The 55,771-nt window shown below is 74.9% G+C and carries 53 protein-coding genes, 7 tRNA genes and 1 pseudogene (2 of these 61 running past the window's edge); 40 read left to right on the top strand and 21 right to left on the bottom strand.

The genetic code is table 11. The annotated features are described in order from the left end of the window. The 4 genes from ACYVO2_RS07625 to ACYVO2_RS07610 form a co-directional block, all read left to right on the top strand. A protein-coding gene (locus ACYVO2_RS07625) for a helix-turn-helix domain-containing protein (RefSeq protein WP_461006841.1) crosses the window boundary here: on the top strand, positions 1–77 show its 3' portion. 829 nt of this gene lie to the left of the window's left edge; the window shows 77 of its 906 coding nt (coding positions 830–906); the start codon falls outside the window, past its left edge; it ends in the stop codon at positions 75–77. 96 nt (positions 78–173) lie between these two features. Next, the gene (locus tag ACYVO2_RS07620; protein WP_461006840.1) at positions 174–410 is read left to right on the top strand and encodes a DUF397 domain-containing protein; all 237 of its coding nucleotides are present in this window, start codon (positions 174–176) and stop codon (positions 408–410) included. A 205-nt stretch (positions 411–615) separates the two neighbouring features. Beyond that, positions 616–3,276, top strand: coding sequence for an ATP-dependent chaperone ClpB (clpB, locus tag ACYVO2_RS07615; RefSeq protein WP_461006839.1), 2,661 nt, complete (start codon positions 616–618; stop codon positions 3,274–3,276). A gap of 96 nt (positions 3,277–3,372) precedes the next feature. Further along, positions 3,373–3,927, top strand: a complete 555-nt coding sequence (locus ACYVO2_RS07610) for a type III secretion system chaperone family protein (protein ID WP_461006838.1) — start codon at positions 3,373–3,375, stop codon at positions 3,925–3,927. 114 nt (positions 3,928–4,041) lie between these two features. On the opposite strand, the gene ACYVO2_RS07605 is transcribed toward ACYVO2_RS07610, so the two are convergent. Further along, positions 4,042–5,277: a hypothetical protein gene (locus ACYVO2_RS07605; protein WP_461006837.1), complete on the bottom strand. Its 1,236-nt coding sequence runs from the start codon at positions 5,275–5,277 to the stop codon at positions 4,042–4,044. A gap of 390 nt (positions 5,278–5,667) precedes the next feature. After that, positions 5,668–6,852 carry a pyridoxal phosphate-dependent aminotransferase gene (locus tag ACYVO2_RS07600; protein ID WP_461006836.1) on the bottom strand — a complete coding sequence of 395 codons (1,185 nt, stop codon included), beginning with the start codon at positions 6,850–6,852 and terminating at the stop codon, positions 5,668–5,670. Between the two features lie 181 nt (positions 6,853–7,033). Between ACYVO2_RS07600 and ACYVO2_RS07595 the strand changes: the two genes are divergently transcribed. The 15 genes from ACYVO2_RS07595 (at position 7,034) to ACYVO2_RS07525 (ending at position 22,108) form a co-directional block, all read left to right on the top strand. Then, positions 7,034–7,300: a hypothetical protein gene (locus ACYVO2_RS07595; RefSeq protein WP_461006835.1), complete on the top strand. Its 267-nt coding sequence runs from the start codon at positions 7,034–7,036 to the stop codon at positions 7,298–7,300. A gap of 506 nt (positions 7,301–7,806) precedes the next feature. Beyond that, on the top strand, positions 7,807–8,313 hold the full coding sequence (locus tag ACYVO2_RS07590; RefSeq protein ID WP_461006834.1) for a DUF2617 family protein: 507 nt from the start codon (positions 7,807–7,809) through the stop codon (positions 8,311–8,313). Between the two features lie 152 nt (positions 8,314–8,465). Next, positions 8,466–10,085, top strand: a complete 1,620-nt coding sequence (locus tag ACYVO2_RS07585; protein WP_461006833.1) for a polyamine aminopropyltransferase — start codon at positions 8,466–8,468, stop codon at positions 10,083–10,085. 29 nt (positions 10,086–10,114) lie between these two features. Then, positions 10,115–11,056, top strand: coding sequence for an SRPBCC family protein (locus ACYVO2_RS07580; RefSeq protein WP_461006832.1), 942 nt, complete (start codon positions 10,115–10,117; stop codon positions 11,054–11,056). A 101-nt stretch (positions 11,057–11,157) separates the two neighbouring features. Continuing rightward, complete coding sequence (locus ACYVO2_RS07575; protein ID WP_461006831.1) at positions 11,158–12,015, top strand: aldose epimerase family protein; 858 nt, start codon at positions 11,158–11,160, stop codon at positions 12,013–12,015. 4 nt (positions 12,016–12,019) lie between these two features. Continuing rightward, complete coding sequence (pyrE, locus tag ACYVO2_RS07570; protein ID WP_461006830.1) at positions 12,020–12,562, top strand: orotate phosphoribosyltransferase; 543 nt, start codon at positions 12,020–12,022, stop codon at positions 12,560–12,562. Positions 12,563–12,883: 321 nt separating this feature from the next. Beyond that, positions 12,884–13,906, top strand: a complete 1,023-nt coding sequence (gene fbaA / locus ACYVO2_RS07565) for a class II fructose-bisphosphate aldolase (RefSeq protein WP_461006829.1) — start codon at positions 12,884–12,886, stop codon at positions 13,904–13,906. A gap of 119 nt (positions 13,907–14,025) precedes the next feature. After that, complete coding sequence (locus ACYVO2_RS07560) at positions 14,026–14,439, top strand: DUF3151 domain-containing protein (RefSeq protein ID WP_461006828.1); 414 nt, start codon at positions 14,026–14,028, stop codon at positions 14,437–14,439. Positions 14,440–14,595: 156 nt separating this feature from the next. Then, on the top strand, positions 14,596–15,429 hold the full coding sequence (locus tag ACYVO2_RS07555; protein WP_461006827.1) for a tryptophan 2,3-dioxygenase family protein: 834 nt from the start codon (positions 14,596–14,598) through the stop codon (positions 15,427–15,429). Next, the gene (kynU, locus tag ACYVO2_RS07550) at positions 15,422–16,690 is read left to right on the top strand and encodes a kynureninase (RefSeq protein ID WP_461006826.1); all 1,269 of its coding nucleotides are present in this window, start codon (positions 15,422–15,424) and stop codon (positions 16,688–16,690) included. Before ACYVO2_RS07555 ends, kynU begins: the two co-directional genes overlap by 8 nt. Beyond that, positions 16,687–17,622, top strand: coding sequence for an alpha/beta hydrolase family protein (locus tag ACYVO2_RS07545; RefSeq protein WP_461006825.1), 936 nt, complete (start codon positions 16,687–16,689; stop codon positions 17,620–17,622). The genes kynU and ACYVO2_RS07545 overlap by 4 nt, the downstream gene beginning before the upstream one ends. A 158-nt stretch (positions 17,623–17,780) precedes the next feature. Further along, positions 17,781–18,773 carry an alpha/beta hydrolase gene (locus ACYVO2_RS07540; protein WP_461006824.1) on the top strand — a complete coding sequence of 331 codons (993 nt, stop codon included), beginning with the start codon at positions 17,781–17,783 and terminating at the stop codon, positions 18,771–18,773. Continuing rightward, complete coding sequence (locus ACYVO2_RS07535) at positions 18,766–20,091, top strand: acyltransferase family protein (protein ID WP_461006823.1); 1,326 nt, start codon at positions 18,766–18,768, stop codon at positions 20,089–20,091. The genes ACYVO2_RS07540 and ACYVO2_RS07535 overlap by 8 nt, the downstream gene beginning before the upstream one ends. Further along, positions 20,088–21,449 (top strand): sensor histidine kinase, encoded by a 1,362-nt coding sequence (locus ACYVO2_RS07530; protein ID WP_461006822.1) that lies wholly within the window; start codon positions 20,088–20,090, stop codon positions 21,447–21,449. Before ACYVO2_RS07535 ends, ACYVO2_RS07530 begins: the two co-directional genes overlap by 4 nt. Beyond that, complete coding sequence (locus tag ACYVO2_RS07525) at positions 21,446–22,108, top strand: response regulator (protein ID WP_461006821.1); 663 nt, start codon at positions 21,446–21,448, stop codon at positions 22,106–22,108. Before ACYVO2_RS07530 ends, ACYVO2_RS07525 begins: the two co-directional genes overlap by 4 nt. Here ACYVO2_RS07525 and ACYVO2_RS07520 read toward each other — a convergent pair. After that, positions 22,075–23,199 (bottom strand): methyltransferase domain-containing protein, encoded by a 1,125-nt coding sequence (locus ACYVO2_RS07520; protein ID WP_461006820.1) that lies wholly within the window; start codon positions 23,197–23,199, stop codon positions 22,075–22,077. The genes ACYVO2_RS07525 and ACYVO2_RS07520 overlap by 34 nt on opposite strands. After that, positions 23,193–24,143, bottom strand: coding sequence for a diacylglycerol kinase family protein (locus ACYVO2_RS07515; RefSeq protein WP_461006819.1), 951 nt, complete (start codon positions 24,141–24,143; stop codon positions 23,193–23,195). The genes ACYVO2_RS07520 and ACYVO2_RS07515 overlap by 7 nt, the downstream gene beginning before the upstream one ends. 132 nt (positions 24,144–24,275) lie before the next feature. Between ACYVO2_RS07515 and ACYVO2_RS07510 the strand changes: the two genes are divergently transcribed. Next, positions 24,276–25,559, top strand: a complete 1,284-nt coding sequence (locus ACYVO2_RS07510; protein WP_461006818.1) for an adenylosuccinate synthase — start codon at positions 24,276–24,278, stop codon at positions 25,557–25,559. A 42-nt stretch (positions 25,560–25,601) separates the two neighbouring features. Here the strand turns inward: ACYVO2_RS07510 and ACYVO2_RS07505 are convergent, their stop codons facing one another. Further along, positions 25,602–26,060 (bottom strand): MarR family winged helix-turn-helix transcriptional regulator, encoded by a 459-nt coding sequence (locus ACYVO2_RS07505; protein WP_461006817.1) that lies wholly within the window; start codon positions 26,058–26,060, stop codon positions 25,602–25,604. A 47-nt stretch (positions 26,061–26,107) separates the two neighbouring features. Continuing rightward, complete coding sequence (locus ACYVO2_RS07500; protein WP_461006816.1) at positions 26,108–26,773, bottom strand: DJ-1/PfpI family protein; 666 nt, start codon at positions 26,771–26,773, stop codon at positions 26,108–26,110. Between the two features lie 137 nt (positions 26,774–26,910). Here ACYVO2_RS07500 and ACYVO2_RS07495 point away from each other — a divergent pair. The 3 genes and pseudogenes from ACYVO2_RS07495 to ACYVO2_RS07485 form a co-directional block, all read left to right on the top strand. Further along, a pseudogene (locus ACYVO2_RS07495) lies at positions 26,911–27,063 on the top strand (aspartate aminotransferase family protein); the annotation flags it as partial. A gap of 47 nt (positions 27,064–27,110) precedes the next feature. Beyond that, a complete protein-coding gene (locus ACYVO2_RS07490; RefSeq protein WP_461006815.1) occupies positions 27,111–27,809 on the top strand; it encodes a GntR family transcriptional regulator in 699 nt (232 codons plus the stop codon). Between the two features lie 88 nt (positions 27,810–27,897). Further along, a complete protein-coding gene (locus tag ACYVO2_RS07485; RefSeq protein WP_461006814.1) occupies positions 27,898–28,548 on the top strand; it encodes a hypothetical protein in 651 nt (216 codons plus the stop codon). Positions 28,549–28,625: 77 nt separating this feature from the next. On the opposite strand, the gene ACYVO2_RS07480 is transcribed toward ACYVO2_RS07485, so the two are convergent. Further along, positions 28,626–29,423, bottom strand: coding sequence for an SLATT domain-containing protein (locus ACYVO2_RS07480; RefSeq protein ID WP_461006813.1), 798 nt, complete (start codon positions 29,421–29,423; stop codon positions 28,626–28,628). 268 nt (positions 29,424–29,691) lie between these two features. On the opposite strand from ACYVO2_RS07480, the gene purD reads away from it, so the two are divergent. The 5 genes from purD (at position 29,692) to ACYVO2_RS07455 (ending at position 36,699) form a co-directional block, all read left to right on the top strand. Further along, the gene (gene purD / locus ACYVO2_RS07475) at positions 29,692–30,951 is read left to right on the top strand and encodes a phosphoribosylamine--glycine ligase (RefSeq protein ID WP_461006812.1); all 1,260 of its coding nucleotides are present in this window, start codon (positions 29,692–29,694) and stop codon (positions 30,949–30,951) included. Between the two features lie 618 nt (positions 30,952–31,569). Further along, positions 31,570–33,213 (top strand): hypothetical protein, encoded by a 1,644-nt coding sequence (locus ACYVO2_RS07470; protein ID WP_461006811.1) that lies wholly within the window; start codon positions 31,570–31,572, stop codon positions 33,211–33,213. 207 nt (positions 33,214–33,420) lie between these two features. Continuing rightward, positions 33,421–34,944 carry a N,N-dimethylformamidase beta subunit family domain-containing protein gene (locus ACYVO2_RS07465; protein ID WP_461006810.1) on the top strand — a complete coding sequence of 508 codons (1,524 nt, stop codon included), beginning with the start codon at positions 33,421–33,423 and terminating at the stop codon, positions 34,942–34,944. A 123-nt stretch (positions 34,945–35,067) separates the two neighbouring features. Further along, positions 35,068–35,619, top strand: coding sequence for a L,D-transpeptidase (locus tag ACYVO2_RS07460; RefSeq protein ID WP_461006809.1), 552 nt, complete (start codon positions 35,068–35,070; stop codon positions 35,617–35,619). Positions 35,620–35,790: 171 nt separating this feature from the next. Continuing rightward, a complete protein-coding gene (locus ACYVO2_RS07455; protein ID WP_461006808.1) occupies positions 35,791–36,699 on the top strand; it encodes a phosphoribosylaminoimidazolesuccinocarboxamide synthase in 909 nt (302 codons plus the stop codon). A 170-nt stretch (positions 36,700–36,869) separates the two neighbouring features. Here the strand turns inward: ACYVO2_RS07455 and ACYVO2_RS07450 are convergent. From ACYVO2_RS07450 to ACYVO2_RS07435, 4 genes are all read right to left on the bottom strand, one after another. Further along, a tRNA-Gly gene (locus ACYVO2_RS07450) sits at positions 36,870–36,945 on the bottom strand. Positions 36,946–37,057: 112 nt separating this feature from the next. Beyond that, positions 37,058–37,132, bottom strand: a tRNA-Gly gene (locus ACYVO2_RS07445). Between the two features lie 55 nt (positions 37,133–37,187). Further along, positions 37,188–37,259 (bottom strand) — tRNA-Gly (locus ACYVO2_RS07440). Positions 37,260–37,417: 158 nt separating this feature from the next. Beyond that, positions 37,418–37,735 (bottom strand): histone-like nucleoid-structuring protein Lsr2, encoded by a 318-nt coding sequence (locus ACYVO2_RS07435; RefSeq protein ID WP_461006807.1) that lies wholly within the window; start codon positions 37,733–37,735, stop codon positions 37,418–37,420. Positions 37,736–38,126: 391 nt separating this feature from the next. Between ACYVO2_RS07435 and purS the strand changes: the two genes are divergently transcribed. The 6 genes from purS (at position 38,127) to purM (ending at position 45,036) form a co-directional block, all read left to right on the top strand. Continuing rightward, positions 38,127–38,378: a phosphoribosylformylglycinamidine synthase subunit PurS gene (purS, locus tag ACYVO2_RS07430; protein ID WP_461006806.1), complete on the top strand. Its 252-nt coding sequence runs from the start codon at positions 38,127–38,129 to the stop codon at positions 38,376–38,378. Continuing rightward, positions 38,375–39,052, top strand: a complete 678-nt coding sequence (purQ, locus tag ACYVO2_RS07425) for a phosphoribosylformylglycinamidine synthase subunit PurQ (RefSeq protein ID WP_461006805.1) — start codon at positions 38,375–38,377, stop codon at positions 39,050–39,052. Before purS ends, purQ begins: the two co-directional genes overlap by 4 nt. Before the next feature lie 82 nt (positions 39,053–39,134). Next, entirely contained in the window at positions 39,135–41,384 is a 2,250-nt protein-coding gene (gene purL / locus ACYVO2_RS07420; RefSeq protein ID WP_461006804.1) for a phosphoribosylformylglycinamidine synthase subunit PurL, read from the top strand. A 70-nt stretch (positions 41,385–41,454) separates the two neighbouring features. Then, the gene (locus ACYVO2_RS07415; protein WP_461006803.1) at positions 41,455–42,243 is read left to right on the top strand and encodes a maleylpyruvate isomerase family mycothiol-dependent enzyme; all 789 of its coding nucleotides are present in this window, start codon (positions 41,455–41,457) and stop codon (positions 42,241–42,243) included. A 125-nt stretch (positions 42,244–42,368) separates the two neighbouring features. Next, complete coding sequence (gene purF / locus ACYVO2_RS07410; protein ID WP_461006802.1) at positions 42,369–43,883, top strand: amidophosphoribosyltransferase; 1,515 nt, start codon at positions 42,369–42,371, stop codon at positions 43,881–43,883. A gap of 82 nt (positions 43,884–43,965) precedes the next feature. Further along, a complete protein-coding gene (purM, locus tag ACYVO2_RS07405) occupies positions 43,966–45,036 on the top strand; it encodes a phosphoribosylformylglycinamidine cyclo-ligase (RefSeq protein ID WP_461006801.1) in 1,071 nt (356 codons plus the stop codon). 215 nt (positions 45,037–45,251) lie between these two features. On the opposite strand, the gene ACYVO2_RS07400 is transcribed toward purM, so the two are convergent. Together ACYVO2_RS07400 and ACYVO2_RS07395 are read right to left on the bottom strand one after the other, a co-directional pair. Continuing rightward, positions 45,252–45,509, bottom strand: coding sequence for a DUF3073 domain-containing protein (locus ACYVO2_RS07400; RefSeq protein WP_461006800.1), 258 nt, complete (start codon positions 45,507–45,509; stop codon positions 45,252–45,254). A 296-nt stretch (positions 45,510–45,805) separates the two neighbouring features. Continuing rightward, positions 45,806–46,951: a Leu/Phe/Val dehydrogenase gene (locus ACYVO2_RS07395; RefSeq protein ID WP_461006799.1), complete on the bottom strand. Its 1,146-nt coding sequence runs from the start codon at positions 46,949–46,951 to the stop codon at positions 45,806–45,808. A gap of 195 nt (positions 46,952–47,146) precedes the next feature. Here ACYVO2_RS07395 and ACYVO2_RS07390 point away from each other — a divergent pair, with 195 nt between their 5' ends. Both ACYVO2_RS07390 and bldC read left to right on the top strand, forming a co-directional pair. Further along, a complete protein-coding gene (locus tag ACYVO2_RS07390; protein ID WP_461006798.1) occupies positions 47,147–48,025 on the top strand; it encodes a hypothetical protein in 879 nt (292 codons plus the stop codon). Positions 48,026–48,726: 701 nt separating this feature from the next. After that, complete coding sequence (gene bldC, locus ACYVO2_RS07385; RefSeq protein ID WP_003949541.1) at positions 48,727–48,933, top strand: developmental transcriptional regulator BldC; 207 nt, start codon at positions 48,727–48,729, stop codon at positions 48,931–48,933. 453 nt (positions 48,934–49,386) lie between these two features. Here the strand turns inward: bldC and ACYVO2_RS07380 are convergent, their stop codons facing one another. The 3 genes from ACYVO2_RS07380 to ACYVO2_RS07370 all read right to left on the bottom strand — a co-directional run bounded on the left by ACYVO2_RS07380 (position 49,387) and on the right by ACYVO2_RS07370 (position 50,030). Then, positions 49,387–49,593, bottom strand: coding sequence for a DUF6274 family protein (locus ACYVO2_RS07380; RefSeq protein WP_461006797.1), 207 nt, complete (start codon positions 49,591–49,593; stop codon positions 49,387–49,389). A gap of 237 nt (positions 49,594–49,830) precedes the next feature. Further along, positions 49,831–49,905 (bottom strand) — tRNA-Asp (locus tag ACYVO2_RS07375). Positions 49,906–49,956: 51 nt separating this feature from the next. Next, positions 49,957–50,030: transfer RNA gene (locus tag ACYVO2_RS07370), tRNA-Phe, on the bottom strand. A gap of 178 nt (positions 50,031–50,208) precedes the next feature. Here ACYVO2_RS07370 and ACYVO2_RS07365 point away from each other — a divergent pair. Together ACYVO2_RS07365 and ACYVO2_RS07360 are read left to right on the top strand one after the other, a co-directional pair. After that, entirely contained in the window at positions 50,209–50,994 is a 786-nt protein-coding gene (locus ACYVO2_RS07365) for a hypothetical protein (RefSeq protein ID WP_461006796.1), read from the top strand. 20 nt (positions 50,995–51,014) lie between these two features. Next, positions 51,015–52,280 (top strand): HAMP domain-containing sensor histidine kinase, encoded by a 1,266-nt coding sequence (locus ACYVO2_RS07360; RefSeq protein WP_461006795.1) that lies wholly within the window; start codon positions 51,015–51,017, stop codon positions 52,278–52,280. Positions 52,281–52,316: 36 nt separating this feature from the next. Here the strand turns inward: ACYVO2_RS07360 and ACYVO2_RS07355 are convergent. From ACYVO2_RS07355 to ACYVO2_RS07345, 3 genes are all read right to left on the bottom strand, one after another. Then, positions 52,317–52,391 (bottom strand) — tRNA-Asp (locus tag ACYVO2_RS07355). Between the two features lie 38 nt (positions 52,392–52,429). Then, a tRNA-Glu gene (locus tag ACYVO2_RS07350) sits at positions 52,430–52,502 on the bottom strand. An 86-nt stretch (positions 52,503–52,588) separates the two neighbouring features. Beyond that, entirely contained in the window at positions 52,589–54,211 is a 1,623-nt protein-coding gene (locus tag ACYVO2_RS07345) for a metallophosphoesterase (RefSeq protein WP_461006794.1), read from the bottom strand. Positions 54,212–54,303: 92 nt separating this feature from the next. Here ACYVO2_RS07345 and ACYVO2_RS07340 point away from each other — a divergent pair, with 92 nt between their 5' ends. Next, entirely contained in the window at positions 54,304–54,654 is a 351-nt protein-coding gene (locus tag ACYVO2_RS07340; protein ID WP_461006793.1) for a metallopeptidase family protein, read from the top strand. A gap of 12 nt (positions 54,655–54,666) precedes the next feature. Here ACYVO2_RS07340 and crcB (ACYVO2_RS07335) read toward each other — a convergent pair whose 3' ends face one another. Both crcB (ACYVO2_RS07335) and crcB (ACYVO2_RS07330) read right to left on the bottom strand, forming a co-directional pair. Then, entirely contained in the window at positions 54,667–55,020 is a 354-nt protein-coding gene (crcB, locus tag ACYVO2_RS07335) for a fluoride efflux transporter CrcB (RefSeq protein ID WP_461006792.1), read from the bottom strand. Beyond that, positions 55,017–55,451 carry a fluoride efflux transporter CrcB gene (gene crcB / locus ACYVO2_RS07330; RefSeq protein ID WP_461006791.1) on the bottom strand — a complete coding sequence of 145 codons (435 nt, stop codon included), beginning with the start codon at positions 55,449–55,451 and terminating at the stop codon, positions 55,017–55,019. The genes crcB (ACYVO2_RS07335) and crcB (ACYVO2_RS07330) overlap by 4 nt, the downstream gene beginning before the upstream one ends. 156 nt (positions 55,452–55,607) lie before the next feature. Here crcB (ACYVO2_RS07330) and ACYVO2_RS07325 point away from each other — a divergent pair, with 156 nt between their 5' ends. Next, a protein-coding gene (locus tag ACYVO2_RS07325; protein ID WP_461006790.1) for a hypothetical protein crosses the window boundary here: on the top strand, positions 55,608–55,771 show its 5' portion. Its footprint extends 289 nt past the window's final position; only the first 164 of its 453 coding nucleotides appear in the window; it begins with the start codon at positions 55,608–55,610; the stop codon falls past the right edge of the window.

Raw genomic sequence — 55,771 nt, 5'->3', positions numbered from 1 at the left:
ACCCGGAGGCCGCCGCCCAGTTTCATGACGGCGGGGACTCCGCGGGGTTCCTGCGGCACCTTCTGTACGCGCTGTGAGCGCGCGGCGCCGCCCGTTCTCCCTCCGCCGCCGCATGGGCAGCGACATGCCCGCGACGAGGCGGTCCGGTCGGAAAGTCCAGGGAAAGGGACACCATGCCGAAGATCCCCGACAACCTCGAGTGGCACCGCTCCACCTTCAGCGGCGGCGGCGACGGCGGGGGCGAGTGCATCGAGCTGGCCGCCGAGGGCGACTTCGTCTACCTCAGGGAGAGCGACCACCCGGAGAAGGTCGTGGTGACGACCCGGGCCAAGTGGGACGCGTTCGTGCTGGGGGTGCAGGCGGGGGAGTTCGACCACTTCGTGGAAGGGCTGGAGGACGAGGAGGCGTAGTGGCGGGGGAGACGCGGCGGGGCGGGGACGTGCCGCGGGGTGCGGGACGGCGGGGTGCGGGACGGCGGAGTGCGGGACGGCGGCGTGGAGGGATGGCGGCGCGGGAGGGGGAGACGCGGAGAAGGTGGGGAACGAACGTCCCACCGCTGGGTTGAGTGTCGTAGACTCAACTTGAGTGCGTGTGCGGACAGGAGGTTCCGAGGAAGTGGACGCCGAGCTGACCAACAAGAGCCGTGAGGCTCTGAACATCGCCACGTCGCGAGCCGTCTCCGCGGGGCACCCCGACCTCGGCCCCGCCCATCTGCTGCTCGCCCTGCTGGAGCAGGGCGAGAACGACAACATCCAGGACCTGCTGGCCGACGCCGGGGCGGACGCCGCCGAGCTGCGCGCGGGCACCGAGCGGCTGCTGGCCGCCCTGCCCCGTGTCCAGGGCTCCACGGTCGCCCCGCCGCAGGCGTCCCGCGAGCTGCTCGCGGTGCTCGCCGAGGCGGGCAAGCGGGCCAAGGGCCTGGGCGACCAGTACCTGTCCACCGAGCACCTGCTGATCGCGCTGGCCGACAAGGGCGGAGCCGTCGCCGAGCTGCTGGGGCGCGCGGGCGCCACCGCCAAGAAGCTCGCCGCGTCCTTCGCCGACCGCCGAGGGGAGTCCCGCATCACCACCGCAGACCCGGAGGCCACCTACAAGGCCCTGGAGAAGTACGGCACCGACTTCACCGCCGCCGCCCGCAAGGGCAGGCTCGACCCGGTCATCGGCCGGGACCAGGAGATCCGCCGGGTCGTGCAGGTCCTCTCCCGCCGCACCAAGAACAACCCGGTCCTGATCGGCGAGCCCGGCGTGGGCAAGACCGCCGTGGTCGAGGGCCTCGCGCAGCGCATCGTCAAGGGCGACGTCCCCGAGTCGCTGAAGGACAAGCGGCTGGTCGCGCTGGACCTCGGCGCGATGGTCGCGGGCGCCAAGTACCGCGGCGAGTTCGAGGAGCGGCTCAAGGCCGTGCTGAACGAGATCAGGTCCAGCGAGGGCAGGATCATCACGTTCATCGACGAGCTGCACACCGTCGTCGGCGCGGGCGCGGGCGGCGACTCCGCGATGGACGCGGGCAACATGCTCAAGCCCATGCTGGCCCGCGGCGAGCTGCGCATGGTCGGCGCCACCACGCTGGACGAGTACCGCGAGCGCATCGAGAAGGACCCGGCGCTGGAGCGGCGCTTCCAGCAGGTGCTGGTCGCCGAGCCGACCGTCGAGGACACCATCGCCATCCTGCGCGGGCTCAAGGGCCGCTACGAGGCCCACCACAAGGTGCAGATCGCCGACTCCGCGCTGGTGGCCGCCGCCACCCTCTCCCACCGGTACATCACCTCCCGCTTCCTGCCGGACAAGGCCATCGACCTGGTGGACGAGTCCGCGTCCCGGCTGCGCATGGAGATCGACTCCTCCCCGGTGGAGATCGACGAGCTCCAGCGCGCCGTGGACCGGCTGCGGATGGAGGAGATGGCGCTGGCCAACGAGTCCGACCCGGCGTCCAGGGAGCGGCTGGAGAAGCTGCGCCGCGACCTGGCGAACAAGGAGGAGGAGCTGCGCGCCCTGACCGCCCGCTGGGAGCAGGAGAAGGCGAACCTCAACCGGGTCGGCGCGGTCAAGGAGCGGCTGGACGAGCTGCGGGTGCAGCTCCAGCTCGCCGAGGACGCGGGCAACCTGGAGGAGGCGTCCCGGCTGCGGTACGGGGAGATCCCGACCGCCGAGCGCGAGCTGAGCGAGGCCGCGCGGGCGGAGGCGGACGCGGCGGACCGGCCCGCCGACGGCCGGGCCGTGACCACCATGGTCAAGGAGGAGGTCGGCCCGGACGACATCGCCGACGTCGTCGCCTCCTGGACCGGCATCCCCGCCGGGCGCCTGCTGGAGGGCGAGACCGCCAAGCTGCTGCGCATGGAGGAGGAGCTGGGGCGGCGCCTGATCGGCCAGGAGGAGGCCGTGCGCGCCGTGTCCGACGCGGTGCGCCGCTCCCGCGCGGGCGTCGCCGACCCGGACCGGCCCACCGGCTCGTTCCTCTTCCTCGGCCCCACCGGCGTCGGCAAAACCGAGCTGGCCAAGGCGCTGGCCGACTTCCTGTTCGACGACGAGCGGGCCATGGTCCGCATCGACATGAGCGAGTACGGCGAGAAGCACAGCGTCGCCCGCCTGGTCGGCGCCCCGCCCGGCTACATCGGCTACGAGGAGGGCGGCCAGCTCACCGAGGCCGTGCGCCGCAGGCCGTACAGCGTGATCCTGCTGGACGAGGTGGAGAAGGCCCACCCGGAGGTCTTCGACATCCTGCTCCAGGTGCTGGACGACGGGCGGCTGACCGACGGGCAGGGCCGCACGGTGGACTTCCGCAACACCCTGCTCGTCCTCACCTCCAACCTCGGCTCCCACTACCTGATCGACCTCACCCTGAGCGAGCAGGAGAAGCGGGAGGCGGTGCTGGAGGCGGTCCGCAGCTCCTTCAAGCCGGAGTTCCTCAACCGGCTGGACGACATCGTGGTCTTCTCGGCGCTGGACAAGGAGGAGCTCGCCCGGATCGCCCGGCTCCAGATCGCCCGCCTCGCCGACCGGCTCAAGGACCGCAGGCTGGAGCTGGAGATCACCGAGGAGGCGCTGGAGTGGCTCGCGGACGAGGGCAACGACCCCGCGTACGGTGCCCGGCCGCTGCGCCGCCTGGTGCAGACCGCCATCGGCGACCGGCTGGCCAGGGAGATCCTCTCCGGCGGGATCCGCGACGGCGACACCGTCCTGGTGGACCGGTCCGGCGGCGACGACGGGCTGATCGTCAAGCCCGCGGGGAACGAGGGGCCCGCCCCCGTGGGCCTGGAGAAGGACGGCGGGCGGTGAAGGGGTAAATCCGGGGCCAACGCCGTCGGGTGACTTGCGTGCCACGGGCGGGCATGAGGGAGGATGGCCGGGGTCCATCAGAAGGAGAATTCCGCAGTGAGCATCGACCCGTCCTCCATCCCGAACTTCGGCCCGCAGCGGCCGAACCCGCAAGCGGGACCCGGCGGCGTGCCGCCGGTGATCAAGCCAGACCAGGACCTGGTCAAGCAACTGCTCGACCAGATGGAGCTGAAGTACGTCGTCGACGAGGACGGCGACCTCGCGGCTCCCTGGGAGGGCTTCCGCGTCTACTTCATGTTCCGGGGGGACAACCAGGAGCTGTACGCGGTCCGCACCTTCTACGACCGCCCCTACTCCATCGAGCAGAAGCAGGAGCTGCTCGAGATCATCGACGAGTGGAACCGTGACACCCTGTGGCCGAAGGTCTACACCCACACGCACGACGACGGTGTGGTGCGGCTGATCGGCGAGTCGCAGATGATCCTGGCCGCCGGGGTCAACCTCGAGCACTTCGTCTCCAGCACCGCGAGCTGGGTGCAGGCGGCCATCGGCTTCGACCAGTGGCTGGCCGAGCGCCTGGGCCTGGAGGAGAAGCCCGAGGGCGACGAGGGCGACGGCGCCGCCGGTGACGGCGGCGGCGAGCAGGGCTGACGGCCGGGCCGCACCCGGCTGCGAGCGAGGAGCGCCCGAGTACGAGGTGCGACCCCGGCGGGAGACGGCCCGCCGGGGTCGCTGGGCTGCCCGAACGGGGCACGGCGCGCGCGGTCACAGCGCGTACGGCGACACCGTCAGCAGATAGGTGCCGTACCAGGCGGAGGTCAGGCCGAGCGCCGACAGGACCAGCAGCGCCGTGCGCGGGCGGGCCCTGGCCAGGGCGTGCGCCACCGGCAGCAGCAGGACGAACGCGGGCAGCAGGAAGCGCGGCTTGCACTGGAAGTAGTTGGTGCCGCCCAGCGAGATGAACAGCAGCACGCCGCTGTAGACGGCCAGCGGCAGCGGCACCCGTGACACCAGCAGGTGCGCGTACAGCACCACCGCCGCCCACACCAGCACCAGCGCCACATGGCTGACCAGGTACGCCCGCCCGATCACCAGGTTCCGCGCGTACTGGGCGCTGAACGCCCCCCAGTCGAACTCCGAGCCCCAGCCGCGCTGCACCGCGAAGTACCCGTCGAGCCGGCCGGTGCGCACGGCGACGCAGGCGACGTAGCCCAGCCAGCCCAGCGGCGCCAGCACCACGGCCACGCACCGGCCCCGCAGGTCCGCCGCGGGGCCGGGGACACCGCAGGACCCGCCCCGGCCGGCCCGCCCCGCGAGCAGCGCCGCCGTCCACACCGCCGCGGCCACCGCGATGCCGTTCGGCCGGGTGAGGCCGGCCAGCAGGGCCAGCACCCCCGCCCAGCGCCAGCGGCCGGTCAGCACCGCGTACAGCGACCAGGAGGCGAACGCCGTCAGCAGCGACTCGGTGTACGCCATCGACTGGACCAGCGCGTGCGGCAGCACCCCCCACAGCACCGCCAGCATCACCCCGGCCCGCCTGCCCCGCAGATGCTCGCCGACCAGGTAGATGCCCCAGGCGGCCACCAGGGACGCCGTCCACGACACCAGCAGCGCCGCGTCCACCGGGCCCCCGGGCGCCACCGTGGCCACGGCCCGGATCAGGGCCGGGTACAGCGGGAAGAACGCCTGGTCGTCGTAGAAGATCCCGCGCATGTCCGCCGACGGGATGATCGTCCCGTACCCGTAGGTGGCGATGCGCACGTACCAGTGGCCGTCCCACGCCACGCCGAGCCGCTCGCTCGGCCGCATCCCCACATGGGACGCCCACAGGGTGAGCGTGCCCACGCCCAGGGCCCGCGCGGCGGCGTACGCGCCCAGGGCGGGCGCCGCCCGGCGCAGGGCGGCGCGCAGCCGGACGGGCCAGGGGGCGGCGGAGGGGAGGGCGGCTGCCGCGCCGTCGGCCGCCTCGGGCCGTTCGGCTACCGGGTCGGCCGTGTACACAGTTCCGCTCCTAGGGGTCGCGGGGCTTGGCCCGCGCCGGGGTGGGCGGCGCGGGCGTGGGCGCGGGCGGCCTTCGGCCCGGCGGACCCCGGCGCGCCGTCCGCGGGACCGCAGGGCCGCGGGACGCCGCACCACCGGGCGCCGGGCGACCGGACCGGCGGCGCGGCCCACCGGTCCGGCGGGCCAACGGCCCCGCGCCCCGCGGCCGTTGGGATCCGGGCCGCGGCCGGGGGAACGTCGGGGCCGTCGGCCCGCGGACTGTGAGGTTGATTCCCGCTCGCGCGTCCGGCCACGGGCAGGCGCGCGGGCTTCCACCCGGACGGGTGACCCGGCGTGCTCCGTCGGCCGCGAGCCCGGCGCCCCGGGACGGGGAGCTCGGGACCGGGAGGGTCAGGGGGCGAGCGCCTTCAGGCGGGCGACGGCTTCCTCCAGCACCGGGACGCGCTTGCAGAAGGCGAACCGGACGAACGGCGCGCCCTGCTCCGCGTGGTCGTAGAACACCGCGTTCGGCACCGCCACGACCCCGCACCGCCCCGGCAGCTCCCGGCAGAACGCCACCCCGTCGTGGTGGCCGAGCGGCCGGATGTCGGTGGTGACGAAGTACGTGCCCGCGGGCCGGAACACCCCGAACCCGGCGTCGGCCAGCCCGGCGGCGAGCAGGTCCCGCTTGGCCCGCAGGTCCTCCCGGAACTCCTCGTAGTACGTCTCGGGCAGCGCCAGCGCCTCCGCGACGGCGTACTGGAGGGGCCCGCCGCTGACGTACGTGAGGAACTGCTTGGCCGTGCGCACCGCCGCCACCAGCTCGGGCGCGCCGGTCGCCCAGCCGATCTTCCAGCCGGTGAGCGAGAACGTCTTGCCGGCGGACCCGATGGTCACGGTGCGCTCCCGCATCCCGGGCAGGGTGGCGATCGGCACGTGGACGCCGTCGAACACCAGGTGCTCGTACACCTCGTCGGTGACCACCAGCAGGTCGCGCTCGCGGGCCAGCTCGGCGACCGCGGCCAGCTCGGCGGGCGTCAGCACCGTGCCGGTGGGGTTGTGCGGGGTGTTGAGCAGGATCAGCCGCGTCCTGGGGGTGACGGCGGCGCGCAGCTCGTCCACGTCGAGGCGGAAGACCGCGTTGCCGTCGCCGTCCGCGCCGGGGCGCAGGGTCACCGGCACCCGGGTGCCGCCCGCCATGGCGACGCAGGCGGCGTAGGAGTCGTAGTACGGCTCCAGGGCGATCACCTCGTCGCCCGGCTCGACCAGCGCCAGCAGCGCGGCGGCGATCGCCTCGGTGGCGCCGGCGGTGACCAGCACCTCGGTGTCGGGGTCGAGCTCGATCCCGTACCTGCGGCGCTGGTGGGCGGCGATCGCGGTGCGCAGCTCGGGGATGCCGGGCCCCGGCGGGTACTGGTTGCCGCGCCCGTCGCGCAGCGCCCGCACGGCGGCCTCGCGCACCGCCTCGGGGCCGTCGGTATCGGGGAAGCCCTGGCCGAGGTTGATCGACCCGGTGCGGACCGCGAGGGCGGACATCTCGGCGAAGATCGTCGTGCCGAAGCCCGCCAGACGGCGGTTGAGCGGCGGCCGGTCCATGCGCGTCTCCCTCGGATACCCCGCCGTCCCGCTGCGGCGGCCGGTGGCCATGGTGCGCGCAACCTCTGGGGTTCCTCAACTCCGCTTTGGGCGATTCGGGCCGCGGGCATCATGACGGAACGGAGCACTCGGCCGCACGCGGCCAACCCGCTTCGGGGGATTGCGTCAGAAAGGTACGCAAATGGTGGGTTACGCATTCGGATTCCTGTTGGTGGTTTTCGTCGGTCTGCTGGCGCTGGCGGTGTGGTCCACATCCGTCCGCCGCGAGTCCCGGTCCGGCTACCGGCCGGGCCGGTCCGGCCGCGGAACGCCGGATCACGGCGGCACCTGGTGGGGCGGCGGGAATTCCGCTTCCTCCTGTGACTCGGGAGGGTCGTCCGGCGGCTTTTCCTTCGGCTCGTCGGGCGGCGACTCGTGCGGCGGCGGTGGCGGCGGTGGCGGCGACTGAGCCGGTGGCCCGGGAGGGCGCCGGGACCGGGGCGGGTTTACGCCCGGGGCCGGGAAGGAAGGCGAGGGACGGCGGCGCATGACAGGGGGCCGTGCCGGGAGCGGGGCGCCGGGAATGGGCGTTCCGGCGCGGAGCGGGGCCCGCGAGTGACGCGGGCCCCGCGCGGGAAGCCCGACTGCGGGGAAGCCGGGCCGCGGGGAAGCGGAAAACCGCCCTCATATGCTTTCCGCATATGGCAATGGGAATATGCTCCCGACGCCTGCGGGAACCGCGCCTCCTGTTCAGCCGGGGTCCGCGGCCGGATGCCTCCTTTTCGGCAGGTATGAAAACCCGAGGACAGTGGTAGTAGCCAAATGGGCGCGACGCACTTGTCTATTGCTACCTGGCGGAGGAACCCGAGACCTCCTACGTGAGCGGCGTCGGCCATTTCCTCTTCCCCAAGGTCCCCCCTTCGGGGCGGGCCGGCCCATGTTCCACCGTGCACTCGTGCTTGCGGAGGCCGACCCATGCTCACCACACTCCACACGTCCTACACGGACACGCGCGCGGGAGATCTGGCCTGGTGTCTCGGCAGGTCGCCACTGCCGGCGCTGGCCGTCCTCGACCTCGACGCGGACGGGATCGAGGTCCAGTTGCGCCTGCTCGGCGCCTCGCACCAGGTGCTGCTCGCGCACCGCGGCGAAAGCTGCTCGGAGACCGTCGCCTGCCTGCCGGGGCGCACCGCGCCGCTGCCCGCGGGGGTGGCCGAGCGCCTCGGCGGCTGGGACTACGAGTTCGCCGCCCGCATAGAAACCCTGTCCCCGTCCGCCTTCGCCGGCCGGGCGCGGGAGGTGCTCGACCTGGTGGCGGAGCACCCCCGCGCGCTCGCCGGCACCTTCCCCGGCGACCCCCACGCCTTCACCGCCCTGGTGGCACGGTTCGGCGAGGGGGTGGTGGACTGGCGGACCTGGCACGCCTACCCCCAGGAGGGGAGCCTGGTGGTGACCAGGACCAGGGTGTCCCTGCGGTGCTGACGGGCCGCCCGGCCGCCTCCCCGGGGAGGCGGTTGGCGGGGGCGCCGGGGGCCCGCGGATGGGCACACGTGTCGGTGAGTCGGCCGCGTATGCGATCAAGTCCACTCATGTGAGTGACGCTTCGTGGGCGTAGAGTGACGTAGCGTCTACGCATGATTGACCAGTCCGATCGGGTGACACCGGGCCTGCGCGGTGGACGGCAGGCCGGTTCGCGGCTCCCCGTCTCCTCAGGCACCGGCCGCCGGATCGTCCTGCTCGCCGCGTTCGTGTGCGCGGCCTGCGGGCTGGTCTACGAGCTGGAGCTGGTCGCGCTCGCCGCCTACCTGGCGGGCGACTCGGTGACCCAGGCGTCCGTGGTCCTGTCCGTCATGGTGTTCGCCATGGGCCTCGGCTCGCTGCTCGCCAAGCGGTGGTACGGGCGGGCGGCGGCCGGGTTCGCCGTGGTGGAGGTGCTGCTCGCCCTCGTCGGCGGCCTCTCCGCGTTCGGGCTCTACGCCTGCTACGCGTGGTTCGGGCAGGCCACCTCGGCGCTGGTCGCCTTCTCCTTCGTCATCGGCCTGCTCGTCGGCGCCGAGATACCCCTGCTGGTGGCGCTGATCCAGCGGGTGCGGCGGCAGGACCCGGGCGGCGCCGTCGCCGACCTGTTCGCCGCCGACTACGTGGGCGCCCTCGTCGGCGGCCTGGCCTTCCCGTTCCTGATGCTGCCCCTGCTCGGTCAGTTGGACGCGGCGCTGCTGACCGGCGGCGTCAACGCGGTCGCCGGTGGGGCGCTGGTGCTGTGGCTGTTCCGCGGCGACCTGTCGGCCCGTCACCGCACCTGGCTGTGCGCGGCGAACGTCGCGGTGCTGGCCGCGCTGGTGGCCTCCGCCGGGCTGTCGGGCACCTTCGAGAACGCCGCCCGGCAGGCCATCTACGGCGCGCCCGTGCGGCACGCCGAGCACACCGGCGTCCAGGAGGTGGTCCTCACCGGGCGGGACGCCCGCTCGCTGCGGCTGTTCCTCGACGGGCGGCTGCGCGTCTCCGGCGCCGACGAGCGGCGCTACCACGAGGCGCTGGTGCACCCCGCCATGGCGGGCCCGCACGCCAGGGTCCTGGTGCTCGGCGGCGGCGACGGGCTCGCGTTGCGCGAGGTGCTGCGCTACCCGTGCGTCCGCGAGGTCACCGTGGTGGACCTCGACGCGCGGCTGATGGAGCTCGCCCGCACCGACCCCGGCCTGTCCGCCCTCAACCGGCGGGCGCACGAGGACCCCCGCGTTCGGGGCGTGTCCGCCGACGCCTTCGAGTGGCTGCGCGACGCCCCCAGGAGGACGTACGACGTGGTCGTCTCCGACCTGCCCGACCCCGGCATGACCCGCAGCAGCAAGCTGTACTCGCGGGAGTTCTACGGCCTGGCCCGCCGGACGCTCGCCCCGGGCGGCCGGATCGCCGTGCACGCCGGACCGGCCGACCGCAGGCCGCGCGCGTACTGGACGGTGGTGGCCACCCTGCGCGCGGCCGGCCTGGAGACCACCGCCTACCGGGTCCCCGGCCGCACCGCGGACGCCGGGGACGAGGGCGGCCCGGTGCCCGCCCGGGCCCGGTCCGGCAACTGGGGGTTCGTGGTCGCCGCGCGGCACCGGCCCGAGCTGCGCCTGGACCACCGCGCGCCGAAGCTGCGCTCGCTGACCGCCGCCACCCTGCGCGGCGCCGGGCAACTGGCCAGGGGCGAGTGCCGCAGGGAACCGCCGTCCACCCTCATGCACCCGCGCTACTTGAGCGCAACAGCGCCATAGCCGCCCGGCCGCTGGGTAGGCTCCACGCCATGGAGCACCTGGTGAACGTTCCGCGTCCCGTGGACGACGTACGTCGGGCCCTCGCCGACCCGCAGCGGCTGTTCCGCCTGGTGCCGGGGCTCCAGACCGAGCCGGGGGAGCCCGGCGCCGACGGCGGCACCGCTGCCAAGCTGCGGCTGCGCGTCGGCGGCTCGACCATCACCTACCGCGGCACGCTGCGCGCCCGGCCGCGCGGCGACGGCCTGCGGGTGGAGGCCGACGGCGGCGAGGCGCGCGGCGACGGCGGCGTGAAGCTTCGGCTGGACGTCGCGGCGGAGCCGGGCGAGGAGGAGGGCACCGCGGTGCTGCGGTTCTCCGGCACCGTGGAGGCGGACGGACGGCTGAGCCGGTTCGACGACGACACCGCGGACGCCGCCGGGCGCCGCCTGCTGGACCGTTTCGGCACGGAACTGGCCGGGGAGCTGGACACGGACACGGACTCGGCGCAGGAGACGGACTCGGCGCGGGGCACGGACGGGGACACGGACCTCGGCGTGCGGGACGAGGGGGACGAGGGCACCTCCGGCGTCGCCGGGAGCGCGGCCGGGGACCCCGCCTCTTCCGCGGAGTCTCCTCCTCCCTCCCCTCCTTCCGACCCGGCCGACACGGCGCCCGCCGACGAACCCGCCCCCGACGGGCCCCCCTCCTCCGCCGACGGACCGTCCGCCCCGTCCTCCGACGCCGCCCGCCCCGACGCCGGGCTCGGGCCGGCGGACTCCTCGGACGAGCCCGTCGTCGGCAACGCCAGGCGGACGATGATCGGCCGGTCCACCGAGGAGGTGGACCACGCCCCGCCGCGCGGCCGGTACGCCCCCGTCGCCGCGCCGGAGACGGTGCGCGCCGCCGCCACCCTGCGCTGGGCGGGACCCGCCGCCGCGGCGCTGGTCGCCTCGGCCGTGGTCGTGAGCCGGGTGCTGCGAAGACGCCGCTGACGCGGGGGCGGTCCACCGGACCTCCGGACTCGATCGATAATCTGGGCCCGGGGCCGGTGCCTGCGGGGCGCCTCGGCCACGCGACGACGAGGAGTGCGCACGTGTCCAGCCCAACCCCCGAGCCCGCGGCGACCGGGAACCCGTCCGCCACCGCCGCTCCGGTCCTGCTGACCGCAGGCGACGCGGAGGTCACCGTACTGCCCGCCGACGGCTGCCGCCTCGGCTCGCTGCGCGTCGGCGGCACCGAGTTGCTGCGCACGGCCTCGCCCCGCCCCCACGGGTACGGCAGCTTCCCGATGGTGCCCTGGGCCGGACGCGTGGACCGCGGACGGTTCCGCAACGGGCCCGTCCTGCACCAACTCCCCGTCAACTCCCCGCCGCACGCCATCCACGGCACCGGTGTGGGCAGCGCCTGGCGGCGGGTGCGGGCCGCGGACACGCCCGCCTCGGCCACGTTCACCTACGACCTCACCGACCCGTGGCCGTACCGGGGCCGCGTCACCCAGATCGTCGAACTCGCCCCCGACAGCCTGACGCTGACCCTCGCCGTGGAGACCGCGGAGGAGTCCTTCCCGGCGCAGGCGGGCTGGCACCCGTGGTTCCTGCGCCGTCTGAGCGAGGACGGGCAGGAGGCGCGCATCGCGTTCGACGCCGCCTGGCAGGAGGAGCGCGGCGAGGACCACCTGCCCACCGGGCAGCGGATCGAGCCCCGCCCCGGCCCGTGGGACGACTGCTTCGGGATGCCCGACGGCGTCGACGTCACCCTCACCTGGCCGGGTGAACTGGAGCTGCGGGTGACCAGCCGCGCCGAGTACGTCGTGGTGTACGACGAGCAGTCCGACGCGCTGTGCGTGGAGCCCCAGTCGGGCCCGCCCAACGGGCTGAACACCCTTCCGCGCCTGGTCACCCCCATCGACCCGCTGGAGCTCTCCACCACTTGGCGCTGGCGTAGGCTCTGACCCCATGAGCTCGGACGACCGCCGCACCCTGCTGGAGCGGATCAAGGACAAGGCCGTGGTGCACGGCAGGGTCACCCTCTCCTCCGGCCGCGAGGCCGACTACTACGTGGACATGCGCCGCATCACCCTGGACGGCGAGGCGGCCCCGCTGCTGGGCGGCGTGATGCTGGACCTGACGGCGGAGCTGGACTACGAGGCCGTCGGCGGCCTCACCCTGGGCGCCGACCCCGTGGCCACCGCGATGCTGCACGCCGCCGCGGCGCGCGGGCGCACTCTGGACGCGTTCGTGGTCCGCAAGGCGGGCAAGGCCCACGGCCTCCAGCGCCGCATCGAGGGCCCGGACGTGGCGGGCCGCCGGGTGCTGGCCGTGGAGGACACCTCCACCACCGGCGGCTCGGTGCTCACCGCCGTGGAGGCGCTGCGCGAGGCGGGCGCCGAGGTCGTCGGGGTCGCGGTGGTCGTGGAGCGCGGCGCCGCCCCGGCCGTGCAGCAGGCCGGGCTGCCGTACTACTACGCGTACACGCTGGAGGACCTCGGCCTGGAGTGACCCCGGGCCCGGGGCGGAGCGCCGGCGGGGGTTCGGGGCGGCTTCGGCCCCCTGGCCTCCCGGGTCCCGCCCCGCACCGCCTCCCGGCAGCGCCTCTGCCCTTGTCCCGCCGCCCCGCGCCCATGTTTCACGTGAAACACAGCGTGACATCACCCGGACGGGCCGTACCGGACTGTGATCAAAACCTGGGCAGGTGGTGAAACCAAGGCGGCGAATCTGGGAGGATGTGGGCGTTGCGTACGACACCCCGGGCGGTGTTCTCCGGCCGGCCCGGTGCCGACGAGAAGCCGCCACACCCCGCAGGCCACAAGGAGCGGACACATGCCCATCGCGACTCCCGAGATCTACAACGAGATGCTGGACCGGGCGAAGGCCGGCAAGTTCGCCTACCCCGCGATCAACGTCACCTCCTCCCAGACGCTGCACGCGGCCCTGCGCGGCTTCGCCGAGGCGGAGAGCGACGGCATCGTCCAGATCTCCACGGGCGGTGCGGAGTTCCTCGGCGGCCAGTACAAGAAGGACATGGTCACGGGCGCGGTGGCGCTCGCCGAGTTCGCGCACATCGTGGCGGCCAAGTACCCGGTGAACATCGCCCTGCACACCGACCACTGCCCGAAGGACAAGCTCGACGGCTACGTCCGGCCGCTGCTGAAGATCTCGCAGGAGCGCGTCGCCGAGGGCCGCGAGCCGCTGTTCCAGTCGCACATGTGGGACGGCTCCGCCGAGACCCTCGCGGACAACCTGGAGATCGCCAAGGAGCTGCTGGCCGAGGCCGTCAAGGCGCGGATCGTCCTCGAGATGGAGATCACCCCCACCGGCGGTGAGGAGGACGGCGTCACCCACGAGATCAACGACGAGCTGTACACCACGGTCGAGGACGCCATCCGCACCGCGGAGGCGGTCGGCCTGGGCGAGAAGGGCCGCTACCTGCTCGCCGCGTCGTTCGGCAACGTGCACGGCGTGTACAAGCCGGGCAACGTCGTGCTCCGCCCCGAGCTGCTCAAGGAGCTCCAGGAGGCCGTGGGCGCCAAGTACGGCAAGCAGAGCCCGTTCGACTTCGTCTTCCACGGCGGCTCCGGCTCCACCATCGAGGAGATCACCACGGCGCTGGAGAACGGCGTGGTGAAGATGAACCTCGACACCGACACCCAGTACGCCTTCACCCGCCCCGTCGTGGACCACATGTTCCGCAACTACGACGGCGTGCTGAAGGTGGACGGCGAGGTCGGCAACAAGAAGACCTACGACCCGCGCTCCTGGGGCAAGTCCGCCGAGGCCGGCATGGCCGCCCGCGTGACCCGGGCCTGCGAGGACCTGCGCTCCTCGGGCAAGGCCCTGAAGTAGCACGGAACCGGCCACCACGGCCGTCCCGGCGCTCGGGCGCGACCCGTGCGCCGTCCGGGGCCCGGCAGCTCCCCTGGGGTTGCCGGGCCCTTGTGCGTCCGGCGCGGCAGACTGTCCGTATGAGCATTCACGAGAACCTGCTCGGCGGTCCGCCTCCGACCCGTCTGCCCGACGAGCCGGGACCGCGCGAGCTGCTGGAGTCCGGGACCGCGCCCGCCGACGTGGCGGCGAAGTACCCGACGTCGTCCCTGGCCTGGGCCCGGCTCGCCGAGGAGGCGCACGCGGCCGGACGGTTCGTCGAGAGCTACGCGTACGCCCGCACCGGCTACCACCGGGGTCTGGACGCGCTGCGCCGCAACGGGTGGAAGGGCCACGGGCCGGTCCCCTACGAGCACGAGCCCAACCGCGGCTTCCTGCGCGCCCTGGCCGCGCTCGCCCGCGCCGCCGAGGCCATCGGCGAGACGGACGAGGCCGAGCGTTGCTCCACCTTCCTGCGGGACAGTTCGCCCGCGGCCGCCGACATCCTGGCCTGACCGCACCGCCGGTACGGTTCCACCGCGCACCACCCCGGCCGCGGGCGGCTGGGGTCGCGGACAACCCGCGGCCCCGCCGACCGCGGCCGGGCCCCAACGCCACACCACCACACCAGCTCCGCGAGGCCCGGCGATCCCGGGCGGAGGAGGAAGGCGATGCCTGACACGGCGCACGAGGGGCACAGCGAGCCGCTCCTGGACTTCGAGGGCACCACACCGTACGAGGACTATGTGAAGGCGTCCGTCCTCACCGGCTTGCAGCATCCCGTGACCGACGAGCCCGGGGAAATGGTCTTCCTGGTGACGTCGCAGGTCATGGAGCTGTGGTTCACCGTGCTCGTGCACGAGTGGACCACGGCGGCGCGCGCCGTCCGGGACGACGACCTGCCCCGGGCGATGGACGCGCTGCACCGCAGCGTGCGCGAGCTGGAGGCGCTCAACGCCTCGTGGAAGCCGCTGTCCAACCTCACCCCGGCGCAGTTCAACGCCTACCGCAAGGCGCTCGGCGAGGGCTCGGGCTTCCAGTCGGTGATGTACCGGCGCGTGGAGTTCCTGCTCGGTGAGAAGTCCGCCTCCATGCTGGTGCCGCACCGGGGCGTGCCCCACCAGTACGCGGAGCTGGAGAAGGCGCTGCACGAGCCGAGCCTGTACGACGAGGTGCTGCGGCTGCTGCACCGGCGCGGCCACGACGTGCCCCGCCACGTCCTGGAGCGGGACGTCACCGTCAGGTACGAGCCCGACGAGGGGGTGGAGCGGGTCTGGCAGGAGGTGTACGCCGGGGCGCAGCACGCCGACCTGGTGCGGCTCGGCGAGGTGCTGACCGACGTCGCCGAGCAGGTGTGGCGATGGCGCAGCGACCACCTGGTGGCGACCCGCCGCGCCATGGGCGCCAAGCCGGGCACCGGCGGCTCCTCGGGCGTGGCCTGGCTGGAGAAGCGGGTGCAGCGGCAGGTGTTCCCCGAGCTGTGGACGGCGCGCAGCCATGTCTGAGCGCGATCTGCCGCACGGCCTGCCCCCCGCCCTGCCGTATGCCCTGCCCGCCGGGCCGCTGCCGCCCGGCGAGCTCGGCCGGCTCGCGGAGAAGCTGGACGCCGCGGACGAGCTGGCGCCGCTGCGCGAGCGCTTCGTCCTCGACGAGGAGACCGTCTACCTGGACGGCAACTCCCTGGGCGCCCTCCCCGCCGCCGTGCCCGGGAGGCTGGCGGAGGTCGTCGCCCACGAGTGGGGGCGGCTGAGGATCCGCTCCTGGAGCGAGAGCGGTTGGTGGACGGCGCCCGAGCGGGTCGGCGACCGGATCGCGCCGCTGGTCGGCGCGGCCCCGGGGCAGGTGGTCGCCGGCGACTCCACCAGCGTCAACGTCTTCAAGGCCGTGGTCGGCGCGGTGCGCCTGGCGCAGCGGCGCGACCCGTCGAGGACCGAGGTCCTGGTGGACGCGGCGACCTTCCCCACCGACGGCTACATCGCGCGCTCCGCCGCGCGGATGACCGGCTGCGAGGCCCGGCCCGTGCCCGTCGCGGACCTGCCCGCCGAGACCGGCCCGCGCACGGCCGCCGTGCTGGCGAACCACGTGGACTACCGCACCGGCGAGCTGCACGACCTGCCGGGCATCACCCGGGCCGTGCGGGAGCGCGGGGCGCTGACCGTGTGGGACCTGTGCCACAGCGCCGGCGCGCTGCCGGTGGAGCTGGACCGGCACGGGGTGGACCTCGCGGTCGGCTGCACCTACAAGTTCCTCAACGGCGGCCCGGGCGCGCCCGCGTTCCTCTATGTCAGGGCGGACCACCAGGAGGACTTCGACTCGCCGCTGCCGGGCTGGAACTCCCACGCGGACCCGTTCGCGATGGAGGACTCCTACCGCCCCGCCCCCGGGGCGGTGCGCGGCCGGGTGGGCACCCCGGAGATCCTGTCGCTGCTGGCCCTGGACGCCGCGCTCGACGTCTGGGACGGGGTGCCGATCGAGCGGGTGCGGGCCAAGAGCCTGGCGCTGACGGAGTTCTTCCTCGCCTGCGTCGCCGCCCTGGTGCCGTCCGGCCTGGTGCTGCCGGTGACGCCCGCGGAGCCGGAGCGCCGCGGCAGCCAGGTGTCGCTGCGGTGCGCCGGCGCCCGCGAGGTGATGGACGCGCTGATCGCCCGGGGCGTCGTCGGCGACTTCCGGGAGCCGGACGTGCTGCGGTTCGGGTTCACCCCGCTGTACACGCGGTTCGCCGACGCGGTCCGCGCGGCGCGCACGCTCGCCGAGGTGCTGCCGTGACCGACCTGACCCCGCCGGAGGAGCTGATCCCGCCGGAGGTGACCCGGCCGGGCCCGGCCGGGTCACCTCCGGCGGCGCCGGGGGAGGAAGAGGAGCGGCGGGTCCTGGGGCTGCCCCCGGTGCCCCCGCCGGTCACCGAGCCCTACGGGCCGCACCCCGACCAGGTGATCGACTTCTGGTTCCCCGACGAGCCGGGCGACCTGCCGTTCGTCACCCTGCTCCACGGCGGGTTCTGGCGTGAGCGCTTCGACCGGCGGCACCTGTCGCCGCTGGCCGCGCACCTGGCCGGCCGGGGCTTCGCGGTGGCGCTCGCCGAGTACCGCAGGGTGACCGCCGTCCTCCCCCGTGAGAAGGAGGAGACCTGGCAGGGCGAGGGGATCTGGCCGCAGGAGGACGCCTCCGGAGACGGGCCGGGGGAGGCGCCCGGCCGCCCGGGGATGTTCGAGGACGTCGGGCGGGTGGTGGTCGTGGCCAGGCGGCTCGCCGACCGGCACCGGCCGGGCGCGGCGGATCGGCGGCAGGTGGTCGTCGGCCACTCCGCGGGCGGCCACCTGGCGCTGTGGGCCGCGGCCGCGCACGGCGACGCGGTGGACGCGGTGGTGGCGCTCGCCCCCGTCGCCGACCTGGCGCACGGCCTCGTGCTCGACGTCGGCGACGGAGCCGTGGCCGACCTGCTGCGCGGCGACCCGGCGCTGCTCGCCGAGTACGACCCGGCCGCCCTGCTGCCCACGGGCGTGCCGACCACGCTGATCCACGGGCGGGACGACGCCTCGGTGCCGTTCACCCTCTCCGAGCGCTTCGTCGCCGCGGCCCGCGCGGCCGGGGACGGCGCCCGGCTGGTCGCCCTCGACCGCACCGGCCACTTCACCCTGGTCGAGCCGGGCTCGCCCGCCTGCCGGGTGCTGGAGGCGGAGCTGCTGCGGTACCCGTAGCCGCCCGCCCCGGCCCGGCGGGGGCCGGGGGCGTCCTCCCCGTAGTACCCGCGAGCCACCGCGCGGGATGGCTCCCCCGCGGGACGCCGACCACACACCGCGGTTCCTAGCTTCCTTTCCTGACGGCCGACCCGGCCGCCAGGAGAGGAAGGACCCGCATGAGGTTCGCCGCCGCCCGGACGCGCCGGGGTCTGCTCGCCGTGCTCGTCACCGCCGCGGTGGCCGTGCCGGTGACCGCGGCCGGAGGGGCGCCCCCCGTCCCCGCGCCCGCCCCGCCGCGCCTGCCCGCCGTCGGCCCCGCCGCCCTGGACGCCCGCTACGACGCCAACCGCGCCTACATCGCCGAGGCCGCCCGCACCGCCGCCCGCCACGGCTACCCGTCACGGGCCCGGGCGCTGCGCGCGATGGCCGCGCCCGGCCGCCGCTTCCTCGCCTTCGACGCCCGCGGCGACGGCCGGGCGGTGGAGGTCGTCGGGGACCTGGCCGCGGCCCGCCGGGTCGCCGTCCTGGTGCCCGGCGTCGACACCGGCCTGGACACCTTCGACCGTCACGGCACCCCGTACGCCGCGCCCGGCGGCGGCGCCCGCGCCCTGCGGGACGAGCTGCGCCGCCAGGACCCGCGGGCCGCGGTGGCCGTGGTCGCCTGGCTCGGCTACGACACCCCGGGCACCTTCGGCCCCGCCGCGCTGACCACGGGCAGGGCCGACGACGGGGCCCGCGAGCTGCGCACCTTCGCCGCGTCGCTGCACCGCGCGTTCCCCCGCGCCCGGGTGTCGGCGCTGTGCCACTCCTACGGGTCGGTGGTGTGCGGGCGGGCCGCGCACGGGCTGGCCGCCGCCGACATCGCCGTCTACGGCAGCCCCGGCCTCGGGGTGCGCCGGGCCGCCGACCTGCGCACCCGGGCCCGGGTGTGGGCGGGCCGCGCGGGCGGCGACTGGGTGGACGCGGTCCCCGGCGTCCGCGTGCGCCTGCCGGGCACCACGCTGGGCTTCGGCCCCGACCCGGTCTCGCCCGGCTTCGGCGCCCGCGTCTTCCCCGCGGGCGGCGGCGGCCACGGCGACTACCTCAGGCCCGGCTCGCTGCCGCTGCGGGAACTGGCCGGGATCGTGCTCGGGCGGCGGGGCGGGCCGGGCGGTGGGTCCGGTGCGTGAGCCGCTGAACGGGCCGCGCCCGCCGTCCGCCCGGCCGCGCCGCCCCCGCGTCCCCCGCCCCCGCCCCCGCCTCAGGCTGCCCCGCCTCCGCGCCTGGGCCCGCCGGATCGACGCCGCCACCCCGCCGGGCCGGGACCGGGCCGTGGACGGCCTGCGGGCGTTCGCCGTGCTCGGGGTGGTGCTCGGCCACTGGCTGGTCACCGCCGTGGTGGACGAGGGCGGCGGGCGACTGGCCGGGGCGAGCCCGCTGCGGTCGATGCCGTACCTCGCACCGGTGTCGTGGATGTGCCAGACGCTGGCGCTGTTCTTCTTCGTCGGCGGGTACGCCGCCGTGCGCGGCAGGGCGGCCGCCCGCGCCCGGGGCGCCGGCTGTCCGGTGTGGCTGCGCGGGCGGCTGCGGCGGCTGCTGCGGCCGGTCCCCGCGCTGCTCGCGGTGTGGGGCGTCGCCACGGTCGCGTTCCTGGTGGGCGGCGCGGAGTACCGGACGGCGCGGACCGTGCTGCGCCTGGTCGTCTCACCGCTGTGGTTCCTGCTGGTGTTCGCGGCGCTCACGGCGGCGACCCCGCTGGTGGCCCGGCTGCACCCGGCCTGGCCGCTGGCCGCGGTGGCGCTGGTGGACCTGGTCCGGTTCCGGCTCGACGGCCCGCAGTGGACGGGCTGGGTGAACGTCGCGGCGGGCTGGCTGGTCCCGTACTGCCTGGGCGCCAGGTGGGCGAGGGGCGGGTTCGCCGGACGGCGGAGCGGACTCGGCCTGCTGGTGTGCGGCGGCCTGGCCACGGCGGCGCTGGTGGTGTGGGGCGGCTATCCGGCGAGCATGGTCGGGGTGCCCGGCGCCGAGGTGTCCAACCTCAACCCGCCGACGCTGGCCGCCGTCACCTTCGGCCTGGCCCAGTGCGGCCTCGCCCTGCGGCTGCGCGGCCCGCTGCGCCGGGCGCTGGCCCGCCCGGCGGCGTGGGCGGCCGTGGCCGCGGTGAACCTGTCCGCGATGACGGTGTTCCTGTGGCACCAGACGGCGATGCTCGCGGTCACCGCCACCACCCTGCCCCTCGGCCCGCTGCCCGGCCTGCACACCCACCCCGGCGGCCCGGACTGGGTCGCGGCCCGGCTGCCGTGGCTGGCCGCGTTCGCCGCGGTGCTGCTGGTGTGCCGGGCGGCGTTCCACGGCCGGGAGACGGGGGCGCGGCGCACGCCCGCCGGGGACGCGCCGCGCCCGCCCGGGGCCGCCGGGCCCGCGGGCGTAGTACCTGAGAGCTACTCCCGGATCACCGCGGCCGGTGACGACGGCGACCGGGGGCCGTCCCTAGGGTTGGCCGGGTGAACGTCTCCCTCAGCGGCGCGCTGTCCGCGGTGAGGTCCGCACCGCGCGCCGTGCGGAAGGACCTGCTCACCGCGGCCGTTCAGCCGCTGCCGCCCATGACCGGGCCGCGGTGGGCCCGGTGGCTGCCGTACTCGGTGGTCCTCGGCACCGCGATGCTCCTGGCGAAGACCGGCGGCCAGGAGCTGGGGGGCAGGTACCAGGTCGGCCACGGCATCGCCGACGCGCTCGCGATCGTTCACGCCACAGCGCTGGTGCTCGCCATGCGGTGGCCGGTTCCGGCCTGGTGGCTGTCGCTGACGACCGGGACCGTGACCGCCTGGGCGGCGGCCTCGCCACTGCGGGAGACCACGGCGCCGTGGCCGTGGACCGTCCCGTCGCTGTGCGTCCACGCCGGGGTGCTCGGGCTCCTCGCGCTGCGAGTGCGCCCCCGGATCGCCGCGGAGGTGCTGGCGGGCAGCGTGCTGGTGACGATCCTCGTCAAGGGCTGGGGCAGCGGCCACCCGTTCGCGGACGACACCCTGTTCGCCACGATCCTCTTCACGGCCGTCGTGATCCTCGCCGCCTCCGTGCGCGGCCGCCGGGAGGCCAGGGCCCAGCTCGCCCGGCAGGCCGCGCTCACCGAGGCGGAGCGGGTCAGGCGCACCCTGCTCGAGGAGCGCTCCCGCATCGCCCGCGAGCTGCACGACGTGGTCGCCCACCACATGTCCGTCGTCGCCATCCAGGCCGAGGCGGCCCCGTACCGGGTGCAGGACCCGCCGCAGGAGCTGGTCGCCGGCTTCGCCACCATCCGGCAGAACGCGGTGTCCGCGCTCACCGAGCTGCGCCGGGTGCTGGACGTGCTGCGCTCCCAGGACACCGGCGCCGACGCCCCGGACGCCCCCCAGCCGACCCTGGCCGACCTGGACGGCCTGATGGCGAACGTCCGCGCCGCCGGTGTCCCGGTGACGGCCACCCTCCCCGACAAGGGGGTGCGGCTCCCGCCCGGAGTGGAGCTGTCCGCGTTCCGCATCGTCCAGGAGGCCCTGAGCAACGTGCTGCGCCACGCCCCCGGCGCGCCGGTCAGGGTCCGGGTGGCCGGCACCGCGGGGGGCCTGCGCGTCGCGGTGACCAACGACCGGCCGCGGACCGTCCCGCCCCCGCTGGCGCCGCCCGGCACCGGGCACGGCATCCTCGGGATGCGTGAGCGGGCCGCGATGCTGGGCGGCACGCTGCGGGCCGGCCCCATGCCCGGGGGCGGTTGGACGGTGACCGCGTTTCTGCCGGTCACCGGCGCGGAGGGCGGCCCGGGGGCGCCGCCGCGCGGGCCGGGCGAGGACCGGGGCGGACGCGGCCCGGCGAAGGAGAGCGAGGGGGCATGACGATCCGGGTGCTGATCGCCGACGACCAGGCGATGGTGCGCGAGGGCTTCTCGGTGCTGCTGAACGCGCAGCCCGGGATCGAGGTCGTCGGCGAGGCCGTGGACGGCCTGGACGCGGTCGCCAAGGCGGAGCAACTGCGCCCGGACGTGGTCCTGATGGACGTGCGGATGCCGAACCTGGACGGCATCGAGGCCACCAGGCGCCTGGCCGGGCGGCCCGGGGACCAGGTGAGGGTGCTGGTGCTGACCACCTTCGACCTCGACGACTACGTGTACGAGGCGCTGCGCGCCGGGGCCAGCGGCTTCTTGCTCAAGGACGCCTCCGCCCGGCAGCTCGCCGAGGCGGTGCGGGTGGTGGCCGCGGGGGAGGCCCTGCTCGCGCCGGCGGTCACCAAGCGGCTCATCGCCGAGTTCTCCCGGCTCGGCACGCCCCGCGGGCCGCGCCGGCAGCGCCTGGAGGAGCTGACCGAACGGGAGACTGAGGTGCTGGCGCTGATCGCGCAGGGCCTGTCCAACGCCGAGATCGCCGCCCGCCTGGTGGTGGCGGAGCAGACGGTGAAGACGCACGTCAGCCGGATCCTGGTCAAGCTGGGCCTGCGCGACCGCACCCAGGCCGCGGTGTACGCCTACGAGGCGGGGCTGGTCACCCCCGGCGGCTGAGCCTGCCCGGGCGCCGTCCGCCACCCGCTCCACGGCACCGGCGCGGCGCAGGGCAGCTCCCACACGTGCTCGGCGCCGCCCGGGGCGCGGTAGGAGATCCACTGGCGCGGCCCCTCCGCGTGGATCTCGAACCACTCGCGGCGCGGCCGGTGCAGGGCCAGCCACGCCGTGTGGGCCCGCTCCACCACGGCCCACAGGTCCCGCTGCCCGGTGACGGTCACGGTGCCGCCGGCCACCCGGGCCGCCGAGCCGTCCCGGCCCCGTAACACGGGCGGGTCGCCGTCGCGCACGTCCGCGTCGGGCAGGTGCAGCCGGGCGAAGAACGCGAACGCCGGGTCGCGCAGCACCCGGGCGGGCACAGCGGTCGGCCGCTCGATGCCGGGCCACCCGTCCGTCCGGGGCCCCGTGCCGCCGGGCCCGGCCCCGTCCGGCCCCGTGGGACCCGCCCCCCCGGGATCCGGCCCCGCGGGACCCGGCCCCGCGCCCTGCGCACCCGCTCCCGCGCCCTGCGTCTCCGTGGGCAGCAGCCGCCCCGACGCCGTCCCGTCCCGCCCCACCTGGAGCACCGCGAGCGCCCCGGCCACCCGCACCGCCAGCAGGGCCCCGGGCGAGCACTGCTCCAGCCAGGCGGCGGGCACCCGGGGCACGGGCACGTGCGCGACCAGCCGGTCGTAGGGGCCGCGCCCGGGCAGGCCCCGCGCCGGGTCCTCGGCGGCGAGCACCGGCTGGTAGCCGACGCAGGCCAGCCGCTCCCTGGCCCGGGCCACGGTGTGCGGGGAGCGGTCGGTGCTGGTCACGCAGCCGGGCCCGGCCAGGCGGCACAGCAGCGCGGTGCGGTAGCCCGTGCCGGTGCCGATCTCCAGCACCCGGTCCCCCGGCCGTACGTCCAGCGCGTCCAGCAGGTCGGCCTCGGCGAGCGGCGGCTCGGCCGGCCGCACTGCCTGGTGCCAGGGCAGGAACGGGTGGCGGGGCACGAAGAGGAACGCCGCGGCCACCCGCGGGCACAGCAGCGGGCGCAGCGCGGTCAGCCGGGCGTGGAGGGCGACGCGGGCCTCGGCGAGCCTGGCCGCGTCGGCGACCGGGACTAGCACGGGTCGGCCCCCGCCGCCGCGGGGCGAGCGGTCTCGCCCCCGTCCTGCGCGGGCACCGTCAGCCGCCAGGCGCGCGGCAGCACCGTCCAGGTGCGGGTGCGCACCGGCCCGGTGACCAGCGCGTCCGCCGCGTAGGTGAAGCCGCGCCCGGTGACGGTGACCGCCCGCGCGCACATCCGGCGCACCGTGCCCTGCCCCGCGGGCTGCCGCACGGTGACCTCCACCAGGCCGTCGTCCGGGTGCCCCGGCGCGCCGTCGGCGGGGGCGGGAGCGTCGGCCTCGCCGTCGGGCGGGCAGGCGTTGGAGACGGCGACGAGCTGCACCGGCCGGTCCAGGTCGGCGAGGAGCACCCCGTCGGCCTCCACCCGCAGCGGCGGCAGGTGCCCCCCGGGCAGCGGCACCCGCAGCCCCCGCACGAACGAGCGCGCCGACGACCACAGCGCGGGCCCCCCGGCCGCCCCGAGGCCGTCGAGCGACGCGTCGAGCCGCGGCCCGCCCTGGGCGCCGCTGCGGATCTGGAGGCTGCCGAGCACCACCCCGCCCCGGTCGTCCACCAGCAGGTCCAGATGGCGCTCCGCCCCGGACAGCACGGCGCGCGCCGCGGCGGCGGGCGAGGTGGGCAGGCCGAGCGCGCGGGCCATGGGCACGCACTCCGGCGGCCCCACCGGCACGTGCCCCAGCGCCCCCGCGCCCAGCTCCCGCCGCTCGTGCAGCAGGTGCACCACGCGGTGCAGCGCCCGGTCGTCCCCGACCACCACGGGCCGCCGCCTGCCCCGGTGCGCCAGCACCCGGCTCAGCTCCTCGACGGACTCCGGAATCACGATCTTCACCTGCGCCCCGGCGCAGAGGACGTCCTTGGCGACGCGCACGGACTCGCCGTCGGTGGCGCGGGCGGCGGGGTCGATGACCAGCAGCAGATGCCCGGACGGTGGCTGAGCCGACACGTCGGTCCTTCCTCAGGTAATCTCTCGGTGCAAGAGCCCCTTGCGCTGTTGCGCCAGGGGCTTCGTCTATCCGGGGCCACCTTCGCGGCTCTCTGCCGTTGGACATGCCCCGCCCGGAAGGGGTGTACGCCTGTGCCGGCACTTGTGCTGCTCGGTGCTCAGTGGGGTGACGAGGGCAAGGGAAAGGCTACCGACCTGCTCGGCGGCTCGGTGGACTACGTCGTCCGCTACCAGGGCGGCAACAACGCCGGGCACACCGTGGTCGTCGGGGACCAGAAGTACGCGCTGCACCTGCTGCCGTCCGGCATCCTCAGCCCGGGCTGCGTCCCCGTCATCGGCAACGGCGTGGTGGTGGACCCGGCGGTGCTGCTCCAGGAGCTGCGCGGTCTCGAGCAGCGCGGTGTGGACACCTCCCGGCTGCTGATCTCCGGCAACGCCCACCTGATCACGCCGTACCACCGCACCCTGGACAAGGTCACCGAGCGGTTCCTCGGCAAGCGCCGCATCGGCACCACCGGCCGCGGCATCGGCCCCGCCTACGCCGACAAGATCAACCGCGTCGGCGTCCGCGTGCAGGACCTGTTCGACGAGTCGATCCTGCGGCAGAAGATCGAGGCGGCCCTCAACGACAAGAACCAGGTCCTGGTCAAGCTCTTCAACCGCCGCGCCATCGGCGTGGAGGAGGTCGTCGAGGAGTACCTGGGCTACGCGGAGCAGATCGGCCGCTACGTCGCCGACACCGCGCTGGTGCTGAACAACGCGCTGGACGAGGGCAAGGTCGTGCTGCTGGAGGGCGGCCAGGGCACCCTGCTGGACGTGGACCACGGCACGTACCCGTTCGTCACCTCCTCCAACCCGACCTCCGGCGGCGCCTGCACCGGCTCCGGCATCGGCCCGACGAAGATCGGCCGGGTGATCGGCATCCTCAAGGCGTACACCACGCGCGTGGGCGCCGGTCCGTTCCCGACCGAGCTGCTCGACGAGGACGGCGACCGGCTGCGCACCATAGGCGGCGAGCGCGGCGTCACCACGGGCCGGGACCGCCGCTGCGGCTGGTTCGACGCGGTGATCGCCCGCTACGCGACCCGGGTCAACGGCCTGACGGACTTCTTCCTCACCAAGCTGGACGTGCTCACCGGCTGGGAGCGGATCCCGGTGTGCGTGGCGTACGAGATCGACGGGCAGCGCGTCACCGAGATGCCGTACAGCCAGACCGACTTCCACCACGCCAAGCCGGTGTACGAGACGCTGCCCGGCTGGGACGAGGACATCACCGAGGCCAAGTCCTTCTCCGACCTGCCGAAGAACGCGCAGGGCTATGTGCGGGCGCTGGAGGAGATGTCCGGCGCGCCGATCTCCGCGATCGGTGTCGGCCCCGGCAGGACGCAGACGATCGAGATCAACCCGTTCCTGTGAGACGGGGCGGACGGCCGCGCGGGGGCGGGTGAGGGCCGGCCGTCAGGCCCCCGCGTCGCCCGCGTCCCCCGCCACCGCGTCCAGCGCCCGCGACAGCCGCCCCAGCACCCGCAGCGTGTGCTGGAACTCCTCCATGCCCAGCTCGTCGGCGAGCCGCCGGGCCAGCTCGGCGTGCGCGGGGCGGATCCGGTGCACCGCCGCGCGCCCCTCCTCGGTGGGGCGCAGCAGCTTCGCCCTGCGGTGCGCCGGGTTCGGCCGGTACTCGGCGAGCCCCTTGTCGACCAGCAGGTCGGCGACGCGCTGCACGCTCTGCCGGGTGATCCCCATCCGGCGCGCGATGCCCGCGACCGTCAGCGGCTCGCCGAGCACCGCCCCCAGGACCTGCCACCAGGTGGCGGTGAGCCCGACGGGCCTGGCGAGCCGCTCGGACGCCTCCAGGAACTGCCCGTTGAGCCGGAACGAGGTCAGGGCGACCCCGGTGAGCAGCTCTCTCTCGTTCACGCCCGACCCCCGTTCACGCCCGTTCCCCGTTCACGCCCGGCCCCCGCTCACGACTGTCCCGCGGCCGCGAGCGCCTGGTAGCCGCCGGGGTCGGAGTGGGCGAACAGCCGGTACCAGGCGTCGAGCAGCTCGGGCTCGTACAGGTCGAGCCGGGCCAGCACCTCGCGGGCGAAGGCCACCGGCGCGGTGGGGCCCGCCGTGATCAGGTCGCCGTCGGTGACGGCGGGCTCGTCCCGGTAGTGTCCCGCGCCCGCGTAGCCGGTCGCGGCCAGGTACTCGGGGGCGGACGAGGTGTGCGCGCGCCCGTCCAGCAGGCCCTCGCGGGCCAGGCCCGCGGTGGCGCCGCAGATCGCCGCCACCGGCACCCCGGCGTCGAGGAACTCGCGCGCCTTGCGGGCGAACGGCGCGTTGGCGTCCCCGGTGTCCCAGCTCTCCGCGCCCGGCAGGATCAGCATGACGCTGTCCCGCGGCCGCAGCTCCGCCAGCGTGATGTCGGGCAGGACGCGCACCCCGCCCATCGTCGTGACGGGGCCCGGGCCCGCGCCCACGGTCACCACGCGGTGGCGGCCGGGCTCGCGCTGGCCCTCGGGGTGGTTGACCCCCGCGACGGCGTAGCCCGTCTCCCAGTCGGCCAGGGTGTCGTACACGGCCAGGTGGACGGTGCGGACCGCCCCGGTGCCGTGCTCTCTCGTGGTCTGTGCCGTCGTCTCCATACGCAGCATCCTGTCAATTCGACAGCATGCTGTCAATAGGGGAGCGGGTGCCTGACAGAATGCGATGACCGGGCAGGGTGAGGCCGGTGGGACCGCGGCTCCCCGTCCCGGCCTGAGCCGACACCGCAGAGGCAGGCATGACCAGCGCAGACACCGCAGCGGGCCGCCTTCGCGCGACGCCCGCGGACCCCGCGGCGGGCAGGGCCGTCAAGGCCGCCGACCGCGCGCCCCTCCGCCGCTCCCGTACCGCCCGGGACCTCGCCGATCCCCTCGCGGTCGCCGGGGCCGAGGCCGAGGAGGGACCCGCCCCGCTCGCCGCCGACGCGCAGAACCGTCGATGACGGGACACGTCGCGCCCGTCCAGCGCAGCAGCCTGCGCCAGCAGATCGCCGACGCCCTGCGCGACGAGATGCTGACCGGCCGGCTGCCCGCCGGGGACAGGTTCACCGTCAAGGAGATCGCCGAGCTGTACGAGGTGTCGGCCACCCCGGTCCGCGAGGCCCTGGTGGACCTGGCGGCGCAGGGGCTGCTGGAGGTGCAGCACCACCGCGGGTTCATGGTGCGGCGCCTGACGCTGTCCGACTTCGAGGACATCGTCGCCGCCCGGGTGCTGGTCACCCAGGGCGTGTTCCGGCGGGTCATGGGCGAGGCGGACCGGGACTGGCCCGATGCCGTGCTCACCACGGCCAGGCGCCGCGCCGAGGCCGCCACCCGGGCCGTGCTCGCCGGGGAGCTGGACGTGCTGATCGGCTGCGACCTGCGGTTCTGGCGGGAGCTGAACGCGCTCATCGGCAACCGGCACATCGGCGACTTCCTGGACCGGCTGCGGGTCCAGTCGTGGCTGTACACGGTCCCGCTGCTGCGGGGGCAGCGGGACCTGGCGGCGCTGTGGTGGCACGACCACGTGCCGCTGGTGGACGCGCTCTCGGCGGGCGAGCTGAAGCGGGCGCAGGACCTCATCGGGGAGTTCCACAGCGGCTCCCTGGAGCTGATGCGCCGTCTGGAGGGGAGCGGGCCGGGCCGGCAGCCGCGGTGAGGACGACTCGAGCGGCCGGTACCTGGGCAGCAGTAATCTTGGCCGACCCTCCCCGTGCCCGCCCGAACTCCGCCGATGAGGAGCCCACGTGGCCTGTGACCTCTGGCTCGTCCCGCTGGTCGACGTCCTCTGCCACAGCCCCGACAACCCGTTCCACGAGGACCTGGCGCTGTACAACCGGGCGCTGGAGCGCGCGGGCCTGCCGCCCGTGCCCGTCTTCAGCTACATGCCGGGCCTGTCCGGCGAGATCGCGCCGGTCGCCGGGTTCGACTACGACGCGCTGCACTTCCTGCGCCGCGCCTATCTGCTCCAGCTCACCGGGCTCGAGGTGACCCCGGTGGACGGGCACCTGGGCAGCGACTACTCGCAGTTGCTGGAGATGTTCGAGCCCGCGGCTGCCGGCTCCCACCTGGTGTGGCACTACGACCACGCGGGCGCCTACGTCCCCGTGGACTTCCCCGCGCCGCTGGTGGACGACGACCTGCTGGCCTCCGGCGGGCCGCTGGGCTCCGCCCAGGGGCTGCTGCGCGAGCTGGAGGCCATCGCCCCGGCGCTCGGCATCGACCCGCACAACCCCCCGCTGCCGCCGCCGCCCCCGGCGCCCACCGAGCTGGACGAGCCCGCGGCCCCCGCGCCCTACGACGCCAGCCCGTTCGCCCGGGAGCGCCACGTCTGGCTGGGCCTGCACGCCGCGGCCACGAGGAGCCTGGGCCAAGGCTCCATGATCATCTTCTCGTAGGGGAGCCGTGCGGGCGGGCCCCGCCCCACGGGGCAGCGCCCCACGGGGCCCCGCCCGCCCGCGGTGGGCCCGCCCGCTCAGCGCGGCGGCTCCGGCGGCCGCTGCCGCGGCATGCTCGCCCGGCTGCCCGGCAGCAGTTGCGCCCTGGCCGGGGCCGGGCCCACCTCGGGGCGGGTCTCCCACGCCGCCGACGCCTGCGTCTGCAACTGCACCAGCGAGGAGCGGAATTCGAGTATCCACTCGGACGTCTCCGACCGCACCAGCTCCGAGACGTCCTCGCAGAACCGCCGCAGCACGCCCAGGCACCGCTCCGCGGCCTCGCTCGCCGTGCCCTCCGTCGGCCCCAGCACCTCCCGCACGCTCTCCGCCGCCCACTCGAACTGGAACGCCTCCAGCCTGCGCTGCACCGCCTGCGCCGTGCTGACGTCCCGCATCCAGCCCGAGGTCAGCCCGAAGTACCGGTCCGCGCCCACGCACGCCGCCGCGGCCAGCAGCGCCACGAACCCCCACTCGCCGTCCCCGCCCAGGCTCCCGGTCAGCGCCACCAGCGGAAGGCCCGCGCCCACCGCGGCGAACACCACCGCCGCGAGGCGCAGCGCCCGCGCGCCCCGCCGCTTCCACACCCGGTCCCGCAGATACCAGTCCGCCGTGCGCAGCGCCCGCGCCTCCGCCCAGCGGTAGAGACCGTCGAGGCGCTGCGCGGGCTCCCCCCAGTCGCCGACCGGGAACGGCAGCGGCCGCAGGTCGCCGGGGCCGCGGCGGTACTCGCCCGGCCGCCTGCGCAGCGCCCCGAGCCCCCTGCGGTCCTCGTCCCCCTCCTCGTGGGCGCGCTTGCGCCGAGGAGCCTCGTCGGGCTGCATCTCCGGCTGGCTCACCCTGAACTCCCTGTGACTCGACCTCTGACTGACCCCCGGGCCGCACCCGCGCCCCGGCCCCGCCACCGGACCCGGCCCGGCGTCGCGCGTCCCCTTCGTCCACTCCCCTCGCAAAGGCACCTTCTTACCGCCGAACGGCTGACGCCCGTCACCCGCCCCCCGGCGTGTCGGCCCGGCAGACAGCACCGATCCGGTATCAAGGCCATGCCCGAGTCACCCGAAAGAGCGAACGGCGAGCCCGCCGGGGCCACGGGCTACGCTGTGCGGCGTGAAGGTCCTCGTTATCGGCGGCGGCGCCCGCGAACACGCCCTGTGCCGCGCCCTGTCGCTCGACCCCGACGTCACCGCCCTGCACTGCGCCCCCGGGAACGCCGGGATCGGCGAGGTCGCCGCGCTGCACGCGGTGGACGCGCTCGACGGCGCGGCCGTGGCCGGCCTGGCCGCGGAACTCGGCGCCGACCTGGTGGTCGTCGGCCCCGAGGCCCCCCTGGTGGCCGGTGTCGCCGACGCCGTGCGCGAGCGCGGCATCGCCTGCTTCGGCCCCGGCCGCCAGGCCGCCCTCCTGGAGGGCTCCAAGGCGTTCGCCAAGGAGGTCATGGCCGCCGCGGGCGTGCCCACCGCCCGCTCCTACGTGTGCGAGGACGCCGCCGAGGCCGCCGCCGCCCTGGACGCCTTCGGCCCGCCCTACGTGGTCAAGGACGACGGCCTCGCCGCGGGCAAGGGCGTGGTCGTCACCGAGGACCGCGCCGCCGCGCTCGCGCACGCCGCCGCCTGCGAGCGGGTCGTGGTGGAGGAGTACCTGGACGGCCCCGAGGTGTCGCTGTTCGCGGTCACCGACGGCGTCACCGTGCTGCCGCTGACGCCCGCGCAGGACTTCAAGCGCGCCGGGGACGGCGACACCGGCCCGAACACCGGCGGCATGGGCGCCTACTCGCCGCTGCCGTGGGCCGACCCCAAGCTGGTCGACGAGGTGCTCCAGACCGTCCTCCAGCCCACCGTGGACGAGATGCGCCGCCGCGGCACCCCGTTCTCCGGGCTGCTGTACGCCGGGCTGGCGCTCACCTCCCGCGGCATGCGGGTGGTGGAGTTCAACGCGCGGTTCGGCGACCCCGAGACCCAGGTCGTGCTGGCCCGGCTGCGCACCCCCCTGGCCGGGCTGCTGCTGCGGGCCGCCACCGGCCGCCTGGACGAGCAGGAGCCGCTGCGCTGGAGCGACGGCGCCGCGGTCACGGTCGTCCTGGCGTCGCACAACTACCCCGGCACCCCGCGTACCGGGGACCCGATCGAGGGTCTGGACGAGGTCGCGCGCGAGGAGGAGCACGCCTACGTCCTGCACGCGGGCACCCGCAGGAACGAGGCCGGCCGGGTGGTGAGCGCGGGCGGCCGGGTGCTGTCGGTCACCGCGACGGGCCCCACCCTCGCCGAGGCCCGCACCCGCGCCTACCGCGCCCTGGCCCGCATCGGCCTGGCGGGCGGGCACCACAGGACGGACATCGCCCGCGCGGCCGCCGAGGACGCCGGCGCCTGAGCGGGCGGCGCCTCCGGGACGGCGGTGCCCTCGGCGGCCGCGGCGTCCTGGGGCGGCGCCCGCCCGCCGGAGCGGGCACCCCGGCGCCCGGGGCGCCCGCGTTCCCGCAGGCTGGGGGCCCCGTTCGGCGGAGCCGACCATCATCACCGGCCGCCGCCGCCCTCCGCGAGCCGCCCGGCCGGGCCCCGTGTCCGGGTGCCGTCCCGCAGGCCCCCGCAAGCCCCCAGGCAGCGGCGCTGCACCGCCCCGCGGACCGCTGCCGCCCTGACCCGGACGGACCATCCCATCGGGTGAACCGGCGGGTAATGTGCTGACGCCGTCGGCGGGCCGCAACTAGGGTGCCCGGCAAGCTCGTTCAGGAAATGGGTCCCGACCGGAAGGGCCGGAAGGACCGAGCGGACACCGCGCCGCACCGCGCTTCCGATACACAGTGTCAGGGCGTGGTGTCACAGTGGAGTGGACGGCGCGGTCGGTGTCGCGTAGCAATGGACGGCGAGGGCACGGCGCACACAGCGCGCCCGAAGGGCTCGTGGGAGCGTTTCTCGCCGACCGGGTGGGACGCGCGACGCGGAGTGCGCCCCGGGCCCGCTCCATCGTCCGTTGGGGGTGATCAGGGTCATGGCCGGTGTCGAGGCGGCGCGTGCGCGCGCTCTGGCCGTGCTGCGCGTCCGCGGCACGGCGCTCGCGATCGCCCTGCTCCCCTCCGCGTTCGCGGTCGTCCTCCTCGTCGGCGGGGCCACCGGGCGCATCGGCGCCTCCCACGGCGGCAACTGGACGGCGCTGCGCTGGGCGGCCGTGGTGTGCGCCGTGGTGGTGCTGCTGCTCGCGGGCGCCGTGGCCGCCGTACTGGCCAGGGCGCGGCCCGCGCAGTCCCCGGCCGTCCCGGTCGCGGAGGAGGCGGCACCCGAGCTGTACCGGCTGGTCCGCGAGCTCGCCGACCGCCTGCGGGTGCCCGCGCCCTCGGCGATAGCCCTCACCCCGGACTGCGACAGTTGGCTGGAGGTGCCGCCCCCGCCCCGGCGCACCCCGGGCCCGCCCGGCGCGCGCCCCTCCATACGCACCCGCTCGCTCACCGCGCTGCGCACGGCGCTGCGCCCGCCGCCGCCGGCGCCCGTGCTGGTCATCGGCTCCCCGTTCCTGTGGTGGATGCGCGTGGCCGAGCTGCGCGCGCTGCTCGCCCCCGTCGTCGCGGGCACGGGCCCGACGGCCGACGCCGACATCGCCGCGGCCCGCCGGTTCGTCCGCGGCCTGGACGCGGCCGCCGCCATCGGCGCCCCGTCCGCGCGGGGCCGCCCCTGGACGGCACCGCTGCGCCGCCCCTCCCTGGCCCTGCTGCGCGTCATCGCCCGGCTGCTGCTGCGCGCCTGCCGGGGGCACGCCGCGGAGATGGAGCGCGCGGTCGCCGCCTGGGCGTCGGAGCACGCGCAGTCGGTGGACTACGGCCTGCGGATCGTGGCCCAGGAGCAGGTGGGCCTCGCCTACGCGGGGTGGGACCGGCTGCTGACCCGGGTGGCGCTGCCCGCCTGGCGCATCGGCCGCTGGCCGTCCCGGCTGAACGCCGGGGTGGTCTCCGCCCTCACCGAGCTGTCCCGCCGCGACCGGCTCGCCGAGGGCTTCGAGAGCCGGCTCGGCGAGCGCCCGGCCTGCGACCTGCTGGAGGAGCCCGGCGCGGTGGACGAGGCCGCGTCCCTGCTGGCGGCCCGCATCTTCCACGGCGGCCCCGCCCGCCCCGGCCCCACCTGGTCGCCCGTCGCCTGGGACGCCTACCCGCAGCGGGTGGTGGACCGCATCTGGCGCACCGGCGCCGCCCGGCTGCACCGGGTGCTCGACGAGCTGTCCGCGCGGCCCTACGACGCCGGGGCCACGGTCGCCCGGATACTGGACCGCCTGGCCCGCGGCGGGGGAGAGGAGCTGGCCGCCCGCCTGATGGCCGTCCTCGCCCGGGAGGACCGCGCCGGCGCCGCCCCGCCGGACGAGGAGGGCACCTCCGCCCTCGTCTACCACCTCCAGCCCTCGCGCACCGCCCGCGACCTGCTGGTCGAGCATGTGACGGCCATGGTCTGCTGCGCCGCCGTGGACACCGCGGGCGCCCGCCCCGGCCTGGACTGGCTGGACGGGCCCGCGCTGCTGTTCGACGGGGTGCGCCGCGCCGACTTCGTCTGGCCGGTGATCCGCCTGGTGGAGAACGGCGACGCCGGCCCCCTGCGCTCCTGGCTGGCCGACGCCGGGGTGCCGCTGGAGAAGCCCGTCCGCCTGGCCTGAACCACCCGGCGCCCCGGCCACGCGGCCCCGGCTCCTCACCGGCCCCGCTCCCCGTCCGCGCCCCATCCCTCACCCCCGCCCATTCCCTCACCCGCGCCCACCCCGAAACCCGTCGGTTTTCCACAGGCTTGAACTCTGAGTTATCAAATCAACGCCCAGTGTGATGTGCTGTCCCCGATCAGTCGGGTGAGTGGGGAGGGCACCTCGATGGGCACCGCAGGACCGGCACGGCGGGCGGCGGGCACGGGGGGGCGCTGGGGCCGGGCGCGGTCGGCCGTGCCGCCGGCGCGCCGGCCCGCCGTGCCGCGCGAGCTCGCCGAGCTCGGCCCCCTGCCCTGGCTCGACGGGGACGGCCTGCCGGGCGAGCCCGGCCCCGTGGGCCCGTTCCGCGTCGCCGACGACGTCCGCCGGCAGATCAAGGGCTTCGTCTCCCGCAGCGCCGTCGCCCCCGGCGAGACGCTGGACTTCCGCGTCACGGTGGACCCGCCGCAGGAGTTCCGCATCGACGTCTACCGCATGGGCCACTACGGCGGCGCCGGGGCGCGGCACGTCACCGCGGGCCCGTGGCTGCCCGGCATGACGCAGCCGCCGCCGCTCGTCGCCGGGCGCACCGTCTCCTGCCACCACTGGTGGCGGTCCTGGCGGCTGCGGGTCCCGCCCTCCTGGTGCCCCGGCGCCTATGTCGCGGTGCTGACCAGGGCCGACGGCCACCTCAACCACATCCCCTTCACCGTCCGCGAGCTGCCCGCGGCGCCGCGGGAGGAGGCGGTCCCGCGGCCGGCCGAGCTGCTGCTGGTGCTGCCCGACCTGACCTGGCAGGCCCGCAACACCTTCCCGGAGGACGGGCGCACCGGCGCCGCCCTGTGCCGGTCTTGGCCCGAGGCGGCCCGCCCGCCGCAGGACGGCCGCCCGCCGGAGCGGCAGGGCCCGTTCACCGTGTCCTTCGACCGCCCGTACGCCGGGTCCGGCCTGCCGCCGCTGGCCGCCCATGTGTACGACGTGGTCCGCTGGGCCGACCGCTTCGGCTACGAGCTGGCCTACGCCGAGGCCAGGGACCTGCACGCGGGCCTGGTCGATCCGGCCCGCTACCGGGGCGTGGTCTTCCCCGGCCACGACGAGTACTGGACGGTGCCGATGCGCCGCGCCGTGGAGCGGGCCCGGGACCGCGGCACCTCCCTGGTGTTCCTGTCCGCGGGCGCCCTGTACTGGCAGGCCGAGCTGGCCCCCTCCCCGTCGGGGGAGCCGGACAGGCTGCTGAGCTGCCACCGCCGCCGCGGCGACCGGCGCGGCCGGGGCGCGCTGTGGCGGGAGGCGGGCGAGCCGGAGCAACTGCTGCTCGGCATCCAGCACGCGGGCCCGGTGCCCGAGCCCGCCCCGCTGGTGGTGCGCAACGCCGACCACTGGCTGTGGAAGGCCACCGGCGCCGGGGAGGGCGACCTGCTGCCCGGCCTGGTCGGCGGCGAGGCCGACCGCTACTTCCCCCGCACCGGCCTGCCGACGTACACCACCCGCATCCTGCTGGCCCACTCGCCGTACCGCGACGGCCGGGGCACCCGCCGCCACCAGGAGACGTCGCTGTACCGCGCGCCGAGCGGCGCCTTCGTGTTCGCCTCGGGCACCCGCCTGTGGTCCCCCGCCCTGGACCGCCCCGGCCGCGCCGACCCCCGGGTCCAGCGGGCAACCGCCAACCTGCTCGACCGCGTCTGCACGGGCGAGCGGCCGATACGCTGAACAGCGCGAGGCCCCCCGGGGCCCGCCGACCATGCCGGTGAACGCGATGTCCGGTGACCGCGATGTCCGGTGAGAGCGAACCGGTGCCCACGACCGGTGACACAACGAGGAGTAGCCACCCCCATGGCCCGACAGATCCCCTCCAGGGTCGCTGTGACAGGTCTCGTCGCGTCGGCCCTCGTCGCTGTGTCCGTGCTCGCGATCCAGGCCAACGGCGCCACCACGGACGCGTCGCGGGACGGCGGGCAGCCGTCCACGAGCGCCTCCCCGAGCAAGTCCAAGACCCCCAAGTCCCCTGCGCTGCCTGCGAATTCGGGCGAGGGAAAGCGAATAGTCTATTCCCTGAAGCTGAACCGGGTATGGATCGTCAACGCCCGGGAGAAGAGCGTCGCCACCTTCGCGGTGTGGCCCGGATCGGTGGACCCGATCGTGGGACTGCACCGGGTGAGCCGGCTGCTGCCGGACACGGTCGGCACCGACGGCGTCCCGATCGAGCACGTGATCTATTTCAGCGCCGTGGGCAATACCGCGGTGGCCTTTTCGGCGGCGCTCGACGGCTCGTCACCCAAACCGGTGGAGGGAAAGGAGACCGGCGGCGTCCGGATGCGCCGGAGCGACGGCGAGAAGCTATGGGATTTCGCCACGATCGGCACGCCCGTCATCGTGGTCCCCTGATCTTCCCCTCTGACGTCCGGCCAGGTCACAGGCGCTGCCCCGGTCGTCGCGCCAAGTGGGCGCGGCAGGCGCCCGCACCGGCCGAACTGGTGCGCGCCCGCCGCCCTGAGGACGCCCGTCCCCGCGCGGTGGTGGAGAATCGGTAGCGGCCGAGACGAGCGGGGAGGACCCATGTCCGGATTTGTCGAAAAACCCGAACCTGTGCAGGTCCCCGGTCTGGTGCACCTGCACACGGGCAAGGTGCGCGACCTCTACCAGAACGAGGCGGGCGACATCGTCATGGTCGCCTCCGACCGCATGTCCGCGTACGACTGGGTGCTTCCCACGGTCATCCCCGACAAGGGGCGCATCCTCACCCAGTTGTCCCTGTGGTGGTTCGACCAGCTCGCCGACCTGGTCCCGCACCACGTGGTGTCCGCCGAGCCGCCGCCCGGCGCGCCCGCGGAGTGGGCGGGCCGCACCATGGTGTGCCGCCCGCTGAGGATGCTCCCCGTGGAGTGCATCGCCCGCGGCTACCTCACCGGCTCGGGGCTCGCCGAGTACCTGGAGCACCGCACCGTGTGCGGCCTCGCGCTCCCCGAGGGCCTGGCCGACGGCTCGGAGCTGCCCGCGCCGATCTTCACCCCCACCACCAAGGCCGAGGTGGGGGAGCACGACGAGGCCGTCTCCTACGAGGAGGTGGCCCGCCGGGTCGGCGCGGAGACCGCGGCGCAGTTGCGCCAGGCCAGCCTCGCCGTCTACGGGCGGGGCCGGGACCTGGCCCGGGACCGGGGCATCATCCTGGCCGACACCAAGTTCGAGTTCGGCGTCCTGCCCGGCAAGGAGGACGAGCTGGTCCTCGCGGACGAGGTGCTCACCCCCGACTCGTCCCGCTTCTGGCCCGCCGAGGAGTGGCGTCCGGGCCGGTCGCAGCCGTCGTTCGACAAGCAGATCGTGCGCGACTGGCTGACCTCGCCCGCGTCCGGCTGGGACCGCGCCGCCGACCAGCCGCCGCCCCCGCTGCCCGACGAGGTCGTCGAGCGCACCAGGGCCAGGTACGCCGAGGTGTACGAGCGCCTGACCGGCACCACCTGGTCCTGAGCGCGGCACCCGCCGCCCCGGTCCGCACCGCGGGCCGGCCCCTCCCGAACCGGCGAGGGGCCAGCCCGCGGCCGCACATGGCGTTCGTCACACCGGAGGCCCCGACGGTTCCACGAGCAACAGAAAGCCCCGCCGTGCTCATCGCACGACAGGGCTTGTCCGATCTTCCTTGGAGCGGACGACGGGATTCGAACCCGCGACCCTCACCTTGGCAAGGTGATGCTCTACCAACTGAGCCACGTCCGCATGGTCGCCTCGATCGGCATCCTCTCGGCGCCGCTCGCTGCGAGGACTACTCTACCGGATCCCGGAGAGTGGTCCAGGCACTTGCCGGGCCGCAGGGGCCGCGGTGAGTGCGTGGAGCGGGTGACAGGAATCGCACACTGCGCCTCCCTCTTGGAAAGAGGGCGCTCTGCTACTGAGCTACACCCGCAGGACCCCGGTCCACCGGGCCTTGCGGCCCGGCTTCCCGGAGCGTTGTCCTACAGAGCGGGTGACAGGGATCGCACACTGCGCCTCCCCCTTGGAAAGGGGGCGCTCTACTACTGAGCTACACCCGCGGGACCCCGGTTCACCTGGCCTTTCGGCCCGGCTCCCCGGCGCGTGGTTGAACCATAGCGGATCACCCGGGGAGCCTGTCCAATCGACCAAGTCCGGCCCGCGCCCGAGGGGTTGGCCGGGCGCGCGGACGGCGCCCGCGCCCGGCGCCCCGCGGCGGTCAGCCGGCCTCGGCGAACGCCTCGTAGACCTTCTTGGGGATGCGCCCGCGCGGCGGCACGTCCATCCCGCGGGACCGGGCCCAGGCGCGCACGGCCGCGGGGTCGGGGGCGACGGCGGTGGTGCGGAACGCCTTGCCCGAGCGGCTGCGCCGCCGCCCGGCGTCGACGAACGGGGCGAGGGCCTGGCGCAGCTTGTCCGCGTTGGCAGCCGACAGGTCGATCTCGTAGGTCTTCCCGTCGAGGCCGAACGACACGGTTTCGTCCGCTTCTCCGCCGTCGATGTCGTCGAAGAGGGTGACCACTACGCGCTGAGCCATGGGATGTCGGTCCTTTTCTGCCTTGTCAATGCCGAAACCACCCGAAAGGCCACCGGTACGCGCGGTGACGAGGTTTGCCGTCGAGTGACCGGCCGTCGTCGGTTCCTGCGTTTTCCATTGTCCAGCACGGACATATACCGGCGCATTTCGCGGCCGGCCTTGTCTCATCAAGGCCAAACATTACTTTTATCCGGCCGTTTTCTACAGAGGGTGGCACCGGCCCGGGCACGGTGATGCCCAACCGTGATCAACCGGAGTGGCGGAGGGAAGTGCGCCCGGCCCGCCGCGCGCCCTCGGCCGGGGGCCGCCGAGAGCCCGCCCAGCGCCCGAAGGCCCCCGGGACCCGCCCGGTACGCTGGGGACACCTGCTTCACGCACCACACCACCGGGAGTGCCAGTGGCACGCGTCGTCGTCGACGTCATGCTCAAGCCGGAGATTCTCGACCCCCAGGGCCAGGCGGTGCAGCGCGCGCTGCCGCGCCTGGGCTTCGAAGGAATCTCCAGTGTCCGCCAGGGGAAGCGTTTCGAACTCGAGGTGGAGGGCCCGGTCGATGACGCGGCTCTCGCCCGTATCCGCGAGATGGCGGAGACCTTCCTCGCCAACACCGTGATCGAGGACTTCGCCGTGAGGGTCCAGTCGTGACCGCGCGTATCGGAGTGGTCACCTTTCCCGGTTCGCTCGACGACCGGGACGCGCAGCGCGCCATCCGGCTCGCGGGCGCGGAGCCGGTCGCCCTGTGGCACCGGGACAAGGACCTGCACCAGGTCGACGGCGTGGTGCTGCCCGGCGGCTTCTCCTACGGGGACTACCTGCGGGCGGGCGCCATCGCCCGGTTCTCCCCGGTCATGGAGACCATCGTCGCCGGGGCCAGGGAGGGCCTGCCGGTCCTCGGCGTCTGCAACGGCTTCCAGGTGCTGTGCGAGTCCCACCTGCTGCCCGGCGCGCTGACCCGCAACGACCACCTGCACTTCGTCTGCCGCGACCAGCGGCTGCGCATCGAGAGCACCGACACCGCCTGGACCTGCGACTACAGCGAGGGCCAGGAGATCGTCGTCCCGCTGAAGAACGGCGAGGGCGGCTATGTCGCCGACGAGCGCACCCTGGACATGCTGGAGTCCGAGGGCCGCGTCGTCGCCCGCTACCTCGAGGTCAACCCCAACGGGTCGCGCCGCGACATCGCCGGCATCAGCAACGAGGCCGGGAACGTGGTCGGCCTCATGCCGCACCCCGAGCACGCCGTCGAGCCGCTGACCGGCCCGACCACGGACGGCCTCGGCTTCTTCACCTCGATCCTGAAGCGCCTGGTGAACGCATGACCCTCGACGCCGGAACGGCGAGTGATCGACTGAGCCCCCCGCAGAGCCGCACCACCATGGTCGCGCGAAGGAGCGAACGAGCGTGACATTGGACACCGTCAAGCACGCGGAACAGACGCCCGACACCCCGCAGCCCTGGGCCGAGCTCGGGCTGAAGCGGGACGAGTACGACCGCATCCGCGAGATCCTGGGCCGCCGCCCGACCGGCGCCGAGCTGGCCATGTACTCGGTGATGTGGTCCGAGCACTGCTCCTACAAGTCCAGCAAGGTCCATCTGCGGCAGTTCGGCGAGAAGGCCCCGGCCAGCGACGCCCTGCTGGTGGGCATCGGCGAGAACGCCGGCGTGGTGGACGTCGGCCAGGGCTACGCCGTCACCTTCAAGGTCGAGTCGCACAACCATCCGTCGTACGTCGAGCCGTACCAGGGCGCGGCCACCGGCGTCGGCGGCATCGTCCGGGACATCCTCGCCATGGGCGCCCGCCCGGTCGCGGTGATGGACCCGCTGCGCTTCGGCGCCGCCGACCACCCCGACACCCGGCGCGTGCTGTCCGGCGTCGTCGCGGGCATCGGCGGCTACGGCAACTGCCTGGGCCTGCCCAACATCGGCGGCGAGGTCGTCTTCGACCCCTGCTACCAGGGCAACCCGCTGGTCAACGCGCTGTGCGTCGGTGTGATGCGGCACGAGGACATCCACCTCGCCAAGGCGTCGGGCACCGGCAACAAGGTGATCCTCTACGGCGCCCGCACCGGCGGCGACGGCATCGGCGGCGTGTCCGTGCTGGCGTCGGAGACCTTCGACGACTCGAAGCCGGCCAAGCGCCCCGCCGTCCAGGTCGGCGACCCCTTCCAGGAGAAGCTCCTCATCGAGTGCACCCTGGAGATCTTCAAGGAGAAGCTGGTCGTCGGCATCCAGGACCTCGGCGGCGCCGGTCTGTCCTGCGCCACCAGCGAGCTCGCCTCCGCCGGGTCCGGCGGCATGCGCGTCGAGCTCGACACCGTTCCGCTGCGCGACGCCACGCTCTCGCCCGAGGAGATCCTCATGAGCGAGTCGCAGGAGCGCATGTGCGCGGTGGTCGAGCCGGACAAGGTGGCCCGCTTCCTGGAGATCTGCGAGAAGTGGGACGTCATCGCCACGGTCATCGGCGAGGTGACCGACGGCGACCGCCTGGAGATCTTCTGGCACGGCGAGCAGATCGTGGACGTGCCGCCGCGCACCGTCGCCCACGAGGGCCCGGTCTACCAGCGGCCGTACGAGCGCCCGAGCTGGCAGGACGCCCTCCAGGCCGACGACCCGGCGAAGCTGCGCCGCCCCGGCACGGCCGGCGAGCTGCGCGCCGCCGTGCTGGCCCTGGTCGCCTCGCCGAACCAGGCGTCCAAGGCGTGGGTCACCGACCAGTACGACCGCTACGTGCTCGGCAACACGGTCCTGGCCCAGCCCGAGGACTCCGGCATGATCCGGATCGACGAGGAGACGGGCCTGGGCATCGCCCTGGCCACCGACGGCAACGGCCGCTACGCCAAGCTCGACCCGTACACGGGCGCCCAGTTGGCCCTGGCGGAGGCGTACCGCAACGTGGCTGCGTCCGGCGCGCGGCCGCTGGCCGTCACCGACTGCCTGAACTTCGGCTCCCCGGAGGACCCGGGCGCGATGTGGCAGTTCGCCGAGGCGTGCCGGGGCCTGGCCGACGCCTGCCAGGAGCTGGGCACCCCGGTGACCGGCGGCAACGTCTCCTTCTACAACCAGACCGGGGACGTGGCGATCCACCCCACCCCGGTGGTGGGCGTGCTCGGCGTGATCGACGACGTCACCCGCCGCACCCCGACCGGGTTCCGCGAGGAGGGTGACCTGCTCTTCCTGCTCGGGGAAACCCGGGAGGAGCTGGGCGGCTCCGCCTGGTCCGAGGTCGCCCACGGCCACCTCGGCGGCCGGCCGCCCGCCGTGGACCTGGGCCGGGAGAGGCTGCTGGCCGAGGTGCTGATCGCCGGTTCGCGCGACGGCATGCTGAACGCCGCGCACGACCTGTCGGACGGCGGTCTGGTGCAGGCCCTGGTGGAGAGCTGCCTGCACGGCGGCCGGGGTGCGCGGATCGTGCTGCCCGAGGGCCTCGACCCGTTCGTGGCCCTGTTCAGCGAGTCCACGGCCCGGGCGGTGGTGGCGGTGCCGCGCGGCGAGGAGCTGCGGTTCACCGACATGTGCCGGGCCCGGGACCTGCCGGTCACCAGGATCGGCGTGGTGGACGGCGACTGCCTGGACGTGCAGGGCCAGTTCGCCATCCCGCTGGCCGAGCTGCGCGAGGCGCGCGAGGCGACCATCCCGGCGCTGCTGGCGTAGGCGCCCGAAGGCGCGCGGCGGCCCGCGTCCCCGGCTCACCGGGGGCGCGGGCCGTTGTACGCTCACCCGCATGCCGCAGCGTGCCCGCACCTACGACCCGGACCGCGTCCGCGGCGCCCTGCTGGAGCAGGCCTGGTCCCTGCGCGGCGCGGTGCGCGACCTGAAGCCGGAGGACTGGGCCCGGCCCACCCGGCTCGGCGACTGGACCGTCCACGAGCTGGTGGTCCACCTGGCCCGGCAACTGCAAGCCCTGCCCCGCGTCCTCGCCGACGACCCCCCGGCGCAGGCCCCCGACCTCCCCCTGGTCCGCTGGGTCGGCGCCACCGCCGCCCTGGCCGGCCGCCTGGACGACGACACCCGCGCCACCGCCGCGCGGACACCGGACGCGGCCGCCCTCCTGGACGCGGCCGTGCGGGCCCTGGAGGCGGCCGTCGCCGAGCCCCTGCCCGCCCGCGCCGTCGCGGTCCGGCCCGGCACCATGACCGCCGCCGACTTCGCGGTGACCCGCCTGGTGGAGATGGTGGTGCACGCCGACGACCTGGCGGCGGCCACCGGCGTGGACGTCCCCCTGGAGCGGTGGGCGCTCGGCTCCGTCGTCCGCCTGCTCGCCGACGCCCTCGCCGCGAAGGCCCCCGGCGGCTCGGTGGAGCTGCGGGTGCCGCCGTACGCGGTGGTGCAGTGCGTGGCGGGCCCGAGGCACACCCGGGGCACCCCGCCGAACGTCGTCGAGACGGACCCGCTCACCTGGATCCGCCTGGCCACCGGCCGGGTCACCTGGGCGGAGGCGCACGACGAGGCGGCGCTCACGGCGAGCGGGGAGCGCTCGGACCTGACCGCGCTGCTGCCCCTGCTGGGCTGACGACCGGTCCGTATCCGGCTCGGATCCGGGAAACCGCAGGTCAGAGCGGTCTGAGACGGCCATCACGGCCGACTGCGGAGTCCCCTGTTCGATTGACGCGGCGGACCTGCCCTAGACTCGATGACGTGCCTCGTGGCGATGGACTCCTCAATCACGATCTCCTCCCCGGTGAGAAGGGCCCCCAGGACGCGTGCGGCGTCTTCGGTGTCTGGGCCCCGGGAGAAGAGGTCGCCAAACTCACCTACTTCGGGCTTTACGCGTTGCAGCACCGCGGACAGGAGTCCGCGGGCATCGCGGTGAGCAACGGCTCCCAGATCCTGGTCTTCAAGGACATGGGCCTGGTCTCCCAGGTCTTCGACGAGACCTCCCTCGGCTCCCTGAGCGGGCACCTGGCCATCGGCCACACCCGCTACTCCACCACCGGCGCCTCGGTGTGGGAGAACGCCCAGCCGACGTTCCGCGCCACCGCGAACGGCTCGATCGCGCTCGGCCACAACGGCAACCTGGTCAACACCGTCGAACTCGCCGAGCTGGTCGCCGACCTGCCGCGCCGGGACGGCCGGGCCACCCAGGTCGCCGCCACCAACGACACCGACCTGGTCACCGCCCTGCTCGCGGGGCAGAGCGGCGAGGACGGCGGCCCGCTGCCCGTCGAGCAGGCCGCGGCGCGGGTCCTGCCGCAGGTCAAGGGCGCGTTCTCGCTGGTCTTCATGGACGAGCACACCCTGTACGCCGCCCGCGACCCGCAGGGCGTCCGCCCGCTGGTCCTCGGCCGCCTGGAGCGCGGCTGGGTGGTCTCCTCCGAGACGGCGGCCCTGGACATCGTCGGCGCCACCTTCGTCCGGGAGATCGAGCCCGGGGAGCTGGTGGCGATCGACGGCGACGGGCCGCGGTTCACCCGGTTCGCCCCGGCCCGGCCCAAGGGCTGCGTCTTCGAGTACGTCTACCTGGCCCGCCCGGACAGCGACATCGCGGGCCGCAATGTGCACCTGTCCCGCGTCGAGATGGGCCGCCGCCTGGCCAAGGAGGCCCCGGCCGAGGCGGACCTGGTGATACCGACCCCGGAGTCCGGCACCCCGGCCGCGGTCGGCTACGCGGAGGCCAGCGGCATCCCCTACGGCGCCGGCCTGGTGAAGAACTCCTACGTCGGCCGGACGTTCATCCAGCCCAGCCAGACCATCCGCCAGCTCGGCATCCGCCTGAAGCTCAACCCGCTGAAGGAGGTCATCCGGGGCAAGCGCCTGGTCGTGGTGGACGACTCCATCGTCCGCGGCAACACCCAGCGCGCCCTGGTCCGGATGCTCCGCGAGGCCGGCGCGGCGGAGGTGCACGTGCGCATCTCCTCGCCGCCGATCAAGTGGCCGTGCTTCTTCGGCATCGACTTCGCCACCCGGGCCGAGCTGATCGCCAACGAGATGTCGGTCGACGAGATCGCCGCCTCGCTCGGCGCGGACTCCCTGGCGTACATCTCCATCGACGGCATGATCGAGGCGACCACCATCGCCAAGCCCGACCTGTGCCGCGCCTGCTTCGACGGCGAGTACCCGATGGAGCTGCCCGACCCGGAGCTGCTCGGCAAGCACCTGCTGGAGCCGGAGGCGACGGCCCCCGGCGGCGTCGGCGCGGCCCCCCGCTCCTGATCCGGCCCGGCACTCCCACCCGTCGCCGGTGACCGATCTCACCCGCGTCCTTCCTCCGCATCCCCGAAAAGAGCTCCTTCCCGTGTCAGAGACCACCGGTTCCACCTACGCCGCCGCGGGCGTGGACATCGAGGCCGGAGACCGCGCCGTCGAGCTGATGAAGCGCTGGGTCGCCAAGGCGACCCGCCCCGAGGTCGTCGGCGGCCTCGGCGGCTTCGCGGGGCTGTTCGACGCCTCCGCGCTCAAGGGCTACACCCGGCCGCTGCTGGCCACCGCCACCGACGGCGTCGGCACCAAGGTCGCCGTCGCGCAGCGGATGGACAAGCACGACACCATCGGCCACGACCTGGTCGGCATGGTCGTGGACGACCTGGTGGTGTGCGGCGCCGAGCCGCTGTTCATGACCGACTACATCGCCACCGGCAAGGTGCGCCCCGAGCGCGTCGCCGCCGTCGTCAAGGGCATCGCCGAGGCCTGCGTGCTGGCGGGCTGCGCCCTGGTCGGCGGGGAGACGGCGGAGCACCCCGGGCTGCTCGGCCCGGACGAGTACGACGTGGCGGGCGCCGGCACGGGCGTGGTGGAGGCCGACGCGGTGCTCGGCGCGGACCGGGTGCGGGCCGGGGACACCGTGATCGCCATGGCCGCCTCCGGGCTGCACTCCAACGGCTACTCGCTGGTGCGGCACGTGTTCTTCGACCGGGCCGGCTGGGCGCTGGACCGGGACGTGCCCGAGTTCGGGCGCACCCTCGGCGAGGAGCTGCTGGAGCCCACCCGCATCTACTCCCTGGACTGCCTGGCGCTCGCCCGGGCCACCGAGGTGCACGCGTTCGCGCACGTCACCGGCGGCGGCCTGGCGGCGAACCTGGCCCGGGTGATCCCGGAAGGGCTGGCCGCCCGGCTGGACCGCGGCACCTGGACCCCGCCGCCGGTGTTCACCGTCGTCGGCGGGCTCGGCGGGGTGGAGACGACCGAGCTGGAGCGGACCCTGAACATGGGCGTGGGCATGGTCGCCGTGGTGCCCCCCGCGTCGGTGGACGCGAGCCTGGCGCTGCTCGCCTCGCGCAACGTCCCGGCGTGGGTGCTGGGCGAGGTGGTGGAGCGGTCCGCCGACCAGCCCGAGGCCGCGGCCCTCCACGGGACGTACGCCCGGTAACGGCCGAGGACGGTCCTTGACGGCAGCAGATTCGACGAGAGTGATGTTGGCAACACCGCCCACCGCAGCAGGGGAGAGCACGGCGATCGCCGTCGCCCCGGCCCCGGCTGTCGCGTGCGTCACACCCCGCCCGGAGGCGGAGTGCGCGGCACGACGAGACCCGGCCCAAGGGAAGCTCCCCAGGACCGGGTCCTCGAGCGACGATCCCTCGGGGCTCAGGCGCCCCGGCGGGTTGGCCCGGACTCGCCGTCCCCGTCCTCGTCGTCGTCTTCGTAGTACGCCGCGTACGCCGCGTACGGGTCGTCGTCCAGCTCGTCATCGTCATGCAACGGATCGTTGTGGTGCTTCTTCACCGTCTGCGATGTCGATGCGCCCAGCTCTTCGGCCAGGCGTGCCAGGTCTGTCCCGCCGCTGTTGTACTTCAGCTGGCGGGCGACCTTCGTCTGCTTGGCCTTGGCCCGGCCGCGCCCCATGGCTCGACCCCCTCAACGACGGGGCTCGACGGCCCCGAGTCTTGACACGCGTTCATGATCTGGAACGGTCCCTCGAAGGAAAGACCGGTCCGTAGGCCACCAACGGTACCTGCTTCCGAGGCCGTACGGTACGCCGCCCGCACCACGTGCCGGGCGGCGGGTGCCGTGCGTGACCCCGTCCTCGCTGGTCACGGCCGATTTTACGGTCTACCGGCGGAGACCGCGGTCGGGCCTGTCCACGATCAGCCCAATGGGCTCATCCGGGCCCGCCGCGATCCCGTACGGCGAATGACCGATCACACCCGGTCGTCACCCGTCGCCGCGGCGCGCGCCCGCTCGTCGGCCGCGGCCCGCTTGCGCGCGGCCGCCTCCGCCATGCGCTGCTCGGCGATGCGGTCGGCGGCGACCGCGGGCGGAACGCCGTCGGCCTCGGCCCTGGCGAAGATCGCCAGCGTGGTGTCGTAGATCCCGGTCGCCTTGGCCTTGGCCCGCTCGAAGTCGAAGCCGTGGACCTCGTCCGCGACCTGGATCACCCCGCCCGAGTTGACCACGTAGTCCGGCGCGTAGAGGATCCCGCGGTCGGCGAGGTCCTTCTCGACACCGGGGTGTGCGAGCTGGTTGTTGGCGGCTCCGCACACGACCGAGGCGGTCAGCAGGGGGACGGTGGTGTCGCCCAGGGCGCCGCCGAGCGCGCACGGCGCGTACACGTCCAGGTCGGCGGCGATGAGCCGCTCGGTGCTCTCGACGGCCTCCACGCCCGGGTGCCGCTGGAGCACCCGGCGCACGGCGTCGGGCCGCACATCGGTGACGACGACCTGCGCGCCGTCCTCCAGCAGGTGGTCCACCAGCAGGTGGCCGACCTTGCCGACCCCGGCGACGCCGACCCGGCGCCCGCGCAGCGTCGGCTGCCCCCAGCGGGCCCGGGCGCTGGCCCGCATGCCCTGGAAGACGCCGAACGCGGTCAGCACCGAGGAGTCGCCGGCGCCGCCCTGCTCCGGGGAGCGCCCGGTGGTCCACGGGCACTCGCGGGAGACGACGTCCATGTCGGCGACGTAGGTGCCCACGTCGCAGGCGGTGTAGTAGCGCCCGCCGAGGGAGGCCACGAATCGGCCGTAGGCGAGCAGCAACTGCTCGCTCTTGTCCGTGTCGGGATCGCCGATGATCACGGCCTTCCCGCCGCCGTGGTCGAGGCCGGCCATGGCGTTCTTGTAGGACATCCCGCGGGCGAGGTTGAGGGCGTCCTCGAGCGCCTCGTCCTCGGTGGCGTAGGCGTGGAACCGGGTGCCGCCGAGGGCGGGGCCGAGGGCGGTGGAGTGGATGGCGATGACGGCCCGCAGGCCGCTGGTGTGGTCCTGGCAGAGAACGACCTGCTCGTGGCCGCCGAACTCCGCGGAGCTGAACAGCCGGGCGACGACGCTGTCGCCCTGACGTACGTCGGTCACTGTGGTGACTCCCGTGTGCGGTTGAGTGCCGGCCCGTTGCGAGGGGCCGGGCCCGGATGCCGACAGCGTAGAACCTGGTGGCCCCCGTACCGCTCGAAGTGCGGCAGATGAGTGCCCGGTACCCCTGCCAGGTGCGCGGATCCGCGTGCGACCATGTGACGGCCAGCACTGTTGATGCCCCGGGAGGGTGAACGCGTGGCGCAGTCGCCGGTCGTGGTGCCGTACAACGCCTACCTGCGTGTCTACGAGCCGTTGGCGGCGTTCCCCGAACCCGAGCGCTCCCACTGGCAGGCCTACGCCGACAAGGGGCAGGCGCCGTCGGAGCAGCAGGAGCTGCGGCAGGCCCTGGCCGACCTGGTGCCCGTCCCGCCGGTCCCGGTGCCGGTGCACGAGAGCCGCGAGGCTCATGTGGCGGTCGTGGACGGTGTGACGCTGGTGAGCCCGTGGCGCACCCGGCTGCGCTCGTGGCTGGCCCTGGAGGAGGTCAAGCGGGACCTGCCCGCGCCGCTGCTGGACGCCGTGCTGCCGCCGGTGGTGCGCGGGCAGGCCGAGGCGGACTTCGAGCGCTGGCGCGAGCGCAACCCGGATGTGCGGCCGTGGATCAGGAGCAGCACCTGGCATGTGCCGGTGCGCTGGTTCGTGCTCTTCGCGGACGAGGAGCGGGAGTTCGCGCCGGGCTGCTACGAGCCGGGCGGGGAGGGCCCCGAGGGGCCGGAGAAGCGGCTCTCGGGCCCGGTGCTGCGCTACCGCACCCCGATGGTGCAGGCGCGGCGGCGGGTGGCGCGGGGGCTGAAGACGCTGCGGGAGGCGATGGAGGAGGGCCGGCTCGCCGAGGGGCTGCTCGAAGTGGGCCGGTGGCTGGAGGACTTCCACCCGCGGTCGATGGTGGAGCTGGACTACGGCGGCCTGGTGCACGTGATCCCCGAGGGCGCGCTGGCGGAGGACCGGTCCGCCGCGGACGTGGCCGAGGGGCTCGCGGCGCTCAAGGAGGGCGACGGGGAGCGCGCGGGGGAGGCGTACGAGCGGCTCACCGAACGCTGGCGCGGGGTGCGGGCGCTGGAGTGCGCGAGCTGAGGCGCGGGGGCGCTCGGGCGCTCAAGTGCTCAGTTGCTCAAGGCTCAAGGCTCAGGCGCTCGGGTGTTCAGGCGCCGGGACGCCGGGACATGGGGCGTGGGAGGCGCTGAGCGCGGGCAGGCCGGGCGCGCGGGCGCACAGGCGCGTGGAGGCGCACGGAGGCGTTCCGGAGCGCCAGGGGAGGCCCCGCGGTGCCCGGGAGGGGCGCGAGGGGCGCGGACGCGCCGTGGGACGTGCCGGACGGGTGCGGAGGAGAGGGACGTTGGTCCCGATCCGGGTATAGCACCCCTAAGCGTGACGGAGAGCACGTTCATCGCCTCTGGTTGCGCCCGGCTCACATGTGTCAAAGTAGGACAAGCAACCTCGCTGCTGGGGCTTCTGCTCACTTTCGAGTGGATTGACCGCTTTGGCGCCTCGCGAGAGGGTGGGGGACTCTGGGCAAGCTGTGACTGATCGTTACTCCTGAGTGACTGTCCGTTATGGCCCGGTCCATCGGGATCCGCCGAGGTTGAGCACCTGAGGGGTCAATTCCGTCGGTTTGGCCGACGGGGCTGGACAGATGGTGTAGTTGTAGTGCCGAGGACAAGCCGTTCGTCCTATTACCGACTCGGCTCGCGTGCGCCATTTCGGGCATCGCGGGTCAAGGTGCAGAATTTGAAGGAAAGAACCGTGTTGGTTCGGTTCTCCCGAGGAGGCCGCTCATGACCGCTCGCACCCCTGATGCCGAGCCGCTGCTGACCCCGGCTGAGGTCGCCACCATGTTCCGCGTCGACCCGAAGACGGTCACGCGCTGGGCAAAGGCGGGCAAGCTCACGTCGATCCGCACGCTTGGCGGGCACCGCCGCTACCGCGAGGCGGAGGTCCGCGCTCTGCTCGCGGGCATCCCGCAGCAGCGCAGCGAGGCCTGACGACCCCGGGGCGGGGCGTGAGGTCCCCCAAACCTCGCGCGACTGTCCCCGCAGGGCCCCCAGTACCCAACTGGGGCTGTCCCCATCAGGGTTTTTGACGAGGGGTCGCATCGGATTCCGCCGGATCCGATGCGGCCCCTCGTCGTGTTGTGCGCGCGTTCCCGGGGCGCGGCCCCAGGTGGCCGCGTACGTCTGTCGGGGGCGCCGCGCGGCCTGTCCGGCCGGTGCCGGCGGCCCGCCGTGGGCGCGTCGGCGAGGCGCCGGGCGGAGGCCGGGAGCCGGCCGCGGGGGCCCGGCGTTCCGCTTCCCGGAGCCCTCTGACCCCCAGTGCAATTTCACATATAAAATTGGCGACCGAAGAGTAGGGTCCGCCTTCCCATCGTTTTCTCATTTATTTCGTGATGCCGGTCACACTGTCCGCAGGACCGTTCCCTCTCCTCCTCACGGTGCGCGTCACCCCTCCGCGGCCTCCGGCCAAGGGAGTTGGCGCACCGGGGGAAGGCGCGGCGCGAGCGTTCCGGGCCCCAGGGGCGGCAGTTGCATCGCCTGACGCTGGAGACGGCGGCACACCGCGCAACTGCGCATGGCATGGCCCGCGCGGGCAGCCGCGGACAGGTGCGCCCGCAGCAGTGCCCGTGTCTGATGCCTGTCCGAGCCCATGTGGTCTCCGTCCCCCCGCTTGCCCCGGCGGCGGTCGCACAGAGTAGTCGGTCAATCGCCGCCAGGTGAACAGGTACCCGGATCCGGGGCCCCGCGTCAAGAGTGCCGGGCGGGAACGCGCCGCCCCGGCGGGCGCCGCGGGCCGGGCCGCGCGGGGCCGGGGAAACGCGAAACGGCCCGGATCCCAAGGGATCCGGGCCGTTTCCTCAGCCGTCGGCGGCACATCCACCGCCTGAGCGGTCCTGACGGGATTTGAACCCGCGGCCTCCACCTTGACAGGGTGGCGAGCACTCCAAACTGCTCCACAGGACCTTGCTCCGCGCACCCTGCCCCCCACCAGGGGATGCTTCCGAGTCACGCGAGTGGCCAGGGCCGGGGTCGAACCGGCGACCTTCCGCTTTTCAGGCGGACGCTCGTACCAACTGAGCTACCTGGCCAGCGCCCACTGTTCCCGGGCACTGAAGAAGAGCATACCGGATGGGCCCCGGTGGTTCCGCACGCCTTTTCCGCCCGAACGGGGCGGGCCCGCGGGGCGCGGGTGCGGAACAGGCGCGCGCCGGAGGCGGAACGGGGCCCGGGCCCGCGCGGCGGGCCGCCAGGGTTTACTGGTCTGCCATGACAGCGCACCCCCGCCCCCGCCCCGGGCGTCCCGCACGAGCCGCGGCGGGCGTGCTGGCCGCCGCGGCGGTGCTGCTGGCGGCGGGCTGCGCCGGGCAGGGGCAACTGCGCAGCGCGGGGGAGACCCCCGAGGCGGTCGCGCCGACCCGGCTGTGGCCGGACGTCACGCCCGCCCCGCCGCCCGAAGCGGGGCAGGACACGCCCGCCGCCCGCCCCTCGCCCGTCCCGGGGCTCGGCAGGACCACCCAGCGGGGCCTGGAGGCGATGGACCCGGTCGCCGTGCTGCGCGCGGACCTCGGGGCGGGCCGCTCCGGCTCCGGACCCGGCGGGCCGGGCCGCCCGGGGCCGCCCGGCGGGGAGCAGCGGGGCCCGGAGGCGGCCCTCGCCTGGGACCGGGTCACCGCCGACCGCGTCGCCCACTGCCCGCGGCGGTGCCCCGTCCGGCCCGCGGTGCGCCACGACCTCACCGGCGACGGCAGCCCGGAGCTGGTCGTCGGGGTGGACCTGCCGAGCGGGCGGCTCGGGCTGCGCGTGTACACCCTCAGCGACGGCCGGGTGACCCGGATCCTGTCCACCGTCGAGGTCTCCTCCGTGGTGGAGGTGTCCGACCAGCAGTTGATGCTGCGCGCCCCGGCGGAGGCGCGGGGCTACGAGAGCGTGACCGTCTACGGCTGGGAAGGTCCGGACAGGGGCATGGTGTACCTCGGCAACCTGCTGCTCGCGATGAGCGCCGACCCCCGCGCCTCGCAGGCGTCCGGGCACTCCCCGGCGGTGACCGGGTGAGGCCGCGCCCGCCCGCGTGGATGTCCACCCTGTACTGGAAATCCGCGCTGACCATCGCCGCCGTGTGCTGCCTGGTCGCCACCGTCCTCAGCCTGCTGGTGCACCAGGCCGTCGCCCGCCAGGAGGCCGAGCACGCCCGCGGCAAGGCGCTCAGCCGCCTGGACACCGCCTGGGACGACTACTCCTACGGCAGCCCGCTCGCCCCCTGGGCCGCCGTCGACCCGCCCGAGCTGCCCGCCGACCTGCGGGCGCTGGCGCTGCGCGGCGAACGCGGCACCAAGCTCGCCGACTACCGGGGCAGGCCCACGATGTGGGCGGCGGCCAGGGCCGACGGGCGGGCGCTGGCCGTGCGGGTGGACTACACCCGCTCCGAGAAGTCCATCCGCAGCCTGGACCGGGCCATCGTCGGCTCCTCCGCGCTCGCCGTCGGCGTCACCACCCTCGCCGGCCTCGCCGTCACCGTCCGCATCAGCCGCAGGCTGCACCGCACCGCCCAGGTGGCCCGCCGCATCAGCGCCGGCGACCTCGACGCCAGGGTCGGCGGGAACGGCGGCGGAGCCGGCCGCGGCAGGGACGAGGTGACCGCCGTCGCCGCCGCCCTGGACTCCATGGCCTCCGCCCTCCAGAGCCGCATCAAGACCGAGCAGCGGTTCACCGCCGACGTCGCCCACGAGCTGCGCACGCCGCTCACCGGCCTGCACGCCGCCGCCGAGCTGCTGCCCCCCGGCCGCCCCACCGAGCTGGTGCGCGACCGGGTGCAGGCGCTGCGCCGGCTCACCGAGGACCTGCTGGAGATCTCCCGCCTGGACGCCCGGGTGGAGCGCGCCAACCCGGACATGCACCGCCTCGGCCCGCTGGTCGAGCAGTCCGTCGCCGCCACCGGTCTCGACGCCGAGGTCCGGGTGGTCCGCGACACCGTGGTGGAGACCGACCGGCGCCGCCTGGACCGCATCGTCGGCAACCTCGTCACCAACGCCCACCGGCACGGGGCGCCGCCGGTGGTGGTCACCGTGGACGGGCCGCTGATCACCGTGCGGGACCACGGGGACGGCTACCCCGACGAACTGCTCAGGGTCGGCCCGCAGCGGTTCCGCACCGAGTCCACGGCCTCCGGGAAGAAGGGCCACGGCCTGGGCCTGACCATCGCCGCGGGGCAGGCGGACGTCCTCAGCGCCGCGCTGCGGTTCGCCAACGCCCCCGACGGCGGGGCCGTGGCCGCGCTGGAGCTGCCCGCCCGGCGCGTCCCGCCGGAGCCGCCGCCGGGCAACGCCCCGGACAACGACTGAGCCCCCCGGCTCGCGCCGGGGGGCTCAGTCTCTCTGCGGTCCTGACGGGATTTGAACCCGCGGCCTCCACCTTGACAGGGTGGCGAGCACTCCTAACTGCTCCACAGGACCTCGTCGCAGACCGGAAAAGTCCGCGCAGGTGTACTGCGTGCCCCCAACGGGATTCGAACCCGTGCTACCGCCTTGAAAGGGCGGCGTCCTGGGCCACTAGACGATGAGGGCTGATGGCCCGCCTGGCTGTTACCGCCGGGGACGTGAGAAGCATATGGGATCGCGGCGACGATCGCCAAAACCGTTTCCCCGTGGCCTCACCCCGCCCCCGGCCGGCCCGCCCCCGACGGGCTCCCCGACCCCGAGGGCGGCGGCGGCTCCTCCCGTCCCCGCCGGTCCTCCTCCGGCAGGTGGCGGGTGATCTCGGCGGTGGTCAGGCCCAGGCCGCCCAGGGTGATGTCGTCCCACGCCTGGAGGCGGTGCGTGTCCCGGTCCAGGTACAGCACGGACATCTGCACCTCCTGCGGCGTGTCGCCCTCCACCGCCCGCAGGCCCCCGCCCCCGGTGCTGCCCTGCACCATCAGCCGGGTGCCCTCCTCGAGCACCGCGGTGCTGCGCTTGTGGGTGTGGCCGGCCAGGGCCAGCGGCACCGCGCCGTCCGTCTCCTTCGCCGCCTCCGGGTTGTGGGCGAGCGCGATGTCCACCGGCTCCGCCTGCGCGCGGATCGCCCCGGCCAGCTCCCGCCCGGCCGCCCGCTCCGCCGGGTCGCCCGCCGCCTCCGCCGACCGGTCCGGGGTGAACTGCGGGTCGCCGACGCCCGCGACGCGCAGCCCGGCCACCTCCGCCACCCGGCCGTCGTCCACCACGTGCGTGTTCTCCAGCCCCTCCAGATAGGCCTGGGTGACCGCGGAGTCGTGGTTGCCGCGCACCCACACGTACGGCGCGCCCAGGTCGGCCACCGGGTCGAGGAAGCGGTTCTCCGGCTCGGTCCCGTGGTCCATCGTGTCGCCCGTGTCGATGATCACGTCCACGCTGTAGTCCTCCACCGTGGCCCTGATCAGCTCCCACGCGGCCGGGTTCAGATGGATGTCGGACACGTGCAGCACCCGCAGCGTGCTCGGGTCGGGGCTGTAGGCGGGCAGCGTGGTGGTGGTGTCGTACAGCCTGGTGACGTTGGTCACCAGCCGGGCCAGTTCCTGGCTGTAGACGTCGAAGTCGCTCACCACGCTGCGCGCGTCCCCGACCACCGACGGCGCACTGCGCAGCAGCCCCGAGTAGCGCGGCTCCAGCACCGACTTGGGGTTCAAGGTGGCGAACGCGGTCGCCCCCGACGCCGCGAGCAGCAGCAGGGCCAGGCCCCCCGCCGCCAGCGCCCGGCGCGGCCTGCGGTACACCACCAGGCCCACCGCGACCGCCCCCGCGGCCACCGCGAGCGAGGAGCGCCACAGCAGGCGGAACGCGCCGGCGCGCACATCGTCCGCGACCTCGTCCTCCAGGCCCTCCAGGCGCTCGGGGTGGTTCACGATCGCCTGCGCCCGCACCGGGTCCAGCCTGCGCACGTCCACGTCCAGCCGGACCGGCCCGTGATGGCTGCTCAGGCCGAGCGAGCCCAGCGGCGGGACGTTGATGTTCGTGCCGCCGCTCCACGACGGGTGCAGCGACATCCGGGTGTCCACCGGCCCCACCGGCACGTGCACCGCGCCCACCACGACCAGCCCCAGCCACGCCCCGGCCGCCGCCACCACGGCCAGCACGGCCGCCCTGCGGTACGGGTGCCGCTCCCCCTCCAGCGGGCCGAGCGGCACCTCGCCGCGCCGGGCGGCGCGCCCGGGACCGCGCCCGGCGGGCAGGGCGCGGCCGAGCGGGGCGAGCAGGGACACGAGCGCGGGGCGCACCCGTGCCGGTACGGCACGGATCCGCCCGGGGAGTTCACCGGCCATCGCCGAGCCCCTGCCCGCGCCCGCCCCGGTTATGCGGCGCCCACCCGGCCCGGTCAGGTGTGCGAGCGGCGTCCGTCACGGACAATGGCGCTGTGCTGGAGATGACGCGTGATGAGTTCGAGGAACTCGTGGGCGAGGCGCTGGACCGCATCCCGCCCGAGCTGACCAGGCTCATGGACAACGTCGCGATCTTCGTGGAGGACGAGCCCGACCCGTCCGACCCCGATCTGCTGGGCCTGTACGAGGGCACCCCGCTCACCGAGCGCGGCGAGTGGTACGCCGGGGTGCTGCCCGACCGCATCACCATCTACCGCGGGCCCACCCTGCGCATCTGCGAGACGCGGGAGGACGTGATCGCCGAGACGGAGATCACCGTGGTGCACGAGATCGCCCACCACTTCGGCATCGACGACGAGCGGCTGCACGCGCTCGGCTACGCCTGACCCGGCGCGGGCCTACAGCAGCCCGCCCAGCGCCCACCCGGCCGCCGCCGCGCCGAGGCCCAGCCCCACGTTGGCCCCGGCGTTGGCGGCGGCCCGCCACGGCGCGCCGGACTCCAGCAGCGCCACCGTCTGGTGGCCGAAGCTGCTGAACGTGGTCAGCGCCCCGCACAGCCCCGTGCCCAGCAGCAGCCGCAGCTCGGGCGAACCGGCGCGCACCACCGCGCCCAGCACCAGCGACCCGGCGACGTTGACCACGAGGGTGCCCCAGGGGAACGCGGTGCCGTGGCGCGCCGTGAGCCAGCGGTCCGTCAGATACCGCAGCGGCGCCCCGACCGCGGCCCCGAGGGCGACCAGCAGGACGTTCACCGCCGCCCCGCCCCCCGCGCGCCTGTCCCCCACGTGCCGGCCGCCCACGCGCCCGCCCGCACGGCGAGCAGCCCCGCCGCCACGCTGACCAGGCAGTACGCGACGGCGACGCCGTAGTGGTGGCCGCCCAGCAGCCGCCGTGTGTCCTCCGCGTACGTGGAGAACGTGGTGAACCCGCCCAGCACGCCCACGCCCCAGAACGGCCGCGCCAGCGGATGGCGCACCCTGGCCCGGCGCAGCGCGTCCAGCAGCGCGCCGAGCAGCGCGCACCCGCTCACGTTCACCCAGAACACCGCCCACGGGAACGCCCCCGGGGCCGCGGGCAGCGCCTCGCCCGCGCCGTACCGGGCCAGCGCGCCCAGCACCCCGCCGAGGGACACCGCCGCCACCGCGGCGCCCGTGCCCTCCCCGAACCGCCTCGCCTGCCCCATGGCCACTTCCTAACACGCCTCGCCCGCACACCCCGGCCCGGCACCCGTGTCCTGCTCCTCCGTCGCGGCGTTGGGCAGTGCATGCGTTGCTCTGGTGCGGTCCGTCGCGGTGCGCTCGTCCTCCTTCCGGCCGCCGTCCTGCTCATGACCGGCTGCATGAACGTGGGGGAGGACCCGGTGCGCCCCCGCCCGCACGGCTCGGCCGGGCCCCGGGCGGACGAGGACGGCGGCCGCCACCTCCCGGGCGGCGGGCCGGGCGCGGCGGGCGGCGCGGGCCCCGCGACCGGGCACGACCACGGGGCGGACGCCGCCGACGGCCG

It is taken from the genome of Streptomyces capparidis (genome assembly GCF_054782095.1).
The sequence above is the reverse complement of the archived record's forward strand: the minus strand, read 5'-3'. Positions and strand labels throughout refer to the sequence as shown.

What these genes read in the sequence shown, in the direction of transcription:
- ACYVO2_RS07620 (WP_461006840.1), top strand. Translation starts at nt 174, where the DNA reads ATGCCGAAGATCCCCGACAACCTCGAGTGGCACCGCTCCACCTTCAGC.
- ACYVO2_RS07600 (WP_461006836.1), bottom strand. Translation starts at nt 6,852, where the DNA reads ATGGACCGGCCGCCGCTCAACCGCCGTCTGGCGGGCTTCGGCACGACG.
- ACYVO2_RS07490 (WP_461006815.1), top strand. Translation starts at nt 27,111, where the DNA reads ATGACGGGACACGTCGCGCCCGTCCAGCGCAGCAGCCTGCGCCAGCAG.
- ACYVO2_RS07455 (WP_461006808.1), top strand. Translation starts at nt 35,791, where the DNA reads ATGTCCGGATTTGTCGAAAAACCCGAACCTGTGCAGGTCCCCGGTCTG.
- ACYVO2_RS07365 (WP_461006796.1), top strand. Translation starts at nt 50,209, where the DNA reads ATGACAGCGCACCCCCGCCCCCGCCCCGGGCGTCCCGCACGAGCCGCG.
- ACYVO2_RS07360 (WP_461006795.1), top strand. Translation starts at nt 51,015, where the DNA reads ATGTCCACCCTGTACTGGAAATCCGCGCTGACCATCGCCGCCGTGTGC.
- ACYVO2_RS07595 (WP_461006835.1), top strand. Translation starts at nt 7,034, where the DNA reads ATGGTGGGTTACGCATTCGGATTCCTGTTGGTGGTTTTCGTCGGTCTG.
- ACYVO2_RS07415 (WP_461006803.1), top strand. Translation starts at nt 41,455, where the DNA reads ATGCCGCAGCGTGCCCGCACCTACGACCCGGACCGCGTCCGCGGCGCC.
- ACYVO2_RS07470 (WP_461006811.1), top strand. Translation starts at nt 31,570, where the DNA reads ATGGCCGGTGTCGAGGCGGCGCGTGCGCGCGCTCTGGCCGTGCTGCGC.
- pyrE (WP_461006830.1), top strand. Translation starts at nt 12,020, where the DNA reads ATGAGCTCGGACGACCGCCGCACCCTGCTGGAGCGGATCAAGGACAAG.
- ACYVO2_RS07345 (WP_461006794.1), bottom strand. Translation starts at nt 54,211, where the DNA reads ATGGCCGGTGAACTCCCCGGGCGGATCCGTGCCGTACCGGCACGGGTG.
- ACYVO2_RS07380 (WP_461006797.1), bottom strand. Translation starts at nt 49,593, where the DNA reads ATGGGCTCGGACAGGCATCAGACACGGGCACTGCTGCGGGCGCACCTG.
- ACYVO2_RS07465 (WP_461006810.1), top strand. Translation starts at nt 33,421, where the DNA reads ATGGGCACCGCAGGACCGGCACGGCGGGCGGCGGGCACGGGGGGGCGC.
- ACYVO2_RS07540 (WP_461006824.1), top strand. Translation starts at nt 17,781, where the DNA reads ATGAGGTTCGCCGCCGCCCGGACGCGCCGGGGTCTGCTCGCCGTGCTC.
- bldC (WP_003949541.1), top strand. Translation starts at nt 48,727, where the DNA reads ATGACCGCTCGCACCCCTGATGCCGAGCCGCTGCTGACCCCGGCTGAG.
- ACYVO2_RS07585 (WP_461006833.1), top strand. Translation starts at nt 8,466, where the DNA reads ATGATTGACCAGTCCGATCGGGTGACACCGGGCCTGCGCGGTGGACGG.
- ACYVO2_RS07555 (WP_461006827.1), top strand. Translation starts at nt 14,596, where the DNA reads ATGCCTGACACGGCGCACGAGGGGCACAGCGAGCCGCTCCTGGACTTC.
- crcB (WP_461006791.1), bottom strand. Translation starts at nt 55,451, where the DNA reads ATGGGGCAGGCGAGGCGGTTCGGGGAGGGCACGGGCGCCGCGGTGGCG.
- fbaA (WP_461006829.1), top strand. Translation starts at nt 12,884, where the DNA reads ATGCCCATCGCGACTCCCGAGATCTACAACGAGATGCTGGACCGGGCG.
- ACYVO2_RS07590 (WP_461006834.1), top strand. Translation starts at nt 7,807, where the DNA reads ATGCTCACCACACTCCACACGTCCTACACGGACACGCGCGCGGGAGAT.
- ACYVO2_RS07435 (WP_461006807.1), bottom strand. Translation starts at nt 37,735, where the DNA reads ATGGCTCAGCGCGTAGTGGTCACCCTCTTCGACGACATCGACGGCGGA.
- ACYVO2_RS07500 (WP_461006816.1), bottom strand. Translation starts at nt 26,773, where the DNA reads ATGGAGACGACGGCACAGACCACGAGAGAGCACGGCACCGGGGCGGTC.
- ACYVO2_RS07460 (WP_461006809.1), top strand. Translation starts at nt 35,068, where the DNA reads ATGGCCCGACAGATCCCCTCCAGGGTCGCTGTGACAGGTCTCGTCGCG.
- ACYVO2_RS07580 (WP_461006832.1), top strand. Translation starts at nt 10,115, where the DNA reads ATGGAGCACCTGGTGAACGTTCCGCGTCCCGTGGACGACGTACGTCGG.
- ACYVO2_RS07560 (WP_461006828.1), top strand. Translation starts at nt 14,026, where the DNA reads ATGAGCATTCACGAGAACCTGCTCGGCGGTCCGCCTCCGACCCGTCTG.
- kynU (WP_461006826.1), top strand. Translation starts at nt 15,422, where the DNA reads ATGTCTGAGCGCGATCTGCCGCACGGCCTGCCCCCCGCCCTGCCGTAT.
- ACYVO2_RS07525 (WP_461006821.1), top strand. Translation starts at nt 21,446, where the DNA reads ATGACGATCCGGGTGCTGATCGCCGACGACCAGGCGATGGTGCGCGAG.
- ACYVO2_RS07400 (WP_461006800.1), bottom strand. Translation starts at nt 45,509, where the DNA reads ATGGGGCGCGGCCGGGCCAAGGCCAAGCAGACGAAGGTCGCCCGCCAG.